The sequence below is a fragment of the Kitasatospora sp. NPDC096128 genome, from assembly GCF_040303105.1.
Taxonomy (GTDB): Bacteria; Actinomycetota; Actinomycetes; order Streptomycetales; family Streptomycetaceae; genus Kitasatospora.
Map to the genome: position 1 here is coordinate 1 of NZ_JBEOSP010000003.1, position 56,016 is coordinate 56,016.

Genomic DNA, 56,016 nt, shown 5'->3' on the forward strand with positions numbered 1-56,016 from the left:
AGCGCACCCTGCGCGATGCCCACCGCCTGCGCCGCGATCGTCACCCGGGTGTGGTCCAGCGTCCTCATCGCCGTCGCGAAGCCCGTGCCCTCCGCACCGATCATCCGGTCCGCCGGGATCCGCACATTGTCGAAGTACACCTCACGCGTCGGCGAACCCTTGATCCCCAGCTTCTTCTCCGGAGCCCCGAACGACACCCCCTCGTCGCCCTTCTCCACCACGAACGCCGAGATCCCCTTCGAACGCATCGAAGGGTCGGTCACCGCCATCACCGTGTAGAAATCCGACACACCCGCATTGGTGATCCAGCGCTTCACCCCGTTCAGCACCCAGAAGTCACCGTCGCGCACCGCCCGGGTCTTCATCCCCGCCGCGTCCGAACCCGCCTCCGGCTCCGACAGGCAGTACGAGAACATCCCCTCGCCCCGCGCCAGCGCCCCCAGGTACTTCGCCTTCAACTCCTCCGAACCCGACAGCTGCACCGGCAACGACCCCAGCTTGTTCACCGCCGGGATCAACGACGACGAGCCGCACACCCGCGCGACCTCCTCGATCACGATCACCGTCGCCAGCGCGTCCGCCCCCGCACCACCGAACTCCTCCGGCACGTGCACCGCGTGCAGATCGTTGCCCGTCAGCGCGTCCAACGCCTCCTGCGGGAACCGGCCCTGCTCGTCCACCTCCGCCGCGAACGGAGCGATCTTCGCCTCGGCCAGCGAACGCACCGCCTCACGGAGCATCTCGTGCTCCTCGGAGATGCGGAAGAGATCGAAGTCAGCCGCCCCTGCGCTGCCCGCCATGATGCCTGCCTCGTCGTCCAGTGGCCGACGCAGACCGTTGTCCGATCGGCGTCGGATCCGAGTCGAATCGCGGTTAACTACCGTTCAGTAGAGATCCTAGGGCTCCGACCTGCGGCTGCCTAGCGTCCTCGGCGAGCGGGCGACCGGTACCGACCCGGGCGGGGCGGATAGCATCAGGGGCACCCTGTACTGGCCGAACCCGCAACTCAAGGGGAACCCGTGACCCTCCGCATCTCCGTGATCGGCACCGGCTACCTCGGCGCCACGCATGCCGCCGCGATGGCCGAGTTCGGCTTCGAGGTGCTGGGTCTGGACATCGATCCCGAGAAGATCGCCACGCTCACCGCGGGCCGGGTCCCGATGTACGAGCCGGGCCTGTCCGAACTGCTGCTCAAGCACGTGGCCGGGCACGAGGGCTCGACCGGGCGGCTGCGCTTCACCACCTCCGCCAAGGAGGCCGCGGAGTTCGCGGACGTCCACTTCGTCTGCGTCAACACCCCGCAGCGCAAGGGCGAGTTCGCCGCCGACATGTCGTACGTGGACACCGCGATCGACGAGCTGGCGCCGCACCTGACCCGGCCCGCCCTGGTGGTCGGCAAGTCCACCGTCCCGGTGGGCTCGGCGGCCCGGCTGGCCGAACGGCTGGCCGCCCTGGCGCCGGTCGGCGCGGACGCCGAACTCGCCTGGAACCCCGAGTTCCTGCGCGAGGGCTTCGCCGTCCAGGACACCCTGCGGCCGGACCGGATCGTGGTCGGCGCCCACAGCGAGCGGGCCGAGCGGCTGCTGCGCGAGGTGTACGCGGAGCCGATCGCGGCCGGGGTGCCGTTCCTGGTCACCGACTACGCGACCGCCGAGCTGGTGAAGGCCGCGGCCAACTCCTTCCTGGCCACCAAGATCTCCTTCATCAACGCGATGGCCGAGGTATGCGAGGCGGCCGGCGCGGACGTCACGCTGCTCTCCACGGCGCTCGGGCACGACGAGCGGATCGGCCGCAGGTTCCTCAACTCCGGCCTCGGCTTCGGCGGCGGCTGCCTGCCCAAGGACATCCGCGCGTTCATGGCCCGGGCCGGCGAGCTCGGCGCCGACCAGGCGCTGACCTTCCTGCGCGAGGTCGACTCGATCAACATGCGGCGTCGCTCCCGGATGGTCGAGCTGGCCCGCGAGCAGTGCGGCGGCGGCTTCCTGGGCCGCCGGGTCGCCGTTCTCGGCGCCGCCTTCAAGCCCGACTCGGACGACATCCGGGACTCCCCCGCCCTCAACGTGGCCGCCCAGATCCAGCTCCAGGGCGCCCAGGTCACCGTCTACGACCCGAAGGCCGTGGACAACGCCCGCAAGATGTTCCCGTCCCTGGCCTACGCCGGCTCCGCCCTGGAGGCCGCCGAGGGCGCCCACGTCGTCCTCCACCTCACCGAGTGGGCCGAGTTCCGGCAGCTCGACCCGGCCGAGCTCGGCGCCGTCGTGGCCGAGCGCCGGCTGCTCGACGGCCGCAACGTCCTCGACGCCGAGGCCTGGCGCGCCGCCGGCTGGACCTACCGCGCCCTGGGCCGCCCGAGCTGACCCCCGGCTCCGCTCCGCCGGCACAGCCCACACCGCCCGCCCCGGCTCGCCCGGGGCGGGCGTTTTGCGCCCGGGTGCCATGTGAACGCGTTCAATTCGTATGCGAAGATCCCCGGACGAGCGATACGGAGAGACCGGGGATTCTTCATGCGCAAGCGGTACCAGTGGCTGATCGGCGCCACCGCGGCGGCCGCCGTCCTCGCACCCGTGGCCTACGCCGGATACGGCCTGGCCGACTGGGGCGGGGCCGGATTCCGGCCCCGCCCCTGCCTGCCTCTCCGAATTCCAGGTTGCCTCAGGTGTGCGGGCGCTCCCAAATAACGGTGCCACCCGATCGAACCGATGCGGGAACGAAGACCCCACCGGACTTCACATTCAGATGCCACCCATTACTGAATACCACTCGCAGCGCGCCGCTCTTGAAGCCGACAGCCGATAGGACGCTAGCGCCCACAGTCGCCTGAATCTGCCCTTCGTCAAGCTGGTCGAGCCTGGCGGGGCGCGCACCCGGAGCCGTTACTGGACCTTCTGTCCACAGAGCGCCCCAGCCGACCGCAATCTCACCGAACGGCTCAAGCGCAAAACGAAGCTCGTCACCCCAGGCGATTTCGACCACACGGTGCCCCCGCAGCGGGAGGACTCGTCGATCCGCGAGTTCATCAGTTTGATCCGACATGTGCACCACTATTCCTCTGGCAGGTGGTCAAAGACATTCCCAATACTATCGTCAGCCGGGCTGCCATCAGGAAGCTTCGGATATACTTCCCCAGTACTCGTATCAACGACAACGTCAGGATTCTTATTTCCGCCTATGCCGCGCCATTTTGACTCGTTCTTCACTGCATGAATTGCAAGTTTAATATCTTTTCGAGAATACCCCAGTTCTTCGCCGATAGCGCCCTCGTTCGACTTGTAGGATCGCGGGACCCCACCGCTGCCACTACTGCCACCACTACCGTCGGAGTTCATGTTGACGCGGTCCGGACCGGCCGCGTCATTGGCGATGTTCGACGCGCCCATACCCATCAAGCCGACACCAGTCGCAATGGCCCCAGCCGAAACCACGTTCGCTGGCACGCCAATGACGGCGCCAACCCCAGTGGCGTCCAGTGCGACTCCAAGCACCTCGCCACCGGCGCCGAGCGTAGCCAGCGCGAGGCCCCCAGCCATCTCGGCCACGGACCCCGGATCGTGCGCCATGGCGTTGCCAACCGAGGCCAGGTCACTCAGCGCTGCCTCGCCGAAATCCATGGCCAAATTCCCGGCATCGGAGAAGAAGTCACCGATATCGTTGCCCAACTGCGACCAGAACCCCGGCTTCGGGGGAGCCAGGTCACGCGCTTTACCTATGATGGCAGCGGCGGTACCGGCGGCCCCAGCAAGTTGATTTCGGGCATTCGCCAACTTGTCGCGAGCGTCCTGCTGGTTCGCTTCGCCGGCGCTCCATAGCCTTATGGCGTCAGTCGCCTCACCCTGCGCCCAATCCAGAGTGGATGCGTAGCTGTCCAGGGCATTGGCAGCATTGTGGAACGCGTCGCCGGCCTGTAACCACTTCCCCGGTTGGCCGTGAAATACCTTATGGAACGCGTCAGCAGCCTCTCCGCTCCACCCGTCACTGGTGTTGATGCGACTGAGGCCTTCACCAGCGATGTGAAGAAAATCGCCATACTCTCGGAGCGCCGACTCGGTATGGGCTATCGACCCACTATCTCCAGGAACCAGCGCCTTCGGATCATTGGTTTTCCCAAGATCTGCCACGGCTACTTGACCCCCGGATCATTCCCGTTTTTCTGCAGGATTCCGTTGAGATCTCCGTGCGCGGCCTGTTCTGCATCGCTATAGGCCTTCACGCTGGCCGCTAATCTCACCGCGATCTCTTGGCCATCTTTCGCAAGATTGTCGACACCGCGCTGCCACCGGCCGAGAAAATCACCCAGCGTACTGGCCAGGTCGTGATTACCAAGCGCCGACTCGTCATGTGGGATATCGCTCACACGCTGCTTGGCGGCTTTGCTGATCGTTCCATTGACGCCTGCAGCTGCCTCCCGTAACGCATGGAGGTCAACCCGATACCCTTCAGCCATTTCCACCCCCGTGTTCCGGCCGCTGAACCGTCTCGCTTATCAAATCATCAGCTCATCCACGCCGCAAGCACTCTGCGTGCGGGTTCGGTAACAGGACTGCCGACTGTGGCCGAGAATCCTGCACGCCACCGCCGAGTCGAGCGGCGCCTCCAACACCTGAGCGTCCGGCCAGGTACGTCCGCCCGGTCCTGACCACAGGGTTCGGCGTCGAACGGCGCCCTACATAGACCAGGAGGCTTGCCAGTTGGAGCGCAACTGGCAAGCCTCCAAAACTCGCAAGATCTATCGGCCCCGGCTTGCCAGGCCGAGGCGGGGAATCTCGATGGCGGGGCACTTGTCCATCACCATCGAGAGTCCCGAGGCCTGCGTGCGTTCGTACGCGGCTTCGTCGATCACGCCGAGCTGGAACCAGACGGCCTTGGCACCGGTGGCGGCCGCCTCGTCCGCAACCTCACCAGCGAGGTCGGACCGGACGAAGACATCCACGACGTCGACATCGAAGGGGATGTCCGCGAGGGACGCGTACCCCTTCTCTCCGTGCACGGTCTCGGCCTTCGGGTGCACCGGCACGATGCGCTTGCCGAACCGCTGCAGGACCTCGGCCACGCCGTAGGCCGCCCTCCGCTGGTTGGACGAGAGGCCCACGATGGCCCAGGTGTCGCCCAGTTCGGTGAGGATCTTGCGGACCGTCTCCGGGTCGCCGTACATGCCCTGCCTCCTCGCAGCCGGATGCCGAGAACTCACCTCACCCCAGCGCCATCGCTCCCCCGGCCATTCCCTGCTGACGTCTGCGCTGGTCGACCCGCCAGGTCGATATGAAATCGGATGGCACCTGGCGTAACCGTCCCGGTCGACGTGGTGGATGTCTTCGTGAACAGCGCGTTGGCCGGGGAGGTGGCCGACCAGGCGGTGGCGGTCGGGGCGAAGGCGGTGTGGTTCCAGCTCGGGGTCGTCGACGAGGCCGCGTACGGGCGGGCCCGGGCGGCCGGGGTCTCGATGGTGATGGACAAGTGCCCGGCCATCGAGATCCCGCGGCTCGGCTAGGGTCAGCCGTCGAGCTGGGCGATGGTCGCGATGGAGGGCCGGCGGGTGGTGCGCAGCGTGGCGGCGACCGACTCGGCGTCGCGCAGGACGCGGACGGCGTTGTGCCAGGTGAGCTTGGCCAGGTCGGCCTCCGACCAGTGGCGGCCGAGGAGTTCGGCGATCAGGTTGGGGTAGCCGGCCACCGAGTCGAGGCCGGCGGGCAGGAAGGCGGTGCCGTCGAAGTCGCCGCCGATGCCGATGTGGTCGATGCCGGCGACCTCGCGCATGTGGTCGAGGTGGTCGGCGACGGTCGACGGGGTGGCGATCGGGCGCGGGTGGGCGGCCTCGTAGGCGCGCTGGCGCTCCATCGCGGGCGGGGTGGTGTCCAGCGGGTGGAAGCCGTGGGCGCGCATGTTCTCGTCGGCGGCGAGGGTCCACTCGATGGCGGCGGGGAGGATGAACTTCGGGACGAAGGTGGCCATCGCGACGCCGCCGTTGGCGGGCAGCTGGGCGAGCACGTCGTCCGGGATGTTGCGCGGGTGCTCGCAGACCGCGCGCGAGGAGGAGTGCGAGAAGACCACCGGCGCCTCGGTGACCCGCAGGGCGTCCCGCATGGTGTCGGCGGAGACGTGCGAGAGGTCGACCAGCATGCCGAGCCGGTTCATCTCCCGGACGACCTCCTCGCCGAACGCGGTCAGCCCGCCGGCCACCGGCTTGTCGGTCGCGGAGTCGGCCCACGGCACGTTGTCGTTGTGGGTGAGGGTCAGGTAGCGCACGCCGAGCTCGTACAGGGCGCGCAGGGTGGCCAGCGAGCAGTCGATCGAGTGGCCGCCCTCGGCGCCCATCAGCGAGGCGATCCGGCCCTCGGCGCGGGCGGCCTCCATGTCGGCGGCGGTACGGGCCAGCCGCAGCCGGTCCGGATAGCGCTCGGCCAGGGCGTGGACGAAGTCGACCTGTTCCAGGGTGGCGCTCACGGCGTGGTCGCCGGCCAGCGAGGCGGGCACGTAGACGGACCAGAACTGGGCGCCGACCCCGCCCTCCGCGAGGCGGGCGAGGTCGGTGTGCAGGCGGTCGCTCTGGTCGGCGGCGAGGTCGAGCGCGCCGAGGTCGTACCCGGCCTGCTCGCGCATCGCCCAGGGGAGGTCGTTGTGACCGTCCACCACGGGGGCGGTGCGCAGCAGCGCGCGGGCGCGGTCCAAGCGGTCCTGCGGGGTGGGGGCGTCCGTCTGAGAAGTCATACGGCCTGTTCTACCCCACCCCCGCCGGGGGCCTACTTGCCGAAGCCGAAGGACGCGGAGCCGGCCACCTTGGCCCGGAGCTTCTTGCCCTTCTCGGTGGCCTGGTTGTTCAGCTCGGCCTGGAACTCGGTCATCTTCTCGGTGAGTTCCGGGTCGAAGGCGGCGAGCATCCGCACCGCGAGCAGGCCAGCGTTGCGCGCGCCGGCCACCGAGACGGTCGCCACCGGCACGCCGGCCGGCATCTGGACGATCGACAGCAGGCTGTCCATGCCGTCCAGGTAGCGCAGCGGCACCGGCACGCCGATGACCGGGAGCGGGGTGACGGAGGCCAGCATGCCCGGCAGGTGGGCCGCGCCGCCGGCGCCGGCGATGATCGCCTTGAGGCCGCGCTGGTGGGCCTGCTCGCCGTACGCGACCATCTCGCGGGGCATCCGGTGGGCGGAGACGACGTCCACCTCGTAGGGGATCTCGAACTCGTCCAGGGCCTGGGCGGCGGCCTCCATGACCGGCCAGTCGGAGTCCGAGCCCATCACGATGCCGACGACGGGGCTCGTAGCGGTGGAGGTCATTCGGTGATCGTTCCTCGCAGGTAGGCGGCCGCGTGGCGGGCGCGCTCGCGGACGTCGTCGAGGTCGTCCCCGAAGACGTTGACGTGGCCGACCTTGCGGCCGGGCTTCACGTCCTTCCCGTACATGTGGATCCGCAGCCCGGGGTCGCGGGCCATGCAGTGCAGGAAGGCGTGGTACATGTCCGGGTAGTCGCCGCCGAGGACGTTGACCATGACGGTCCACTTGGCGCGCGGCCGGGGGTCGCCGAGCGGGAGGTCGAGGACGGCCCGCAGGTGGTTCTCGAACTGCGAGGTGACGGCGCCGTCCTGGGTCCAGTGCCCGGAGTTGTGCGGGCGCATGGCGAGCTCGTTGACCAGGATCCGGCCGTCCCGGGTCTGGAACAGCTCGACGGCGAGGTGGCCGACGATGCCGAGGTCGCCGGCGATCCGCAGGGCGAGCTGCTGGGCCTCGTCGGACAGGGCCGGGTCGAGGTCGGGCGCGGGCGCGGTGACCTCGGCGCAGACGCCGTTCTCCTGGACGCTCTCGACGACCGGGTAGGCGACGGCCTGGCCGCTGGGCGAGCGGACCACGTTGGCGGCCAGCTCGCGGACGAAGTCGACCTTCTCCTCGGCCAGCACGGGGACGCCGGCCAGGAACGGCGCCTGCGCCTCCTGCTCGTCGTCGACGACCCAGACGCCCTTGCCGTCGTAGCCGCCGCGGACGGTCTTGAGCACGACCGGGTAGCCGGTGCCCTCGTTCGCGAAGGCCGTGACGTCGGCCGGGTCGGCGACGATCCGGTGGCGGGGGCAGGGCACCCCGATGGAGTCGAGCTTGGCCCGCATCACGCCCTTGTCCTGGGCGTTGACCAGCGCCTCCGGGCCGGGCCGGACGGCGATGCCGTCGGCCTCCAGGGCCCGCAGGTGCTCGGTGGGGACGTGCTCGTGGTCGAAGGTGATGACGTCGCACCCGGCCGCGAAGCGGCGCAGGGTGTCGAGGTCGCGGTAGTCACCGAGGACGACGTCGGAGACCGCCTGTGCGGCGGAGTCCTGGGGCGTGTCGGCGAGGAGCTTGAACCTGACCCCGAGCGGGATGCCCGCCTGGTGTGCCATGCGGGCCAGCTGCCCGCCACCGATCATGCCCACCACTGGAAAATTCACATTGCCCGGGGAAGTCACCCCGCCAGGATATCCGGGCCGGTGGGGGGCCATGGAGCCGCGGTGGGGCCGTGAGTAGTGGACGCGCGTAGATGTCAACCCCTGCCCCGGACGGCTGAGCCGTTCGGTGGAAGCGGGTAGCCTGGACGGCTAGGTCCTCGTCCGCGCGGTCGGATCATGTGCGTGCACGCAGGGCTCAAGGGGTGTCCCCGGCCCAGTGGGACACCCTTTCCCCCGCAGGTACATGGAGGCCACCCGGTATGGCGACGACCACAGCTTCGAACCCCTCACTCATGCAGAAGGTGCGTGGGATCAGGGGCGAGGTCGTGAAGTTCGGCATCGTCGGCCTGAGCGGCGTGGTGGTCAACTTCGCCGTCTTCTGGGTCTGCAACATCAGCATGGGCATCGCCCCCCTGCGATCCAACATCGCCGCAACGGTGATCGCGATCGCCACCAACTACCTCGGCTACCGCTACTGGCTCTACCGGGACCGCGACGCGGCCTCGCGCAAGCGGGAGATCACGCTCTTCCTGGTGTTCAGCGGCTTCGGCATGCTGATCGAGACCGGCGTGCTGGGCTTCTCCCAGTACGTGCTGGGCCTGGACTCGAACTTCGAGAAGATGGGCGCCAAGGTCGTCGGCCTCGCCATCGCCACCGTGTTCCGCTTCGTCTCGTACCGCACCTGGGTCTTCAAGGCCCTGCCCGAGACCGTCGAGCCGGTCCAGCCGGCCGCGACGGCCGTCGACGGCCAGGAGCTGGCCGCCCAGGCCGAGCTGATGCTGGCCGCCGAGCAGATCCGCTACGCCAAGGCCGAGTAGCCACGAAGCCGAGCAGCCACGAAGCCGAGCAGGCGCCCGGCTCGCCCTCCCCTTGGCACGCCCGCCCCGGCAAGAGGACAGTGGTTACCGAGGGCGAGCGCGGCCGGCGGACGATCGATCGAGGCCGAGGGGGTCCCAGGAGGCTCGCCATGGCGTTCGTCCAGATCATCGACTGCAAGACCGACAGGCTCGACGACCTCAACCGGCTCATGGACACCTGGGTCGAGGCTTCCAAGGGCCGGCGGACCGCTTCGCACGCGGTCGTCGGCACCGACCGCTCGGATGCCCGCCACGTGGTGGAGATCGTGGAGTTCCCCTCCTACGAGGAGGCGATGCGGAACTCGAAGCTCCCCGAGACGGACCGGATCTTCCGCGAGATGGTGGCGCTCTGCGACGCGCCGCCCACCTTCACCGACCTCGACGTGGTCCGCGACCTCCGGCTCGACGGGGCCCGGTGACCCGCCGCGGCGCCCGGGTCAGTCCTCGTGGCTGCGCCCGAGGAAGAGCGCGAACACCGCGGGCTTCAACGAGAGCAGCTCCAGCCGCCCGCCGTCCGCCTCCGCGAGGTCGCGGGCGACGGCCAGGCCGATGCCGGTGGAGTTGCGGCCGCTGACCGCGCGCTCGAACACCCGGTTGCCGAGGTCGGCCGGCACCCCGGCGCCCTGGTCCTGCACCTCGACCACCGCCGAGGTGCCGGAGGGCCGCACCCGCAGGGTGATCGTCCCGGCGCCGTGCATCAGCGAGTTCTCGATCAGGGTGGCGAGCACCTGGGCGACCGTGCCCGGGGTGCCGACCGCGGTGACCCCGTGCAGGCCCTCCAGGGACAGCACCCGGCCCTGCTCGCGCAGCGTCGGGCCCCACTCCTCCACCTGCTGCTTGATCACCTCGTCCAGGTCGAAGGCGACGGCGGTGGGGCTGCGCGGGTCGCGCTGGGTGGTGAGCAGCCGCTGGACGACGTCGGTGAGCCGTTCGACCTGCTGGAGGGCGATGGTGGCCTCCTCCTTGACGGTCTCCGGCTCCTCGGCGAGGGCGGTGATCTCCTCCAGCCGCATCGACAGCGCGGTGAGCGGGGTGCGCAGCTGGTGGGAGGCGTCGGCGGCGAGCCGGCGTTCGGCGGTGAGCATCCGGGCGATCCGTTCGGCGCTGGTGTCGAGCACCTCGGCGATCCGGTCCAGCTCGGGCACCCCGTACCGGCGGTCGCGCGGGCGCGGGTCGCCGGAGCCGAGCCGTTCGGCGGTCTCGGCGAGGTCGGTGAGCGGCCGGGCGAGCCGCTTGGCCTGCCAGACGGCGAGGGCCACGGCGGCCTGGACGGCCAGCAGGGCGACCACGCCGAGCAGCAGCAGGTTGTTGGCGATCTCGTGGTCGACGTCCTCGCGGGACTGCTCGACGGTGACGATCTCGCTTCCGCTGATGCCGTGCTCGACGGCCCGCAGCAGGTGGTTCCCGGCCGGGCGGGTGCCGGCCGAGAGGACGGGCTGGCCGGGGATCTGCACCTCGACGTAACTGCCCTCGGTGACCTGGCTCTCGAAGACGCGCCCTTCCTTGACCCCCTCACCCGCGGCGAGCCGGCTCTCGACCAGGGCGAGCACCCGGACGGCGGTGGCGTCCACCCGGTCCTGGGCGGAGTTCACGATGGTGCGCTTCTCGACCAGGGCGAGCGGCACGCAGAACACCACGACGACGACCAGGACGACGACCAGCAGCGAGTTGATCATCCGGCGTTTCACGCTGCTGCTCCCCGAGGTGTTCCGCTTCATCGGCCGCCGCCCGGCCGCGATCTCCGTACGCGGCTAATTCTTCTCGAACCGGAAGCCCACCCCGCGCACGGTGGCGATGTAGCGCGGGTTGGCGGCGTCGTCACCGAGCTTCTTGCGGAGCCAGGAGATGTGCATGTCCAGGGTCTTGGTCGAGGTCCACCAGGTGGTGTCCCAGACCTGCCGCATGATCTCCTCGCGGGTGACCACCCGGCCGGCGTCGCGGACCAGGACGCGCAGCAGCTCGAACTCCTTGGCGGAGAGGGTCAGCTCCTCCTCGCCGAGCCAGGCGCGGTGCGACTCGATGTCGATCTTCACCCCGTGCGCGCCGGTGGTGAGCTGGTCGACGTTGCCGCGCCGGAGCAGGGCCCGGACGCGGGCGAGCAGTTCGGCGAGGCGGAAGGGCTTGGTGACGTAGTCGTCGGCACCGGCGTCCAGGCCGACCACGGTGTCCACCTCGTCGGCGCGGGCGGTGAGCACCAGGACGGGGCAGCTCTTGCCGTCGGCGCGCAGGCGGCGGCAGACCTCAAGGCCGTCCATCTCGGGCAGGCCGAGGTCGAGGACGACGAGGTCGACCTCCTCGGTGAGGCCGGCGGCGAGCGCGGTCGGGCCGTCCTCGCGGACGAGCACCTCATAGCCCTCGCGTCGCAGGGCCCGGGCGAGAGGTTCGGAGATCGCCGGATCGTCCTCGGCGAGCAGCACACAGGTCATGTGGTGATGGTAGTCGTCCCGGGTATGCCCGTACCCCCTGTGAGGTAGTTCACAGAGTGTGATCGTTATACAAGGGCGCGTCATGGCTCAACAAAGCGTTGCCGACCGGCCGTTCGGCGAAGAATCCCCACCTGGGTCTTGGAACTGAAGGAAGACACGCCCATCTACCATGGATCACTCGGGATGATCTCTCACCAACTTTGTTATTAACCCGGCTGATTCACAACGTTTGTCATCTGATAACGCCAAATATCGCCACGTAGAGTGGTTCGAGTCCACGTCCGCCGCCACCCCCCCAGGCGGACGCTGTCAGGCAAGGAACGACTACACATGGCGTCTACCACCCGGGCCGCCGACCTCGCGTCGGCCTCCCCCAGCGGCAAGACCTTCCTCGGGCACCCCCGAGGCCTCGCCACGCTGTTCATGACCGAGATGTGGGAGCGGTTCTCCTACTACGGCATGCGCGCCCTGCTGATCTACTACCTGGTGTCCGGCGGTGCCGACGCGGCAGCCGGCAGCCAGGGCGGCGGCCTCGCGATGAAGGCGACGATGGCCACGGCCATCTACTCCGTCTACGTGTCCATGGTCTACCTCATGGCCTACCCCGGCGGCTGGTTCGGCGACCGGGTCTGGGGCGCCCGCAAGACCGTCACCGTCGCCGGTTTCGTGATCATGGCGGGCCACCTCGCGCTGGCCGTCCCGGGCCAGGCGGCGTTCTTCGTCGGCCTGCTCCTGGTCGCGGTCGGCTCCGGGCTGCTCAAGGCCAACATCTCCACGATGGTCGGCCACCTGTACAACGGCCCCGAGGACCCGCGCCGCGACGGTGGTTTCACCGTCTTCTACATGAGCATCAACCTCGGCGCCTTCGCCGCCCCGTTCATCATCGGAACGGTCGGCAAGGAGTACAACTGGCACCTGGGCTTCGCCCTCGCCGCGGTCGGCATGGGCCTCGGCCTGACCCAGTTCCTCATGGGCACCCGCCACCTGAGCCCGAAGAGCAGCGAGGTCCCCAACCCGCTGCTGGGTGCGGAGCGCAAGAGCCTGCTGATCAAGGCCGGCGCCGTCATCCTCGCGGCCGTCGTCTTCTACGCCGCCGTCGTCGCCCTGGGCGTCTACACCCTGAACTGGGCCCTGGTCCCGCTGACCATCGCCGGCCTGGCCATCCCGGTCCTCGTGCTGGTCCGGATCAAGCGCGACAAGGACCTGGACGCCGGCGAGCAGTCCAAGATGACCGCGTACATCTGGTTCTTCATCGCGGCCGCCGCGTTCTGGATGATCTACGACCAGGGCGGGTCCACCCTGTCCCTGTTCGCGGACAAGAGCACCGCCGACTCCGTGCTCGGCCTGGGCTTCTCGTCCACCTGGTACCAGTCGCTGAACCCGCTGTTCGTGATGGCGCTCGCGCCGGTCTTCGCCTGGCTGTGGCTGTGGCTGTCCCGCCGCAACAAGGAGCCCAACACCATCACGAAGTTCGCGATGGGTCTGGTCCTGATCGGCGCCTCGTTCTTCATCTTCATCGTCCCGATGAACATGGCGGGCGACGGCACCAAGGTCTCCCCGATGTGGCTCGTCTCGATCTACATGATCCAGACCATCGGTGAGCTGTGCCTCTCCCCGGTCGGCCTCTCGGTCACCACCAAGATGGCGCCGCAGAAGTACGCGTCCCAGATGATGGGCGTCTGGTTCCTCGCCGTCACCGCCGGTGACTGCCTCACCAGCCTCCTGTCGCTGGGCGGCGTCAACCTCGACGGCACCGGCATCATCGCGGCGCAGGCCGCCCTCGCGGCCCTCGCGGGCTTCGCGGTGTACAGCTACCGCAAGCGCGTCCAGTCGCTCATGGGCGGCGTCCACTGACGCCGCTCCGATGAGGCCCCGGGGCCGCCGTGGATTCCTGAGATCCGCGGCGGCCCCGGGCGTTTTCATTGCCCTCCTTTATTGCCTCGACGGGGTCGGGTTTATTGCCTCGACGGGGTCGGGCCGGGTGTGCCTATGGTCCGGGCATGACGACTCCCTCCGGCATGACGGCCGACTCACTGCCCCGCCAGCTGGCCCGCACCCGGCGCTTCACCCTGGGCGTCCCGGCCCAGCCGGAGCTCTCCGCCGACGGCTCGACGGTGCTGTTCCTGCGCAGCTGGACCGGCACCGACCCGGTCACCTGCCTCTGGGCCCTGGACACCGCGACCGGGGAGGAGCGGCTGGTCATCGACCCGACCGCGCTCAGCAGCGCCGGCGGCATCGCCTCGTACAGCACCGACGCCACCGGCCGGTACGCCGCCTTCGCGCTGGACGGCACGCTGTGGCTGGCCGACACCGCCACGGGTTCGGCGCGCCCGATCGCCACCGCCCGTGAGCCGCAGGAGGTGCGGCTCGACCCGACCGGCCGCCGGATCGCCTACGTCAGCGGCGGCGCCCTGCGGATGGTCTGCGCGGACGGCACGGGCGACCGCGTGCTCGCCGAACCCGAGGCCGAGGACATCACGTACGGCCTCGCCGAATACGTCGCCGCCGGGGAGATGTACCGCGACCGCGGGTACTGGTGGTCCCCCGACGGCACCGCGCTGCTGGTCGCCCGGGTCGACGAACGCGCCGTCGCCCGGTGGTTCCTCGCCGACCCCGCCGAGCCGGAACGCTCCCCGCGCGCCATCCGCTACCCACTGGCCGGCACCGCCAACGCCGAGGTCACGCTCTGGCTGCTGGGCCTGGAAGGCCGCCGCACCCGCACCGAGGTGCGCTGGGACCGCGCCGCCTTCGAGTACCTCACCGCCGCCGGCTGGGACGACCACGGGCCGTACGCCGCCGTGCAGAGCCGCGACCAGCGCGCCGTACGGACGTTGGCGATCGGCGCGGACGGCAGCACCCGGGTGCTCGCCGAACGTTCCGACCCGCACTGGGTGGAGCTGCTCCCCGGCCTGCCGGTCCGGACGGCGGGCGGGGCACTGGTCGACACCGCCGACGAGGGCGGCACCCGGCACCTGACCGTGGACGGCAAGCCGGTCACGCCGGCCGGGCTGCACCTGCGGGCCGTGCTCGGCACGGACGGGGAGCGGGTGCTGTTCACGGCCTCCGAGGAGCCGACCGAGACCCACCTGTGGACGTACGAACCGGGCTCCGGCATACGGCGGTTGAGCAGCGGACCGGGCGTACACAGCGGCGTCGGGCGAGGCGGCACCCTGGTGCTCACCACCGACGCCCGCACCACCGTCCTCCGCGAGGGCCGTCCGTCGCTCCCGCTCACCTCGTACGCCGAGCAGCCCGTCGTCACCGTCCGCCCCGAGCTGCTCCGCCTCGGCCCGCGCGAACTGCGCGCCCACCTCTTCCTGCCCACCGGCCACCGGCCCGACGACGGACCGCTGCCCGTGCTGCTCGACCCGTACGCGGGGCTGGCCATGCAGAAGGTCACCACGCGCGGTGCCTGGTACGAGCAGGTGTCCCAGTGGTTCGCCGACCAGGGCTTCGCGGTGCTGGTGGTGGACGGCCGCGGCACCCCAGGTCGCGGGCCGCTGTGGGAGAAGACCATCTGGGGCGACAAGGCCGGGCCGGCGCTGGACGACCAGATCGAAGGCCTGCGGGAGACCGCCCGGCTGCGGCCGGGCCTGCTCGACCTCGACCGGGTCGCCATCCGGGGCTGGTCCTACGGCGGCTTCCTCGCCGCCCTTGCGGTGCTGCGCCGCCCGGACGTCTTCCACGCGGCGTCAGCCGGGGCCGCGCCCACCGACCACCGGCTCTACGACACCCACTGGCAGGAACGATTCCTCGGCCACCCCGACGAGCACCCCGAGCACTACGCCTCCTGCGACCTCGTCAACGAGGCGCCCAACCTGAACCGCCCCCTTCTGCTGATTCAGGGCCTGGCGGATGACAACGTCTTCCCCGTCCATGCGCTGCGGCTCTCCGCCGCCCTGCTCGCCGCCGGCCGCCCGCACGAGCTGCTGCCGTTGCGCGGTGCCGGGCACCGGCCGACGGAGGAGGCGGTGGTGGAGAACCTGCTGCTGCACGAACTGGACTTCCTGCGAAGGGCGCTGAGCGTGGAATGAGCAGGCGGGCCACCTGCCGCTTCGCCTCGTCGGGACCAACGGCGTCCTGCGGAGCGACTCCCAACCCCGCCGAGCGGCGATGACCGTTGCCCATGACGGATCTGCGCCGGGTACCGGTGGTCAGCCGCAAGCCCTCGGCAGTTTCTACTGCCGAGGGCTTGCGTGCTTCGCGGTGGCACTACCGCAATCACCCGGTGAGTGCGGGGTTCGCGCTGGTGGGCGGTCGAACGCCGGTCAGCTCGGCCGCTCGGTCGGCCAGCAAGGGGGCCAGCTCGCGATACCAACCTCGGGCAACGGCTTGCAGCATTTCGGCCAGGGCGACCAACTCCCCGATCCGGCCGGCGGGGCTGTCCAGCACCGATGCGAACTCCGACCGGAGACGGGTAGCCACCGTGGGGACGAGCAGACTGTTGGCGTGGAGCAGGCCCGGGTCGTAGCCGACGGGCACCAACCCCCAGCGCTCCCAGTCGAGCAGGGTGAGCGGGGCCGTCACGTTGCCCCAGTGCAGATCGGCATGGCCGGTGACCCGCTCGACTTCCTCCGGTGCGGGGATACCAAGGAACTGCGGGAAGGCTCGTTCGATCCACTCGGGCCGGATGGTGGTGCGGACGCCTTCCGCCTGACCGAGCCGGCTCAGGGCGCGGCGCAGGCTGCTCCACCATTCGTCCGGTAGGCCAGGGTCGTGGGCGAGGTCAGCCCGATCCGGCGAGATGACCCGGTGGGTCACGTAGTCGGTGACCTCGGCCTGGTAGACGTGCTCGCCGTCCGGCCAGTCGATCAGGTCGTACAGCTGTGGCCGGGGGACATCGTTCGGAACCAGGGTGGACGCGCCGACGATGCCCTCTCCCGGCTTCCGCTGCGCGTGGGCCTTGGTCGTGCAGTTGACCCGCAGCCACCGGTTGCCGGCTCGTCGGCCCATCGTTCGGCCCTGGAAGCCCCAGGCCGTGGGGCCGGTACAGATCAGCCCCAGGAGCAGGGCCGCGGTGTGATGGGCGGCCTCCATGCGAGCCTGGGTCGCCTCATCCGGCGGTGAGTTCATCAAGGATGCTCCTCAGACGTTCGGGCGCCAGGGGGGCGGCCACGGCCTTGGCCGCATCGTCCCAGTGTTCCGGGGTGCTGGCCGACACGAGGACCACATCCAGGGCAGGACAGGACGCAACCGCCAGGAGTGCAGCCGCCGGAGCCGACACGCCGGGACGAATGAACTCCACCAGTTCGGGCGTCATCAGGCCGGGCAGCTCACCACCGTGCAGAGGCGAAGGTGATGACGCCGGCGTCTTTCGCCTCGACGAGCGGCCCACCGCCACAGCACGCGCCACTGCATCGGACCACGGATGACCCGCCAGAGCTTCGCAGCGATCTTCTTCATGGGGTTCGCCCTTTCGTTGGCAGGGCCCCGTGCGCCGCGGGGGCCCTGCGATCCCGAAACCAGCACTGCCGAACCTCGCGGCCCTGGTGCCGGTCAGCCTCGGAGCGGGACCGGGCTCTCCGGACTGTCCAGCCACACCGTGTGGCCTTCGGGACCGACCGTGAGGCCGAACCGATCGAAGCCGGGACGGCCCTGGTCGTCCCACCAACGCCAGGCGGCCTCCACCTCGTCCCAGAGCTTCCGGGGGCCGGACTGGTACACCTCGTACTCGGTGCGGGCGCGCTCGTAGTCGGCCGAGGCCCAGGAGAGGGTGTCCCGGCTGTAGAGCCACAGCGTGTACGCGCCGTTGTCGTAGCACTCCGCCCGCCAGAACACCCCGGGCACGGCGGCTCCGATGACGAACTGCTCGAACCACCCGCCCGTGTCCGGCGGGGCGAGGGTGGTGGTGGTTAGCACCCCGTCGGCGGGCCACTCCCGACCGCGCAGGTAGTCCTCGAAGGGGGGCCGGTCCATGCGCTGTTGACGCAGCCGCATGAACGCCGAGCTGCGGGTGAACCTGCCACTGGCGCTGGTCCCGTCGTCGTTCACGGTCAGTCGGACGATCTGCTCGCCGCCGTACTCGGTACCGAAGGGCGCCACGATGATCCCGCCGGGAGCCGTCTGGGACAGCCAGGCGGGAGGGATCTCCAGCAGGGAGCAGGTGGCGATGACCCGGCTGTAGGGAGCGCCCTGCTCCCAGCCCAACTGCCCGTCACCCTCGACCACGGTCGGTGCGAGCCCGGCCCGCGCGAGGTTCTCCCGGGCGTCGCGAGCCACGTACGGGTCGAACTCGACCGTCACGACGTTGAGGTCGCCCAGGCGGTGGGCCAGCAGACCCGCGTTCCACCCGGTGCCGGCGCCGATCTCCAGCACCCGGTCACCCGGGCGGACGTCAAGGTCCTGAAGCATCGAGAACACCATCGTGGGCATGGAGTTGGACGAGGTCGGCGTCGTGCCGAGCCCGTCGCCCTGGTGGTCACCATCGTCCCACTGCGTGGTCAGCGGGATGTCCGAGTAGACCGCCCGCCGCCACGCCTCGGGATCCGGAGAGCGGTCCACCATCGGTTTCTGGCGGGTGCCGTCCGCGACGCCCGGCCAGATGCGGTCCGGGACGAACAGCTCGCGGGGTACGGCCTCGAAGGACGGGAGCCAGTCCGAGGCGAGCGCGCCGCTCGCCGCCAGCGCGGAGGCGAGCCCCGGAGGGCCCGCCTTCACATGCGTCTCGCCGATCACTTGCCAGAGCCGATCACGTCACGGACCGCGTCACTGACTTCGGGCAGGTTGGCGGCCTCACCCCGCTGGTGGGCGTCGTACTCGGTCAGGGCGGTCGGCTCGGTCTTCTCCACGGTGACGGCGGCGAAGCCGGTGATGCCCACAGTTGCGGGATCGGCCGCCAGGTCGGCCACGAACACAGGGGAGGTAACGGTCACAACAGCTCCTAGCAATGGTCGCTGATCTTCATGGCCGCACGGATGTGCCGCTCGGCCAGTTCCAGATCCGGCTCACGATGCCAGACCGGGAGCTTGATCGGTGGGCATGGGCCGACCATCAGCGTCCCGTTTGGAGTGACTCCCAACTCCGATGAGCATCGCTACCGTTGTCCCATGACGGATCTGCGCCGGGTACCGGTCGACGAGGTGCTGGAACGTGTCGAGACGGCCTTGGGGACACCGCTCGACAGGGCAACCGTGGTCCGCAAACGGCGATCCGTGGGAGTCGGCACAGGACGTGGCACATGGGTGCGAATCGAACGGCGCGGGCTCGACCGGATCGGCGTCCAGGGCGGGGACGGCACCTCCTCCGCTGAGGCCCTGCATGGGATTGCGAAGCCCGCCTGGCTGGCCGCGACCGCCTGGCGGGACGATGCCGAGCCGGTGGTGTGGCGGGCCGATGAAACCGAACTGCTGCCATCCGCTCCAGTGGGGTCTGCAGTTGTGGCTGAGAACCCTGACCTGCCGCCCGACTGGTGGTCCGCGCTGAACACCTCCCTCGACGCGCTCGCAAGGCAGCGGACGAATCGGATCGCCACACCGGACACGGAGACGATCACCCAGGAACTGGTGACTCAGACGATCAGCCAGGTGTTCGCCGGGATCGACGCCGTGGTGAACCAGTGGTGTCCGGCGCATGGGGATCTGAACTGGGCGAATGTGACGGCGCCTGGGTTCTGCATCTTCGACTGGGAAGACTGGGGCATGGCCCCACGCGGGCTGGACGCTGCCACGCTGTGGGCGGCCTCGCTTGCCGTGCCAGCACTGGCCGATCGCGTCCGCGCCGAGCGGAGCGGCGACTTCGCGAGCCGGGAGGGCCAGCTGATGACCTTGTTCGTCGCGGCGAAGATCCTCGGGCCGCACGCGCACCCCGAGGACCCTCGCCGCGCGGGCGCCCGCGCGTTGGCCGAGCAGGTGGTGAAGCAGCTTCAGGCAGACTGACGCAGGAGCTCCCGGTACGACCGAATCACCTCTGTGTCGATCTCGTACTCCAAGCCGCCGAGCAACTCCCGCAAGTGCTCAGGATCGTCGGTGCCTACGGCCACCGCCTCTACCTCGGGAAGTGCGAAGGCGACCCGGAATGCTGCCTGAACCGCCGTGGCAGCTGGCACCCGCAGAAACATCCTCGGGTCTACCCTCGCCCATACGGGTTCCGTCGCGCTGCCACCGAACGGGCTCATTCCCCATACCGTGGACGGCCGCCAGGCAGTCACCAACTCCTGGGCGGCATCGAGCACGCTGCTGCTGACCAGGAGGCCCGACCGGACCATCAGGGTGTCCGGTCGGGGTATGTCGAGGCCGACCAGCGGGCGTGGATCCCAGGTCGAGATCCCCCAGCGTCCGCACAGCCCGGCCGCCGCCGCGTCGGACAAGGTCGCGCAGGCGTGCCTCAGCGTCTTCACACCGGGGGTGGAGTGCTCGGGATTGTGGAGGAGGATCGTGTCCGGTTCACAGCCGAGATCCTCCACCGTCTTCTCGACAGCGCACCGGATTCGGGCCGGGAGAAGGCTGTGCCCGTCCTCGAAGTAGCCGACTTTCGTGGAGATCGAGAACTTCGGGAGCAGGTCGCCAGCGACCATCGCGAGGGCGCGGTGGGAACGATGGCCGAGGTAGTTCGACGCAGTGTCGATCGTGGTAACCCCGAGATCCAGGGCACCACTCAGGAGGTCTCGTCGGTGACGAGACCGGTGTAGCCCGAGGACAGTTCGTCGGTGATCGGTGCGCACAGCTCCTCCTTGATCAGGATCTCGGCAACCTCGTGGATCTCGTCTCCGGCGGCGGCCGCCGCCTGTTCGAGCGTCACCGGACTGCCGCCGAGCAGCAGCCGCAGAGAGGGAAGGGCCTTCGCAGCAAAGGTGAGCTTCTTCCCGGCCGCCATGACGTCCACGATGTCCCCGTTCTGCTCGATCCGGGGCGGGAAGTGGGTGGTGCACACCACGGCACGGAGCGGGCCGAAGATGTCGAGGAAGGGCACGTGACGCCCCGGGGTGGTCTGCTGCCCGTGGGCGGTGAGGAAGTCCTCCGGGCCGCGCCGACAGACGAGGCGGGTAGCAGCTTCCATCAGGGCGGAGCTGCCGGAACCCCCGCGGTCAAGGTCGTGGCGGAAGATCTCCTGTTCGCGGCACCAGTCGCCCAGCCAGGCCATCCAGGAGGCGCCAGTGCGCTTGGTGATGCCGAAGGTGACGTGGAGGCTGTGGCCGGCGCCGCTTCTGGTGCGGGTGGCCTGGTGCCAGTGGCCGCGCGGGATGTGCATGACATCGCCGGCCTGGAGTGTGCCGTTGAAGATCACAGTATCGCTGGGCGTGTTGTTGGGGTCGGCGTCCCGGTACATGGGAGCGGTACGGGAGGTGTCTCGAACCTCCCAGTCCTTCTCCCCCGAGAGCTGGACGATGATCACGTCGTGGTCATCCCAGTGCAGCGGGAACCCAGCGGCGTCGTTGGTGGTGAGGTACGCGTTAACCTGCACGCGCTCGTGTGCCCACCACTGCAAGGCGCGACAGGTGACCTCCATGGTGGGGTCGAAGACGTTGACCTGGTCCATGATGAGCGTCGCGCCCTGCCGGAGCAGGTCGCCGAGGCGGTGCATGTTCGCCATCGGGATGGACTGTCCGCGCGGGCTGACGGTGTCGGTGAAGTACACGGCAGGGTGGACTTCCTCGCCCTTCTGGAAAGCCCGGAACTGCGGCCGGTTGAGGCTGCGCCGCATCGCGATGTCAAGCAGCTTGTTCGGGGTGAGGACGCGCGACAGGAGCGCCTCGTCCTCGATCCGCCCGAGCACGAAGCCGGTGCCGATCGACTCGGAGCTTCGCCAGCCCAGGGCCGCCTCGATGGCGGCGACCAGTCGGTGCTTCACTGCTACCTCCGTAGAAGTGTGCTGGAGCGGGGCGGGAACTCGCGCGGTGCACGAGTTCCCGCCCCTGGGGATGACCGGGTTCTACGCGACGTCGGTCAGGTTGCCGTCACCGCCGGGCCATGGTGCGTCGCCGGACGATCCGGCGTTGTCGGAGCGGAGGCTGTCGTACCTGTCCTGGACAGCGGTCAGCTCCTCGACCGCGACCAGCAGCCCGCTCGTCTTCGTCAGCGGCTTCCTCGGGGCGTCGTTCATGTGCTGCTCTCCCTTCTTCTCGGCTCCGCCCAACTCCGGGCGGAGGTCTGAAGTGAGCCCCTCCTGTGCCTGCGGCACTGGATAGGCGGCTGATCGCTCGGAACCTCGAAACGAAAGGCAGCTCAGTGATTAGCCTGGGAACAATGGAATGTGACTGAGCGCCAGATGGGTAGCCAACCGTCCCCAACGCTTGCGAGTTAACCCTCTCTGACCTGCGATGACACAGCCAGGCCACACCAGTGGGCTCGATCACGGGAGATAAGGCCGAGATATGTCAGCTCAGCTGCGGCAAGCCCGAAAGGAGCGGGGCTGGTCGCAAGAGCGGCTTGTTCACGAGATGGAGCGGTACGCCCGACAACGCCTCCTCAACATCGCCTCGACAGCGAGCCTGCGCGTCTACGTCTCGGAGTGGGAGAACGGCCGCCGACCGATCGGCCTCCTGTACGCATCAATACTTCGCGCACTGCTCGGGCTGACCGACCGAGAACTTCTCGGCAACGGCACAACAGACGATCAACCACTGGCTGTAGCGGGCTATGACGAACTGGTCGGCCGCATCGAGGCGGCCCACAGTCTTAGCCGTGACACGGTGGAGGTATTCATGGCCCAGACCGAGCTCCTGCGCACGGTCGACCGCCAGATGGGGGCTGCTGCCCTCGTGGACCAGATGCAGGCACACCTGAAAGCCCTGGAAGAATCGCTGACCTTCGCCGTGCTGCCCACGACCAGGGAACCCATCGCAAGGGCACTCGCCGGGGCTGCCACGCTGGCGGCGTGGCAGGCACTCGACGTCGGCGCCGCTGAACGGGCTTGGCGCCACTACGAACTGGGCAAGCGGGCCGCCACGGAGTCAAAGGAGCCGATGTACGTGGCGCACGCCATGGCGGAGCAGGCATACGTGTTGTCAGCTGCCGGAAAGGGCGATCTGGCCGTACAGCTCGTCCAGGAGGCTCATCGTTCCGTTGGCACCAAGGGCTCCCCTCGGTTGAGAGCATGGTTGCACGCCGCCGAAGCTGAACTTCTGGCTCAGGCAGGCCAGGCAGAAGCCTGCCGACGATCCCTGGACCTGGCAGCGGCCAGTCTCCCCACCGGAAGCTCGGACCGCGACCCTGACATGTTGAGCATCTTCCTCAACGACAACCACCTGGCCCGGTGGCGAGGCAACGTCCTCGCTCGCCTTGGCGACGACGCCGCGATGAGTGACCTGTACGACGCCCTCGCCAACATGGACGCCACCTTCACCAGGGCGACCGCCGGCCTGCACTGCGATCTCGCCCAGGCCCACCTCGCCCGAGAGGAACAAGATGAAGCCGTGAACCACCTACGGCAGGCACGGCTGCTGGCCAATCGCACGGGATCAGCCCGCCAGCGCGCCCGAATCAACCAACTGGTCGAGCAGTTCGGAGCATCGCGATGAGGATGGAGGTTTGCCCGTGTGTCACTGCTGACGGGTGGCCAGGATGTGCAGGAGCGCCACCAGAGTTCCCGAACCCATGAGCTTCCCCTCTGCCATGAGCACCGGAATCTCGGACATCGGCACCCAGGCGACGCGGCCGGCCTCCTCACCATCCTCCGGCTCGCCCACGAGTGTCGCTCCATGACCGACGAACACCTCGTGCGGCGAATCCACCATGCCGACCATCGGCTGGAATGTGACCACATGATCGAGGTGATCCGGTCGCCAGCCGGTCTCCTCCTCGACCTCGCGCAGAGCAGCCCCCAGGCCATCCTCTCCGGGATCGACGATGCCGCCGGGAAGCTCCCATCCCCAGGACTGCGGCACGAAACGGTAGCGCCAGAGCATCAATACGCGGTCGTTGTCATCCAACACAGCGGCTATGGACACGCGCTTCAAGCGCACGACGTGGTGTTCGAAACGCGCAACACCAGGAGGCTCAACGTCCACGAGGGCCAGCTGTACCCACGGGTTGTCATAGACCAAACGGTCGCCGTAGATCTTCCACGGCTCGATCCCATCGGCCTGAGCGCTCATCGGCAATCACATCCCGGGAAGGTGGCAGTGGGCATAGTTGACCACACTCACCGAGCGGAGGACGTGTTCGGGTCCTCGTTCTTCCAGGGATGCTGTTGGCGAGCGTGCACTGGTTTCCTCCGGCGACTGCACACCCTGTTCGCAGCGCCCCGACTGCATCCGGTCGGACACCCGCGAGGCCCTCGCCCCGAGTGGGCGAGGGCCTTCGCGCGCTTTCAGTGCTTCTCGTCGTGCTCCTCGGGGCGTTGCATCTTGAGGGTCGCGATGACGCCGAGGGCGACGGTGGCGATCGCGAGGGCGAGGAGGGCGAGGAGGATCGCGCCGACGAAGAATTTCACCGGTGCCACGCCTCGTCCCGCTCCAGGTCGCGGAGGAGGTGGAGGAGGTTGAGGAGAGTGCTGACCGGCGCGTTGCCGAAGTCGACCAGGATGCGGCCGTCGAGGGTCGTTTCCGGGGTGCCGGCCGAGCCCCAGAGGAGCCCGTGCGGGAGGCCGCGTCGGTGCAACTCGCCCAGGAGGGTGGTGATCTGGGGTTCGGTGTAGTCGCGCATCCGGGGGTCGTCCGGGGCGATGGGGTCGCGGGTCACGAGGCGGCGTCCAGCTCGTACCAGGTGCTCTTGCCGCGCTTCTGGGGGTCGACGCCCCAGCGGTGGGTGAGGCCCTCCACGAGCTGGAGGCCCCGGCCGGTCTCGGCGAGGCCGGTGGGGGTGCGGGGCTGCGGGAGGGCGTCGCTCTCGTCGGAGACCGTGACGCGGAGGGTGCGGTCGAGGATGGAGAACCAGACGACGGGCGCGGGGGTGGCCCCGTGCCGCCAGGCGTTGGAGATGAGCTCGCAGAGGGCGAGTTCGGCGTTGAAGATCGCGTCGGCGTCCCAGCCGCTGCGGGTCATGGCGTCCCGCAGGGCCTGCCGGGAGAGGGTGAGCGAGGGGGTGTTACGGGTGCACACGGGAACCTCCGTGAGGCTGTGGTGTGGGGAGAGGTGATGACGGTCGTCACCGTGAGCCAGACCGGGGCGGCGGTTGCTCTTCGGGGTGCGGGCAGCAGGCGCCTACTACCTTGGATGCAGGCATTACTGACGATCCGTCGGATCGAGCTGAGAATGACGATAGCGCATCGACTCTTTAATTAAAGCGAAGCGGGAGAAGGTTCCTCCTCACGGGGGATACTCGTCGCCGAGCCCGGATGGATCCACCGGCGACCGGCGCGGCACACTGGCCTCTGCGCATCATCAGAGAGGACGCCATGGCCCTTCGGATCCCCACCCTTCGTCAGCGACGCCTCGGCGCTGAATTGCGAAGGATGAGAGAGCAGGCTGGCTTCGGCGGCAGCCACCTCGCCAGGCTGCTCGGGGTGACTCCCGCCCTGGTGAGTCAGATGGAGATCGGGAAGTCGGCCGTCAGCGTGGCGCGCCTGCACGAGATCGCGGAAGCCTGCATGTGTGCCAATGCGCCCCTGGTCGAAGCGCTCGCCGTCATGGCCAGGGAGCGGGACTCGGCCTGGTGGGATGAGTACCGAACGGCGCTCGCGGCGGCCCCGATCGATGTCGCAGAGATCGAAGGCCGCGCGAAGAGGCTCAAGAGCTTCACCATCGGCATCATCCCGGGACTGCTACAGACGACCTCGTATGCGACTGCGGTGATCGCGACCGGGTTCACCGCTCTCCCCGGGCGAGAGGTCGATCGGAGAGTGAAATTCCGGCTGCGGAGGCAGCAGATCATCCGGTCCGGAGAAACGCCGTATACCGCACTCATCCATGAAGCAGCGTTGCGCATCCAGTACGGCGGGCCCGCGGTACTCAGGGAACAGCTCGATTCCCTCGTCCGGGACTCCGAGCTTCCGAGCGTCTCGTTGCGAGTCGTGCCCTTTGCGACAGCCAACTTCCCCGGTCCCAGTGAGAACCTGCTCTACGCAGAGGGGCCTGTGCCAGAGCTGGACACGGTCCAGGCCGACTCGTCTCACGGCTCCCACATCTTCGACTCACCCGCCCAGCTGGCGGGCTATCGCGCAATCTTGGAACGCCTCGAAGCCGTCGCGCTCCCAGAGAGCGAGTCGCGGGATCACATTCGCTCGATCATGAAGGAAATGAACGGCAGGCATGAATAGCACCGAGTGGCAGAAGTCCAGCTTCAGCGAGGCGAACAACAACTGCGTTGAGGTGCGCACATGTGGAGGGGTGATCGAACTTCGCGAGTCCGATGAGGGCGATGTCATCGTACGCACCGCGCCTCTCCAGTTCGCCGACTTCCTCCAGGCCGCCAAGGCGGGCGAGTTCGACCACCTCATCGCCACTCCCTGAACGCGAAGCCCCCGCGCCCGCCACCCCGGGGGCGCGGGGGCCGCTTACGGTCCCCGGGCTCAGACTTCGCGAACTCCCGCCCGCCACACCGCCGCCGTGAGCGGGACGCCCGGGCGGTAGGCCAGGTGCACGTGCGACGGGGCGTCCAGCAGCAGCAGGTCCGCCCGCGCGCCCGCCGCGACCGTCCCCACGTCCGTCCGCCGCAGCGCGTGGGCGCCACCGGCCGTGGCGGCCCACACCGCCTCGTCCGGCGTCATCCCCATCTCCCGCACTGCCACCGCGATGCAGAATGCCATCGAACTGGTGAAGCTGGAGCCCGGGTTGCAGTCCGTGGACAGCGCCACCACCGCGCCCGCGTCCAACAACCTGCGCCCGCTCGGGTACTCGGCCCGCGTGGAGAACTCCGCCCCCGGCAGCAGGGTCGCGACCGTCGCCGACCCTGCCAGCGCCGCGACATCCTCGTCGGTCAGATGCGTGCAGTGGTCCGCCGAGGCGGCCCCCAGCTCCACCGCGAGCTGTACGCCCGGCCCGTAGGTGAGCTGGTTGGCGTGCACCCGCGGCGTGAGGCCCTTCTCGATCCCCGCCGTCAGAACAGCCCGCGCCTGGTCGCCGTCGAAGGCGCCCTTCTCGCAGAACACGTCCACCCAACGGGCGTGCGGCGCACACGCGTCCAGCATCTCCCCCGTCACCAGCTCCACGTACCCCGCCGGGTCCTCGGCGTACTCCGGCGCCACGATGTGCGCCCCCAGGTACGTCGTCTCCGGAGTATGGGCAGCCGCGATCCGCAGCGCCCGGGCCTCGTCCTCGACCGTCAGCCCGTAGCCGGACTTGCACTCGATGGTGGTAGTGCCCTGCCGCAGCGCCTCCCGGACGAACCCGGCCAGGTTGGCGTCCAGTTCAGCATCCGAAGCGGCCCTGGTGGCCGCCACCGTCGTCCGGATGCCGCCCGCCGTGTACGCCTGCCCGGACATCCGGGCGTTGAACTCGGCGGTGCGGTCGCCCGCGAACACCAGGTGGGCGTGCGAGTCGACGAAGCCGGGCAGCAGCGCCCGGCCCTCGGCGTCGAAGCGCTCGTCCGCCGCCGGGGCCTGGGCGGCCGGGCCGACCCAGGCGACGGTGTCCCCGTCGATCACCACGGCCGCGTCGGTCAGCAGGCCGAGCGGCCCGGTGCCCTGCCCGGGGTCATTGGTGACCAGGCTGCCGATGCCCGTGATCACAGTGGTCCTGGTGCTCAAGACAACGCCTTCCTAAGGAAATTGAACCGGACTCAGTAGTCCAGCGCGCCGATCGCCGAGCGCAGCGCCCCCGGCACGTCGGCCACCAGCTGGTGCACGCCGTCCCGGACGACGTGCCGCCCGCCGACGACCAGGTGCCGCACGTCCGCCGCCGAGGCCGCGAACACGGCGATCTCGGCGCCGAGCCGGGGCGGCGGCCCGGCCGTCCGTACCGAGTCCAGCGCGATCACCGTGAAGTCGGCGAGCGCCCCGGCCTCGATCCGCCCGGCCTCGGGCCAGCCGAGCGAGGCATGGCCGTCCTCGCTGCCGGCCCGCAGCAGCGCGTTCGCCGTCCAGTGGCCGCGCGTCCGGGTCCGCAACCGCTCGTCCAGCTCCAGCGCCCGGGCCTCCTCCCACGGGTCGATCACCGCGTGGCTGTCGCTGCCCAGCGAGATCGGGCTGCCCGCCGAGGCCAGCCGGCGGGCCGGGCCGATGCCGTCGGCGAGGTCCCGCTCGGTGGTGGGGCACATGCAGACGGTCGTCCCCGAGTCCGCCAGGAGCTTGACGTCCTCGTCGGTGAGGTGGGTGGCGTGCACGGCCGAGGTGCGCGGGCCGAGCGCGCCGTGGTCGGCGAGCAGCCGGGTCGGGGTGACGCCGTGCGCGGCGAGGCAGGCGTCGTTCTCGGCGGTCTGCTCGGACAGGTGGACGTGCAGCGGTGCCTTGCGCATCGCCGACCAGTGCGCGACGGTGCCGAGCTGCTCGGCCGGGACGGCCCGGACGGAGTGGATGGCGGCGCCGATCCGGGCGTGCTCGCGCGGCTTGAGCGCGTCCGCGCGGGTGGCCCAGGCCTCGGCGTCGCCGTCGCTGAACCGCAGCTGCGGGTGGGTCGGTTCGGCGCCGAAGCCGGAGGACAGGTAGCAGGTGTCCAGCAGGGTGATCCGGATGCCGGCCCGGCCCGCCGCCTCGATCAGCGCCTCGCCCATCGCGTTGGGGTCGGTGTAGCGGGCGCCTCCGGGCGCGTGGTGCAGGTAGTGGAACTCGCCGACGGCGCTGACCCCGGCGAGCGCCATCTCGGCGTAGACGGCGGTGGCGAGCGCCAGGTAGCTGTCCGGGTCGAGCGCGCCGGCGAACCGGTACATGGTGTCGCGCCAGGTCCAGAAGGTCCCGGAGCCGACCTGGACGTGCCCGCGCAGCGCGCGGTGGAAGGCGTGCGAGTGGGCGTTGGCCTGGCCGGGCAGCAGCAGTCCGTCGAGCCGGACGGCGCCGGGCGGGCAGGGCCCGCTGTCCGGCGTCACGGTGGCGATCCGACCGTCCGCACCGACGGTGATCAGCACGTCCGGCTCGACCACCGGCCCGTTGTGGTGGGGCAGCCAGGCGTGCTCCGCCCAGTAGCTGACCGAAGGGGTCACTGACACGCCAGGTCCTCCAGTACGTCGGCGAGGGCGGTGACCCCGGCCAGGCAGTCGGCCTCCTCGGCGTGCTCGGCCGGGGAGTGCGACACGCCGGTGGGGTTGCGCACGAACAGCATGGCGGTCGGGATCGCGGACGCCAGGATCCCGGCGTCGTGTCCTGCGCCGGTGGGCAGCACCGGGGCGTCGAGCAGCTTGGCGAGCCGGTCGCGCAGCGGGCCGTCGAAGTCCACCACCGGGGTGTACGACTCGCGGGTCAGCTCGACCCGGACGCCGTCGCGCTCGCCGCGCTCGGCGGCGGCCCGCTCGATCTCGGCGACGAGTTCGGTCAGGGTCCGCTCGTCGGCGGCCCGGGAGTCCAGCCAGCCGCGCACCAGCGAGGCGATCGCGTTGGTGCCGTTGGGCTCCACCGCGACCTTGCCGAAGGTGGCCAGCGCGCCCGCCAGCTTCGCCTTCTTGCGGGCGGAGAGCACGGTGTTGGCGTAGGTCAGCATCGGGTCGCGGCGGTCCTCGATCCGGGTGGTGCCGGCGTGGTTGGCCTCGCCGTGGAAGTCGAAGCGCCAGCGGCCGTGCGGCCAGATCGCGCCCGCCACGCCGACCGGCTGCCCCTCGGCGAGGTAGCGGCCCTGCTCGACGTGGAGTTCGACGAAGGCGCCGATCCGGGCGAGCCGGTCGTCGTCCGCGCCGAGCGCGGTCGGGTCGTAGCCGGCCTTCTCCATCGCGTCGGGCAGCCGCAGGCCGTCGGCGTCGCGCAGCTCGTACGCGGCCTCGCGGGAGAGCACCCCGGCGGTCAGCCGGGAGCCGGTGCAGGCCACGCCGAACCGGGCGCCCTCCTCGTCGCCGAAGTTGACGATCGCCAGCGGCTTGCTGAACTCCGCTCCCCTGCCGCGCAGTTCGTCCAGTGCGGCGAAGGAGGAGACCACCCCGAGCGGGCCGTCGAAGGCGCCGCCGTCCGGGACGGAGTCCAGGTGCGAGCCGGTGACGATCGCGCCGGGGGCGACCGGATCGCCCAGCCAGGCCCACTGGTTGCCGTTGCGGTCCAGCTCGTACGTCAGGCCGCGGTCGCGGGCCTGCTGCTCGAACCAGGCGCGGCACTCGGCGTCGGCGGAGTTCCAGGCGAAGCGGCGGTAGCCGCCGGAGGCGGCGGAGCGGCCCACGGGGAGCAGCTCCGCCCACATCTCTTCGAACGAAGCCGTCACAGCTCACCCATGGGAACGCGCACCCCACGCTCATCCGCGACCTCGGTCGCGCGGTCGTAGCCCGCGTCCACGTGCCGGATGACGCCCATGCCCGGGTCGTTGGTGAGCACCCGGCGGATCTTCTCGCCCGCCAGCGCCGTACCGTCGGCCACGGTGACCTGGCCGGCGTGGATCGAGCGGCCGATGCCGACGCCGCCGCCATGGTGGATGGACACCCAGGAGGCGCCGGAGGCCACGTTGACCATGGCGTTGAGCAGCGGCCAGTCGGCGATCGCGTCGGAGCCGTCCAGCATCGCCTCGGTCTCGCGGTACGGGGAGGCCACCGAGCCGCAGTCCAGGTGGTCGCGGCCGATCACGATCGGCGCGGACAGCTCGCCGGAGGCGACCATGTCGTTGAAGCGCTCGCCGGCCTTGTCGCGCTCGCCGTAGCCGAGCCAGCAGATCCGCGCGGGCAGGCCCTGGAAGTGCACCTTCTCCTGGGCGAGCTTGATCCAGCGGGCCAGCGACTCGTTCTCCGGAAAGAGGTCGAGGACGGCCTTGTCGGTCTTGTGGATGTCCTGCGGGTCGCCGGAGAGCGCGGCCCAGCGGAACGGGCCCTTGCCCTCGCAGAACAGCGGGCGGATGTACGCCGGGACGAAGCCGGGGAAGGCGAAGGCGCGGTCGTAGCCGGCCAGCTGGGCCTCGCCTCGGATCGAGTTGCCGTAGTCGAAGACCTCGGCGCCGCGGTCCAGGAAGCCGACCATGGCCTCGACGTGCCGGGCCATCGACTCGCGCGAGCGGGTGGTGAACTCGGCGGGCTTGGCGGCCGCGTAGTCGGCCATGTCGTCGAAGGCGACGCCGACCGGCAGGTAGCTCAGCGGGTCGTGGGCGCTGGTCTGGTCGGTGACGATGTCGATCGGCGCGTCCATCGCGAGCAGCTGCGGGAACAGCTCGGCGGCGTTGCCCAGCAGGCCGATGGAGAGCGGCTGCTTCTTGTCGCGGGCCTCCACCGCGAGCTGGAGCGCGTGGTCGAGGTTCTTGGCCTCGACGTCCAGGTAGCGGTGCTCGATCCGGCGGGAGATGCGGGACGGGTCGCAGTCGATACAGATCGCCACGCCGCCGTTCATGGTGACGGCCAGCGGCTGGGCGCCGCCCATCCCGCCGAGGCCGGCGGTGAGGGTGATGGTGCCCTCAAGGGTGCCGTTGAAGCGCTTGTTGGCGACGGCGGCGAAGGTCTCGTAGGTGCCCTGGAGGATGCCCTGGGTGCCGATGTAGATCCAGGAGCCGGCGGTCATCTGGCCGTACATGGTGAGCCCGAGGCTCTCCAGCCGACGGAACTCCTCCCAGTTGGCCCAGTCGCCGACCAGGTTGGAGTTGGCGATCAGCACGCGCGGCGCCCACTCGTGGGTCTGCATGACGCCGACCGGCCGCCCGGACTGGACCAGCATGGTCTCGTCCTGCTTGAGCCCCTGCAGCGTCTTCACCATGGCGTCGAAGGAGCGCCAGTCCCGCGCCGCCTTGCCGGTCCCGCCGTACACCACCAGCTTCGACGGGTGCTCGGCCACCTCGGGGTCGAGGTTGTTCATCAGCATCCGCAGGGCAGCCTCCTGCTGCCACCCCTGCGTCGTGAGCCCCGTCCCGCGCGCCGCACGCACCTCGCGCGGCCCGCTCGCCTGCTGCACCATGTCCCGGCCTCCCTGCGGATGAATTCATTCAAGCCCTGCTCGGCTGAATATAACTAAACAACCGGCTTTCGACCAGACCTGGACCAATCCGATCAGCCCCGCCATTCGCCGACTCGGCGCGCTAGCCTGAACCCGGCGAACACCAGCCACTCGGCCCAGCGCCAGGGAGCGGAGGACACGATGACGGCCATCACCGTGCGGCCCGGCAGACTCCGGGATGCGGCGGAGGAGATCGAGCGCAGCACCGGACTTCGCGTCCAGATCATCGGAGGAACCCTGATGATGTCCCCCACTCCTCGCGGCAAGCACGCGGGGACGGTGCAGGAGCTGCGTGACCAGCTCATCCCGCAACTCCCCAAGGACCTCCGCGCCTACGAGGTCTCGTCGATCTGCATGCCCGACGACGAGGACGACTATGCGACCCCCGACTTGGTCGTCCTGCCGAAGGACTGGGGCCGCGACGACGAGTGGCTCGCCGATCCGCATGACGTCGTCTTCGCCCTGGAGGTGATCTCCAGCTCGGAGCGAGCCCGAGGCATCGCGTCCAAGACCGACTGGTACGCCACCGCCGGCGTGGCCGCCCTCCTCGCGACCGACCCCCGCGACGGCACCTGGACGCTCTACACCCACCCTCGCGACGGCGAATACCGAGGCGTCCTGCACGGCAAGTACGGCGAGCCCGTCCCGCTGCCCACTCCGCTGCCCGCCGAGCTGGACACCTCTGATCTCCCGCTCTACGCCCCCCGCGCCTGAATCACGCGGCCTCGTCGCCGTCCCAGTCGATGCCGATCTCGGCGAGCCAGCGGCGGTCGGCGGCGTCCGGGGCGGGCGGGGTGGGTGGGCGGGGGATGTTCTGGACGGGGCCGAGGCCGTACTTCTCGGTGGCCGCGGTGGCGTGGGCGTCGGGTTCGATGACGCCGACGTGGACGGCGGACTCGTCGCCCGGGTCGAGGACGGTCAGTTCGGGTTCGGGCAGGCGCCGCAGGGTGACGCGGCGTCCGCAGGCGGGGCAGGACCATTCGTCGGCACCCGAGGCCAGGCGGGCGACGAACTTCATCTCGTGGATCACGCGCATGGGCGGCACCCCCTGCACTAGGGGATGCCCGGCTTCGTGACGAGTAGTCCTTCAGCCGTTGTTGGAAGCTGCGCCCCCGCCAAGCCGCGCCCACTCCAAGCCGCGCCCAGTCCAAGCCGTGCCCAGTCCAAGCCGTGCCTACTCCAAGAAGAGGCCCCGGGCCGCCGCGGACTGCTCGATCGCCTCCAACCGGGCCTCCGCGCCCGGGAGTTCGTCGCACATGCTCTGCAGCAGCACCCGGCCGAGCATCATCGGCGCGCAGGCGGTGTCGAAGACCAGCCCGGTGCCGACGGCGGCCGGCAGCATCAGGTCGGAGAGCTTGGCGACCGGCGAGAAGACGCTGTCGGCGACGGTGAGCACGGTCAGCCCGCAGTCCCGGGCGACCACCAGGGCGTCCATCAACTCCCGCGGGTAGCGCGGCAGCGCGAAGCAGAGCAGCGCGGTGGCACCCGCCGCGGTGGCCTGTTCCAGCCGGTCGGCGAGCATGCTGCCGCCCTCGTCCAGCAGCCGGATGTCCGGGTGCACCTTGGCCGCAAAGTACGCGAAGCCGCGGGCCTGCGCCGAGGCGGCCCGCAGGCCGAGCACCGGCAGCGGGCGGGAGGCGGCGAGCAGCCGGGCGGCCCGGATGATCGGTTCGGGGTCGGCGAGCAGTTCGGCGAGGTGGCGCAGGTGGGCGATCTCGGCGAGGACGGCCTGCTGGTGCTCGTTGCGCACCGCGTCGTCCGGGGTCTCGGGCGCGGCGGGCTCGCCGACGCCGAGTTCGCGCAGCTGCTTGCGCAGCGCCGGGTAGCCGTCGTACCCGAGGGCGACGGCGAAGCGGGTGACGGAGGGCTGGCTGACCCCGGCGAGTTCGGCGACCTCGACGCTGGACAGGAACGGGGCCTCGTTGGCGTGCCGGACGAGCGAGTGGGCGATCCGCCGCTGGGTGGGTGTCAGCCGGTGCCCCTCGAACAGCTGGAGCAACCGGGCGGAGGGGCCGACGCTGCCGGCCTCGTCGGTGGCGGTCATCAGCTGGTACCTCCGGATGCGTGCGGTTCGGACGACGACTGTGCAGCAGTGCGGCGCCGCTGGCAAAGACGTCTCGTACGACGGGACGCTTCCTGAGACGTCCCACGGTTCGGACGCCGTCCCGGACAGAGCACACCGAGGAGCGGACGTCCTGCGCCGGCGGCCTCGGGGTAACCCTGATTTCTCCCTGAGCCCGCCCGGATTCCCCCCGCGAACGGATGGACCGGGCGTCGCGGCGGCCCCACGCTACTGCCATGGACACTCGCCAGGACGAACTGCGGCGCGACCTCGACGCCACCCTTCAGGCCCGCAAGGAGCTGGGCAAGGACTACGAGGACGAGCTCCTCGACTCCTTCATGAAGCGCCTCGACGCCCGCCTCGACGCCCGGGTGGAGCGCTCGGTGGCCGCACGGCTGGACGACCACGAGCCGTCCCACCACCGCGACCGGCACCACGGCCGCCCCCACCGCGGCTGGTCCGCCAACCGGTCCGGCAACAAGCTGGCGGTGGTCTCGCTGGCCCTGGGCATTCCGCTGACCGCGATCGCGGCCACCCCCAGCAGCGGCGGCTTCGCCGGACTGCTGGCCTGCTGGGCGGGCATCGTCGGGGTCAACTTCGCCGCCGCGCTGGGCAACCGCCGCGACCGCGACGAGCGGAACGACCGCCGGTCGCGGAACGACTGGGACTGAGCCCCAGCCGTCCCGCACCGCCGTCACCTCAGGCCAGCGGCCCGGTGACCCGCTCCACCGCCCGCACCAGGTCCCCGGAGGCGACCAGCGCGGCGGCGGCCTCCAGGTCCGGCGAGAGGAAGCGGTCCCGGCCCGCGCCGCCGACCCCCGCCTCGCGGGCGGCGGCCATCGCGGCCGCGGTGGCCGGGGCGATCCGACCGGCCGAGTCGGCCTGCTGGCGGATCTCCAGCGCGCGGGCCGAGGCGGTCAGCTCGACGGCGAGGATCCGGCCGAGGTTGTCGACGGCCTGGCGCAGCTTGCGGGCGGCCGACCAGCCCATCGACACATGGTCCTCCTGCATCGCGGAGGACGGGATCGAGTCGACCGAGGCCGGGACGGCGAGCCGCTTGTTCTCGCTGACCAGCGCCGCCTGGGTGTACTGGGCGATCATCAGGCCGGAGTCCACGCCCGGGTCGTCGGCCAGGAAGGCAGGCAGGCCGTGCGAGCGGGCCTTGTCGAGCAGCCGGTCGGTGCGGCGCTCGGAGATCGAGCCGAGGTCGGCGGCGGCGATGGCGAGGAAGTCCAGCACGTAGGCGACCGGCGCGCCGTGGAAGTTGCCGTTGGACTCCACCCGGCCGTCCGGCAGCACCACCGGGTTGTCCACCGAGGCGGCGAGCTCGCGCGAGGCGACCAGCTGGGCGTGCGCCAGGGTGTCCCGGCCGGCCCCGGCGACCTGCGGGGCGCAGCGGATCGAGTAGGCGTCCTGGACCCGCGGCGCGTCGTCCTGGTGGTGGCCGGTGAGGCCGGAGTCCTTGAGCACGGCGAGCATGTTGGCGGCGCTGAGCGCCTGGCCCGGGTGCGGGCGGATCGGGGCGTGCAGCTCGGGGGCGAGCACCTTGTCGGTGCCGAGCAGCGCTTCCAGGGTCATCGCGGCGGTGATGTCGGCGGTGGTGAACAGCCGCTGGAGGTCGGCGATGGCCATCACCAGCATGCCGAGCATGCCGTCGGTGCCGTTGATGAGGGCCAGGCCCTCCTTCTCCAGCAGCTCGACCGGCTCGATCCCGGCGGCGGCGAGCAGCTCGGCGACCGGCTTCTCCACGCCGTCCGGGCCGGTGGCGGTGCCCTCGCCCATCAGCACCAGGGCGCAGTGCGACAGCGGCGCGAGGTCGCCGGAGCAGCCGAGCGAGCCGAACTCGCGGACCACCGGGGTGATGCCCGCGTTGAGCAGGGCGGCCATGGTCTGGGCGACCAGCGGGCGGACGCCGGTACGGCCGGAGGCCAGGGTCTTCATCCGCAGGAACATCAGCGCGCGGACCACCTCGCGCTCGACCGCCGGGCCCATGCCCGCGGCGTGCGAGCGCACCAGCGAGCGCTGCAGCTGGGCGCGCAGCTCGGGGCTGATGTGCCGGACGGCGAGGGCGCCGAAGCCGGTCGACACACCGTAGACGGGGCGCGGCTCGGCCGCGAGGGCGTCGATCCGGGCGCGGGCGGCCGCCATCTCGGCGAGCGCGTCGGGGCCGATCTCGACCCGGGCGTTGCCCCGGGCGACGGCCAGTACGTCCTCCGCACTGACGTCGGCCTTGCCGACCTGGACCAGCGGAGCGTCGGGGGCCACAGCACTGTGCATATCCATATACACCATCACATCAGGTGAATGAAGATATGACAACAGCTGCTCGCCATCCGGATTCTCCGCCGTCCCGCCTCCCCCCGCACCTGCGGGCCGCGGCCGGGTGTCCATCCGCGCGCCGCGGTGATTCGATGGAAGGGTCTCTTGGGAGAGTCGTGATAGCCCATGGTGACCGTCCTGCGACATTCAGGGGGGAAGGGATACCCGGGGGGCAAGGTCAGACCCCGCAACGCGCCGCGCCTGGTACGCCTGCACCAGACGGCCCGCCGACTGCACCGGTGGGCCCGGCGGACCTTACACGGCTTCCGGCTCAGGTGGCTGTTCCGCCGGAAGGTCGTCCAGGTCCGGTACCGGGTCACCTGGCCATCGATCCGGAAGTACCTCACGGCGCTCCCCGCCGTACTGTTCCTCGCGTTCATCGGCTTTTCCGCCTACCACGTCGTGGCCGGCACCAAGAACCCCATCGACACCCGGTGCAACGACTCGGGCACCTCCTGCAGCACGGTCCAGACCTTCGTGTGGCCGTTGCTGTCCGTCGCGCTGGCGACCACGCTGTTCGTCTTCTACCGGTACGTGCGGATCCGCCGGCCCATCGTGCGCAAGGCCAAGCGTCGTCCCCAGCAGCTGGTGTCCCCAGCCGGGATCGCCGTCGAACGGATCGTGGGCCGTGAGCAGCTGTGCCAGGTCATCTGCCGGTCACTGGGCGACCACCAGAACCGGCGGCCGTACATCCTGGTGGGCGGCGTCGGTTCGGGGAAGACCGCCGTCCTCATCCAGCTCACCCAGATGCTCGCCCAGCAGGGGCGGGTGCCGGTCCCGATCAGACTCCGCAGGACCGACCCCCGGGAGGGCCTGGACTTCCGCGAGCTGGCGCGGGAGGTGTTCGCCGACGAGTCCGATCCCGGGGCGCTGCTCTCCTCGGAACAGAGCGCCAAGGTCTGGCGGCAGCTCTGCAAGGACGGCCGGGCCGTCGTGGTCGCGGACGGCCTGGAGGAGGCCCTCACCAGCGGCGGTCGGCAAGGGGACCGGGACAACGTCATCCGCGGCGCGATCGACCGCGCCGAGCGGCAGAACCTGCCGCTCGTGATCGCCTCCCGCCCGCACACGCCGCTGGAGGAGACCTACGCGTCGATCATCAATCTGGAACCCCTCTCCGAAGAGGCCGCCCTCAGCTTCCTGGCCCGGGACGATCCGGAGCCGGACACCCACCGGCTGGACTGGATCGTCGAGACGGCCAAGGTGAGCGAGTCCCCGCTCTACATGGAGCTCACCAAGGAGCTGGCCCAGCACCATCTGCTCGAACACCTGAAGAGCGCCAAGAGCTCCAACCCGCTCAACACCCGAAGCCGCGACCGCTCCACCCTGCGCCTGTGGTTGCTGGACACCTGGAAGTCCGCCCTGATCAGCGGCCATCTGCGCGAGGACGTGGCCCTGACCAGGACGCAGCGGGAGGAGAGCATCCACGTGCTCTCGGCACTGGCCACCATGGGCCTGCTGCAGGACCACCTGGAAGTCCACTACGCCGAACTGTTCGATCCGAAGAAGCGCTTCAAGGGCCGGGAGAATCTGCGCGAGGCGGCCAAAGCCCTGCTGAAGCGGCTCGGCGAGCTGGTGCCCGACCTCCCGCTGCGGGACTACCTGGAGGACTCCCGGAGGGACCGCGACCGCACGAGGGACCGCGCGAGCCTCTACGCCCTCCACGCCTCCCGAGGCGAACAGCTGGGCCTGGTGGAGGCCCGCGGCGACCGGGTCCTCTTCCCGCACAGCATCCTCCAGGCCTACCTCGGATCCGAGTTCCTGGACGAGCTCGGCGAGTACCTCCCGGAGCTGCTCGTCAGCGAGGATCTCGGCCGCGAGCTGTTGATCAGCCTGGCCCTCCGCGCCTGCCGGGACACCACGAAGGCCACCGAGAACATCGCGCACATGCTCATGAAGGCGGCCAACCAGCGAACCGATTCCAAGGCCCTCGACCTCTACGCGACAGCTCTGGAGGTCGACCTCCATGCCCCCGGCGCGAAACCGAAGGGCACTGCCTCCAAGCACGACCTGATCACCGACTTCCTGCGCGAGCGGTGGTCGGCCGTCACCACCGGCGACCAGCGGAGCCTGGACGAGGCCAGGGAGCGCCTGATCCACCGCTACGGCGAGGTCATGCGCGAGATCACCAGGCTGCAAGGCCTCAACCCCCCTCGGTGGCCGGAGGACGGACCGCCGCCCGCCTACACGTCCCTCCTGCAGATCGCGTTCAAGGAGAAGTCCTACGCGCTGCGACTGGCCATCGTCCAGGAGCTGGGCGCCGGCGGCGACGCGGCCTTCGACGCGCTGCGCACGTTCTTCCGCCGCAGCACGTACGTGACCGGCTCCGACCCGGTGAAGCAGTACCACCTGCTGCTGGCAGACGAGCAGAGGTGGGGTCAGAAGGCCAGCGACGATGCCGTCAGGGCGCTCGACGAACCGACCCGGCAGAAGGCCAGGATGGAGGCGGACGCGGCGCACGAGGCCAGGCAGGGCATCTGGCGGCAGTTCGCCATCCGCGCCTCGGTCGTGCCCATGATCGTCGGCTCGGTCGGCCCCGACCGGCGGGACGAGGCGGCCGAGCGGCTGCGCCTGTGGCTCCAGCATCTCGACCCCGGCAGCTGCCCGAACGGCCGCGCCGATCTGCCGCTCGCCTTCGAGGTCGCCCTCGCCCAGGGCTTCAAGGGCGCGGCCAACCGCCGTCGGCGCCACCCCAACGCGACCGACGAGACGCGCGAGCTGCTGATCGAACAGGCGGAGACCATGCTGGCCCGGTCGCGGTACTGGTTCGCCCAGCTCACCCTGATCCACGCGCTCTGCCTCTGGGAGCTGCCCGACCGCCCCGATCGCCCCGACCGCTCCGCCGTGACCGAGCCGGACGCCGAGGAGTCCGCCGACCGCCGCGGCCGCCGCCCGGCCACCGACCCGCACGACGCCGTCGAACGCTGGCTCAGGCTGGTCGGCAGCGAGCGCGCGCCCACCGACCACCGCGACGAGGACCAGACCCGCCGCGGCGAGCGGCTCCACCCCTTCGTAGCCCGGGCCGCCGATCTGGCCGTCCTGGCCCTGGAGACCGGCCGCCCCGAGCAGTACCTCTGGATCGACGAGAAGGGCGCCATGGAGAAGGTCGGCTCCGCCTCGGGCGATCCGCAGTACTTCCGCAAGCACAACCTGTGGATCCCGCCGTCGGTCGGCTGGTCCATCCTGGACCCCCGGGCGCAGCAACTACTGGCCGACGTCCTGCTGCTGCTCAACCTCACCGAGCGCAACGACGACCCGGACGCGATCGAGGACCGGCTCGTCCGCTCCAACCGCAACTCGCTGCCGCCCTGCCTGACGAAGGACCGCTCACCCCTCCAGCCGAGGCGGACGGTCGGCATGGCGTACACCGCCGAACCCGGCAACACCTGCCTGCGCGACTGCCCGTTCGAGCTGTGTCCGTACCCGCCCAAGGGCGACCTGCCCCGGGCCGAGCTGCAGGAGATGTTCTGCCTCCAGCAGCAGGCCCTGCTCCGCTGGCGCCGGGGCCGGTTCTACGCCCTGACCCTGAAGCGCGCGCCGTGGCAGGGGATGACCTGCAAGGAGCTGCGGCATTTCTGGGGCCAGATGGCGGAACGCACCCGTAAGCCCCGCCCGTGACACGGCCCCTCACCCCACCGGAGGCGAGGCACCCCCCGCCACCGCCACCGCCACCAACCCCCGCATCGCACTGGCCACCTGGCCGAGCGGCAAGGTCGCATCGTCGGCGAACAGCTCCACCAACCACCCGCCCGCCGGATTCTGACCGCCCGCCGCGACCATCCCCCGGTACCCGGAGACGACGAGCATCGCCTCCTCCGCCGGATCGTTCCCCGCCGCGCCCGCCCGCAGCGCGAACGCCCCACCACGGACGGCCCTCCTGGTCATCGGATAGTGCCGCAGGTCGAACACCGCGTCGGGCGCCTCGATCCGGGCCCGCTGGGTCTCGGCCCGCGTGCTGCTGGGCCCGCTGGTCATCCGGTAGACGGCGTGCCGGGCGGTGCGCATCAGCTGGGAGCCGGGCGGCACGTACGAGACCCACCAGCCGACCGCGTCGAGCAGCCGGGCGGAGGTCTCGGCGACGACCGCCAGCTTGCCGAGGGTGTCGGCCGGGTGGACGGCCCGGGCGGCCGCGGCCCGGTCGAGGGCGGAGAGGACGGCGGTGAGCAGCTGCCCGGGGTCGGCGCTGTGGGCGGCGCCGCGGAACCGGCGCCGGTCGGCGGTGCCGGCCCGGCCGCCGGGCCCGCGGCGTCCGTCGGCGCGGTGGTGGGGGTCGGCGGCGTCGGCGAGCAGCACGGTGGGGTCGGGCGAGAAGCCGGGGCCGTGGCTGCGTCCGGCGACGACGGGGTGGGCGGCGCGGGCGGCCTTGGCCCGGTACTGGGCGGCGTCGGCGAGCCGGAAGAGCCGGTCGGGGGTGGTGACCGGCCCGATGGAGTCCCCGGTGGAGGCGACGCCGCAGGCGACGCCCTCGCCCTCGGACAGCGCGAGGGCCCGGGCGCACAGCTCTTCGGCGACGGCGACCACCTCGTCGGCCTTCTGCCCTTCGGCGAGCAGGCAGAACTCGTCCCCGCCGAGCCGGGCGGCGAGGCTCCCGGGCAGTTTGGCGGCGGCCAGGGAGAGCTGGTGGGCGAATCGTTCCAGCAGCCGGTCGCCCATCTCGTGGCCGAGCTGGTCGTTGACCCGCTTCAGTCCGTTGACGTCGCAGACCACCAGCGAGACCACGGTGTTGTCCCGGTTGTGGGCCTCCAGCGCGCTCTCCAGCCGGGCGTCGACGGCGCGCCGGTTGGCGAGGCCGGTGAGCGGGTCGGAGAAGGCGAGTCGGCGCAGGTCGGCAAGGCGCTCGGTCTGGGCGAGGCCGGCCGAGATCTGGGCGGCGAGCAGGGTCGCGTAGTCGGCGTCGGCCTGGGTGAAGGTGGGCCGGCCGACGGACCGGGCGAGGTAGAGCTCACCCCAGGCCTGCCCGTGCAGCACGATCGGCGCGACCACGCAGCAGGCCCGGCCGCGCCGGCGCAGCGCGGCGGCGCGTTCCTGGCAGTACGCGCCGGCGGTCGGGTGCGTGTGCCCGGCGTGCGGCTCGACATTCTCGGCGGTCTGCAGCCAGGCCCGCGGCAGCCGACCGGTGGTCCAGCGCTCCTCCAGGTAGGTGACGATCTCCGGGAAGTCCGCGACCGGGTACGACTCGTCCTCCGGGAGCTCCTCCTCGCCGGGCGCGAGCGCGCCGTGGTTGACCAGCACCCGCAGCCGGCCGGATTCGCGGTCCCAGACCGACACGGCGGCCATGGTCGCGCCGAGGGCCTCGGTGGCCCGGGCGGCGGCGGCCCGGACGGCCTCCAGCGGGGTGAGCGCCCCGGCCATGTCCTGGGCGAGTTCGACCACCGATTGCAGCCGCAGGTCGGGCAGCGGGTCGGCGCGGTGCGGGCTCTCGCAGTCGCAGCCGCGGTCCGTCATGATCGCCTCACTGCTCACCGGCTCGCCTCGCTCCCTGTGCCAGGTCCTGCCGGACCCCCACCGGTCGGCCGTACCAGTCGGCCGCTTGCACCAAGACTATGGCGATTTCGTTCGGTTTTGCCCCGTTTGCCCAGACATCCCCACAAGCGACCGTACGACCTTCAACCGTTCGGCCACCCCGAAACCGCCACCCCGAAACGCCACCGCGAGCACAGCCCGGAGCACCACCAGGGAGCGATACCCCCGGCCGGAGGCCCTACTCCGCCTTCATCCGCCGGGTCAGCAGCCACGGCTCCACCAGCCCCAGCCCCCGCACCGGCCGCCGCCACATCGGCTGGAGGTGGAACCGCGCCCCCGCGTCCGGCCCCGGCACCGGCAGCCCGGAGGCGGGCATCCCGGCCGCCACCGACAGCGCCTCCGCCAGGCCGGGCCCCTCCGAGTCGGCGGCGGCGACGCTGCCGTTCTGCTCCAGGGCGGCGGCGAACTCCCCGTCGATCAGCACCGCGTCCTTGGGCGCGATCGAGGTGAGCCGGCTGGCCAGGTTCACGGTGGTGCCGAACACGTCGCCCATCCGCTGGGTGACCGTGCCGAAAGCCATGCCGACCCGCAGCGCCGGGATGGTCTCGTCCTCGGCGAGGGCGTCGATCAGGCTGAGCGCGATCTCGGCGGCGGTGGCCGGGTCCTCGGAGACGTAGAGGATCTCGTCGCCGAGGGTCTTGATCACCCGGCCGCCCTGCCCGGCGATCAGGTCGGAGCAGGTGTTCTCGAAGGTCTCGACCAGTTCGCCGAGCTCCTCCTCCTCCAGCCGCCGGGACAGCCGGGTGAAGCCGACCAGGTCCGCGAAGCCCACCGCGAGCCGGCCGCTGGTGATCTCGTGGTCCTCGGCGGCCTGCACGACCCGGCCGGTGACGGCGGCCAGCTGGCGCCGCCAGACGTACACCAGGAACTGCTCCAGCTCCGGCAGCAGCAGCTCGACCAGCGGGTACGCGACATCGGCGCGGGTCAGTCCGGGCTCGACGGCCTGGGTGAGGTTCTCCAGGAAGGTGTCCATCTGCCAGCCGGCCAGCCGGGCCGTGGTCTGGCCGGTGGAGCGGGCCACCTGGATCGCCATCGACTCGCTGAGCAGCCCGGACTCGACCAGGCCGGCCAGCCGCCGCAGCGCGATCACGTCGCCGTCGGTGAGTGCCCGGGACTGGCCGATGTCGGGGAAGCCCATGGCCCGCCAGAAGCGGGTGGCCAGCTCCATCGGGACGTCGGCGGCGCGCGCGGCCTGGTACGGGGTGTAGCGGCGTGGTGCGTCCAGGATCAGGCGTTCCAGTTCGAGCGCGACCGTGGGGTCGTGGCTGCCCGCCGCCCCGCTGTTGCCGTCCTCTGCCACCGGTCCGTCCCCGTGCGGTTGCCGCACTTGCCTCGTTTCCTACCTGTCCCGGCACCCCGCCCGCCACCCGTGCGGACAGTGGCGCGCCTCACACCGCTGCCAGGTGGAATGTTCGCACGGAATCACGTGATCCGGAGCATCCGCCCGGGTCAAGGAGAGGTGAAGACTGCCGTTCAGCGCGGTTCGGGGCGCGGTTCGGGGCGGACGTGGACCACGTCCCCCGCGCCGACCGCCCGGCGTGCGCCGTCGGCGGTGCGGACCACCAGCCGGCCGTCCCCGTCGATCGCCACCGCCTCGCCGACCAGCTCGCGGTCGCCCGGCAGGTGCACCTTCACCTGACGGCCCAAGGTGCTGCAGCGGTCCGCGTACGCACGCAGCAGGTCACTGGCGTGCGGATCCCCCGCGGCCGCCGTCCACTCCCGGTAGAGCCCGGCGAACTCGCGCAGCAGGGCGCGCAGCAGGACCGAGCGGTCGGTGGTGGCGGCGCCCGCCAGCGCGAGCGAGGCGGCGGTGGGGACGGGCAGTTCCGCGGTGCGCAGCGAGACGTTGAGGCCCATGCCGACCACCACCGCGCCGCCGCTCAGCTCGGTGAGGATGCCGCCGAGCTTGCGCTCCGCTCCGTCGATCTCGGTCTGCAGGTCGTTGGGCCACTTCAGCCCGACCTCGACCCCGGCCACCCGGTCGAGGGTGCTGGCGGCGGCCACGCCGACCAGGATCGGCAGCCAGCCGTACCGCTCGACCGGCACCTCCTCGGGGCGCAGCAGGAAGGACAGGAACAGTCCGGAGCGCGCCGGGGCGGTCCACTGCCGGTCCAGCCGGCCGCGCGCGGCGCTCTGCGCCTCGGCGACCAGCACCGCGCCCTGCGGGGCGCCGGAGCGGGCCAGCGCGGCGAGGTCGCTGTTGGTCGAGCCGGTCTCGGCGACGACGTCCAGCGAGGTCCAGAGCCCGCCCGGGACGACCAGGTCGCGGCGCAGCGCCTCCTGGTCCAGCGGCGGCCGGTCCAGGTCGGTCCAGGGGGACGGTCCGGTACGGCCGAAGCCGCGCAGTCCACTGCGGCGGGGGGTCTCGGGTGCGGTCATGCTGAGCAGACTAGAGGCCGCACTCCGCCTCATCGTCCCGCAGAACGCTCGTTGACACACTGTGTCGATGGCCATAACGCCAGGACATGCCGCATCGCCCGGCGCGCTGGTTACGCTACGCAGCGGTAGTTCGCAGCGCCGCCCTGCCCTCGTGCGCGAGCCCCCGATCCCGGCCCGCGCGATCGAACAGGTCGCGGCCCATGATCAGGGAGAGCCACCGGATGACCGAGGCGCCGTACGACCCCCACACCACCGCCGGGAAGCTGGCCGACCTGCGGCGCAGGCTGGACGAGGCGGTGCACTCCGGCTCGTCCAAGGCCGTGGAGAAGCAGCACGCCAAGGGCAAGCAGACGGCCCGTGAGCGGGTCCTGGAGCTGCTGGACGAGGACTCGTTCGTCGAGTTCGACGAGTTCGCCCGGCACCGCTCGACCAACTTCGGCCAGGAGAAGAACCGCCCGTACGGCGACGGCGTGGTGACCGGCTACGGCACCGTCGACGGCCGTCAGGTCGCCGTCTTCGCCCAGGACTTCACCGTCTTCGGCGGTTCGCTCGGCGAGGTCTTCGGCGAGAAGATCGTCAAGGTGATGGACTTCGCGCTGAAGACCGGCTGCCCGGTCATCGGCATCAACGACTCCGGCGGCGCCCGGATCCAGGAGGGCGTGGTCTCGCTCGGCCTGTACGGCGAGATCTTCCGCCGCAACGTGCACGCCTCGGGCGTCATCCCGCAGATCTCGCTGATCATGGGCCCCTGCGCGGGCGGCGCGGTCTACTCCCCCGCGATCACCGACTTCGTGGTGATGGCCGACCAGACCTCGCACATGTTCATCACCGGCCCGGACGTGATCAAGACGGTGACCGGCGAGGACGTCGGCATGGAGGAGCTGGGCGGCGCCCGCACCCACAACACCAAGTCCGGCAACGCCCACTACCTGGCCACGGACGAGAAGGAGGCGATCGAGTACGTCAAGAGCCTGCTGTCGTACCTGCCCTCCAACAACCTGAGCGACCCGCCGTCCTACCCGGAGCAGGCGGACCTCTCGGTCACCGACGAGGACCTCGAACTCGACGCCATCGTGCCGGACTCGGCGAACCAGCCGTACGACATGCGCAAGGTGATCGAGCACATCGTCGACGACGCCGAGTTCCTGGAGACCCAGCCGCTGTACGCGGGCAACATCCTCACCGGCTTCGGCCGGGTCGAGGGCCACCCGGTCGGCATCGTCGGCAACCAGCCGATGGACCTGGCCGGCTGCCTGGACATCAACGCCAGCGAGAAGGCCGCGCGGTTCATCCGCACCTGCGACTCCTTCAACATCCCGGTGCTGACCTTCGTGGACGTGCCCGGCTTCCTGCCCGGCACCGAGCAGGAGTGGGACGGCATCATCCGCCGCGGCGCCAAGCTGATCTACGCCTACGCCGAGGCGACCGTCCCGCTGATCACCGTGATCACCCGCAAGGCCTTCGGCGGCGCGTACGACGTGATGGGCTCCAAGCACCTGGGCGCCGACCTCAACCTGGCCTGGCCGACCGCGCAGATCGCGGTGATGGGCGCCCAGGGCGCGGTCAACATCCTGCACCGCCGGGAGATCGCCGAGGCCGAGGCGGCCGGCACCGTCGAGGAGAAGCGGGCCGAGCTGATCGCCTCCTACGAGGACACCCTGCTGAACCCGTACCTGGCCGCCGAGCGCGGCTACGTCGACGCGGTGATCGCCCCCAGCGAGACCCGCCGGCACATCGTCCGGGGCCTGCGGGCGCTGCGCGGCAAGCGCGAGGTGCTGCCGCCCAAGAAGCACGGCAACATCCCCCTGTAGGCACCACCCACTCGGGAGAGAACCAGCCATGTCCCCGATCCACGTGCTGCACGGGCAGCCGACCCCCGAGGAGCTCGCCACCGTCCTGGCGGTGGTCCAGGCCCGGGCCGCCGCCGCGCAGGCCGCCGCCGAGGCGGCGCGCCTGGCCGGTGTCGGCCCGGCCTCCCCCTGGAACGACCGCTCCCGGCTGCTCCGCCCCGCCGTCCGCCCGGGCGCCAACGCCTGGCGGACCTCGGGCTGGGCGCACTGAGTCGACCGCGCGGAGCAGGAAGTCGGCCCGTCCGACTTCCTGCTCCGCAACGCGCCCACCCGCCGTGCTGCCCGCCCGCTTTGCCCGAAACCTGAGTACGGATACTCAGGCGCCCGCCCCCACCCGCACCGCACTCTGGACGGGTGCTCTGGTCAGACCCCGAGGACGGGCCCTCGCCCGAGGCCCGTCGCATGCAGCAGCGGATGCAGCGGTCCGGCAAGGTGCTCGCCGCGATCGTGCTGGTGGGCGCCGTCCTGATCATGGTCAGCCGGTACTTCACCTGACCCGTTCACCCGAACGGCTGAACCCCGCTACCCCCTACCCTGGTGGGCATGACCGACCAGCGCGCCCTCGTCCTCGCTTCCGCCTCCCCCGCCCGCCTCGGGCTGCTGCGCCAGGCGGGGCTCGACCCGCGCGTGGTGGTCAGCGGCGTCGACGAGGACGCGATCAGCGCCGCCACCCCCGGCGAGCTCGCCCTCGTCCTGGCCGAGGCCAAGGCGAAGGCCGTCGCCGCCGAACTGACCGACCACGAGCTGGTGATCGGCTGCGACTCCGTCCTGGAGCTGGACGGCCTGGCCCTCGGCAAGCCCGCCGACGCCACCGAGGCGCTGGCCCGCTGGCAGTCCATGCGCGGTCGCGCCGGGGTGCTCCGCACCGGCCACTGCGTGATCGACACCGCGACCGGCCGGCAGTCCTCGGCGACCGCCTCCACCACCGTCCGCTTCGGCACCCCGGACGACGCGGAGGTGGCCGCCTACGTCGCCTCCGGCGAACCCCTGTACGTGGCCGGGGCGTTCACCCTGGACGGCCGCTCGGCGCCGTTCATCGACGGCATCGACGGCGACCCGGGCAACGTCATCGGCCTGTCCCTGCCGCTGCTGCGCCGGCTGCTCGCCGACCTGGACGTCCGCATCACGGATCTGTGGACCAAGTGACTCCGTGGGCCGAGTGATTCCGTGGGCCGGGTGACTCCGTGGACCAACTGACCTGCCGCATCAGCCCGGTGCCCGTCTAAGCTGACCGGCGTTCGAACGGGGAGGGAACGCGGCGATGACCGACAACGTGCTCAACGTGGTGCTCGGCTTGGTGGCCAGTGCCATCAGCGCCGGGCTCGGCTGGCTGGCCCAGGCCGTGCGGCGGCGCCGGAAGATCGAGCGGGTCCGGGAGTTCTTCGGGCTGCCGGCCGGCAGCGAGTGCCTGATCGTGGTGCCCCGCAGCGTCGGGACGGGCTCGCACGCCACCACCGTGACCCGCCGGGACGCCTACGCCCTGATGTGGCTGGCCGGCCTGGTCGAGGAGTGCGGCGCCCGGCCCGAACTGGTCGCCCACGACGCCGCGCACCGCGGCCTGGGCGCCAAGACCGAGCTGTGCCTGGGCGGTCCGGTCAGCAACGAGCGGATGGCGGCCCACCTGGCCTGGGGCCTGCCGGGTGTGCTGATCACCTCCGGCCCGGGCCCGGGCAGCAACGTGCTGGTGGTGGGCGGCCGGGAGTTCACCGTCGAGTCCGACCGGACCCACGTCCTGCTGGCCCGGATCGCCACCCCGGACGGCGGCCGCCCGGTGTTCCTGATCTCCGGCCAGACCGGCACGGCCAACCAGGCGGGCGTGCGCTACCTGGTCGCGCACCACCGCCGCCTGGCCCGCGAGCACGGCCGCAACGGCACCTTCGCGCTGCTCCTGCGGGTGGTCAACCCGGAGGCGTACGGGCCGGACATGGTCGAGCCGGTCGCCGACGTGACGGCCGAGGCGCTCCGACGCCCCGCGGCCCCGGCGACGGCCGGCACCGGCGCGGGGTGAGCGGGCCGGGGAAGGTGTGTTCCATCCCACCGACCCGCCACGCCGCCGCCCGGTCACCCACCGTCGACCCCGTCCGCCCGACCGCACCGGACGCGACCTGCGAACTCGCCCGCGGCCCGGCCGCGGAGGCCGGAATTCCCATCACCGAGCGTGTGGGATAGTTCACAACCCGGGGCTACTCGCCGGTACCGCCCAGGAATCCATAAACTCATCGAGGTTCAAGAAGGGAGCCACAGTGCGCAAGGTGCTCATCGCCAACCGCGGGGAAATCGCCGTCCGCGTCGCCAGGGCCTGCTCGGACGCCGGTATCGCCAGCGTCGCCGTCTATGCCGAGCCGGACCGGGATGCGCTGCACGTCCGCGCGGCCGACGAGGCTTACGCGCTGGGCGGTGACACCCCCGGCACCAGTTACCTGGACATCGCCAAGGTGCTCAAGGCCGCCGAGGACTCCGGGGCCGACGCCGTCCACCCCGGCTACGGGTTCCTGTCGGAGAACGCCGACTTCGCCCAGGCCGTCCTCGACGCGGGCCTGACCTGGATCGGTCCGCCGCCGCAGGCCATCCGCGACCTCGGTGACAAGGTCACCGCCCGGCACGTCGCCCAGCGCGCCGGCGCCCCGCTGGTGGCCGGCACGCCGGACCCGGTCTCGGGCGCCGACGAGGTCGTCGCCTTCGCCCGCGAGCACGGCCTGCCGGTCGCCATCAAGGCGGCGTTCGGCGGCGGCGGTCGCGGCCTCAAGGTCGCCCGCAACCTGGAGGAGATCCCGGAGCTGTACGAGTCCGCGGTGCGCGAGGCGGTCGCCGCCTTCGGTCGCGGCGAGTGCTTCGTGGAGCGCTACCTGGACAACCCGCGGCACGTGGAGACCCAGTGCCTCGCGGACAAGCACGGCAACGTGGTGGTCGTCTCCACCCGTGACTGCTCGCTGCAGCGCCGGCACCAGAAGCTGGTCGAGGAGGCGCCCGCGCCGTTCCTGACCGAGGCGCAGAACGCCGAGCTGTACCGCGCCTCCAAGGCCATCCTCAAGGAGGCCGGCTACGAGGGCGCCGGGACCTGCGAGTTCCTGGTCGCGCTGGACGGCACGATCTCCTTCCTGGAGGTCAACACCCGTCTGCAGGTGGAGCACCCGGTCACCGAGGAGGTCACCGGGATCGACCTGGTCCGCGAGATGTTCCGGATCGCCGACGGCGAGGAGCTCGGCTACGGCGACCCCGAGGTGCGCGGCCACTCCTTCGAGTTCCGCATCAACGGCGAGGACCCGGGCCGCAACTTCCTGCCCGCGCCCGGCACCGTGACGCTGTTCTCCCCGCCGTCCGGCCCGGGCGTGCGCCTGGACTCCGGTGTGGAGTCCGGCTCGGTCATCGGCCCCGCCTGGGACTCGCTGCTGGCCAAGCTGATCGTCTCCGGCCGCGACCGCAAGCAGGCCCTGGAGCGGGCCAGGCGTGCGCTGAGCGAGTTCAAGGTCGAGGGCATGGCCACCGCCATCCCGTTCCACCAGGCGGTCGTCACCGACCCGGCGTTCGCGCCGGAGGTGCACGGCAGCGACGAGCCGTTCACGATCTACACCCGCTGGATCGAGACCGAGTTCGACAACACCATCCCGGCGTTCACCGGCGGCGCCGGCGAGGCCGAGGAGGCGGAGACCCGGGAGACCGTGGTCGTCGAGGTCGGCGGCAAGCGGATCGAGGTCTCGCTGCCGTCCTCGCTGGGCGTCGCGTCGGCCCCGGCCGCCGGGGCGACGGGTGCCGCCAAGGCCAAGCGCCGGGTGGGCGCCAAGAAGGCCGGTTCGGCCGTCAGCGGTGACACCCTGGCCTCGCCGATGCAGGGCACCATCGTCAAGGTCGCCGTCGAGGAGGGCCAGGTCGTCGCCGAGGGCGAGCTGATCGTGGTCCTGGAGGCGATGAAGATGGAGCAGCCGCTGAACGCCCACAAGGCGGGCACCGTCGTCGGCCTCAAGGCCGAGGTGGGCGCGAGCGTCAGCAGCGGCGCCGCGCTGTGCGAGATCAAGGACTGACGCAGGGCTCGTCAATCCTCCGGCCGGTCCGTACTCCCTTCGGGGGTGCGGACCGGCCGCTTTTGCCCTGTCACCCGCCCGCGCGCCTCCGGGGCGGTTGGGCGCGCCGCGGCACGGCCGGGCTCAGCGCCCGCGCGGCAGGCCCATCTCGGCCAGCCGGACCGGCAGGCCGCCGGGGCCGACCGGGCCGCCGTGCGCCCCGGGGCGGCGCTGGCCGGGCAGCGGGGCGCCACCGGGCGGCGGGACGGGCCTACGGCCCAGCGGGCCGGGCTGGGTCTGGTGCACCGGGCCGCTGCCGGTGCCGTGCACGGGGGCGTCGGCGCCCGGCCCGGCCCCGAACGGCGCCAGGTCGATCTGCACCCCGCAGTCGGCGAGCGCGTCCAGCTCGCGGGCGGTGGCGTCGTCGGCGGTGGCCTGCTCGTCGGTGACCAGCCGGGTGATGGTGTCGGTGGCGACGGTCTGGAACATGCCGGCCGCGCCGAGCTTGGTGTGGTCGGCGAGGACGATGACCTCGGCGGCCGCCAGCACCATGGCCCGGTCCACGCTCGCGGACAGCATGTTCGCGGTCGACAGCCCCCGCTCGGCGGTCAGCCCGCTGCCGGAGATGAAGGCCTTGGTGACCCGCAGCCCCTGCAGCGACTGCTCGGCGCCGCTGCCCACCAGGGCGTAGTTGGAGCCGCGCAGGGTGCCGCCGGTCATCACCACCTCGACCCGGTTGGCGTGCGCCAGCGCCTGGGCGACCAGCAGCGAGTTGGTGACCACCGTCAGCCCGGGCACCCGGGCCAGCCGGCGGGCCAGCTCCTGGGTGGTGGTGCCGGCGCCGACCACCACCGCGTCGCCCTCCTCCACCAGCCCGGCGGCGAGGTCCGCGATGGCGCTCTTCTCCGCCGCGGACAGGTGGGTCTTCTGCGGATAACCGGGTTCGCGGCTGAAGCCGCCGGGGAGCACCGCGCCGCCGTGCCGGCGGTCGAGGAGCCCTTCTGCCTCCAGCGCCCGCACGTCACGGCGCACGGTCACTTCGGAGGTCTGGACGACGCGGGCCAACTCCCGGAGCGAGACAGCTCCGTTGGCGCGCACCATTTCGAGGATCAACTGGCGACGTTCTGCTGCAAACACAGAACCGACGGTAACCCGCGTGACCGTCTGCTTTCAGGCGTTTGCAGCTGGTAGCGGGAATTGCTCACGCAAGAGCGGCGCGTGACCGTACAATACGCGCCGTCAACAACCCGGAACTGCGCCCGCCGTCCGGGTGACGATCATGCCTGCGCGAAGGGCGGCCGCCGATCGGCAGCCGCCCTCAACTGTGCGCCTTGAGCTCAGGATTCGCCGTCGGCCCGCTTGCGGACGTGCAGCTGCCGGGCGGCCTCGGCGGTCGAGCCGGAGACGGACGGGTAGACGGTGAAGGCGCTGGCCACCTGTTCGACCGTCAGATTGGCGTCCACCGCCAGCGCGATCGGGTGGATCAGCTCGCTGGCGCGCGGGGCGACGACCACGCCGCCGACCACGATGCCGGTGCCCGGGCGGCAGAACAGCTTCACGAAGCCGTCCCGGATGCCCTGCATCTTCGCCCGCGGGTTGCCGCGCAGCGGCAGCTTCACCTCGACCGCGTCCATCTTGCCGCACTGCACGTCGGCGGCGGTGTAGCCGACGGTGGCGATCTCCGGGTCGGTGAAGACGTTGGAGGCCACGGTCTTGAGGTTCAGCGGCTGCACCGCGTCGCCCAGCGCGTGGTACATCGCGATCCGGCCCTGCATGGCCGCCACCGAGGCGAGCATGAAGACGCCGGTGCAGTCGCCGGCCGCGTACACGCCCGGGGCGCTGGTGCGGGAGACCCGGTCGACCTGGATCTGGCCCCAGTCGTTGAGCTTGACCCCGGCCTCCTCCAGGCCCATCTCGGCGGTGTTGGGGATCGAGCCGACCGCCATCAGGCAGTGGGTGCCCTCGATCACCTTGCCGTCGGAGAGGGTCACCTCGACCCGGTCGCCGATCCGCTTGGCGCTCTCGGCGCGCGAACGGCTCATCACGTTCATGCCGCGGCGGCGGAAGACCTCCTCCAGCACCTCGGCGGCGTCCGGGTCCTCGCCCGGCAGCACCCGCTCGCGGCTGGAGACCAGGGTCACCTTGGAGCCGAGCGCCTGGTACGCGCCGGCGAACTCGGCACCGGTCACGCCGGAACCGACCACGATCAGCTCGCGGGGCAGCTCCTCCAGGTCGTAGACCTGGGTCCAGGTGAGGATCCGCTCGCCGTCCGGCGTGGCGTCCGGCACCTCGCGCGGGTGGGCGCCGGTGGCGATCAGCACCGCGTCGGCGCGCAGCGACTGCACGCTGCCGTCGGGGGCGTCCACCAGCACCTCGCGGGAGCCGTCCACGGCCTGCCCGCCGGCGCCGAGCCGGCCGCGGCCGCGCAGCACGGTGACCCCGGCGCGGGTGACGGACTGGGTGATGTCGTGGGACTGCGCGATCGCCAGCCGCTTCACACGGCGGTTGACCTTGCCCAGGTCCACGCCGATGACCTTGGTCTCCCGGTCGGCGGCCGCGCCCTGGTCGACCGTGATGCCCAGCTCCTCGTACGAGCTGTCGAAGGTGGTCATCACCTCCGCGGTCGCGATCAGGGTCTTCGACGGCACGCAGTCCGTGAGCACCGCCGATCCGCCCAGACCGTCGCGGTCGACGACGGTCACCTCCGCGCCGAGCTGAGAGGCCACCAGGGCCGCCTCGTAGCCGCCGGGTCCGCCACCGATGATCACGATCCGAGTCACGTACCCCATTGTCCCGCACGCCGCGGGCGGCGCCACAACGGGGTCCGCGCTCGAGCCCCGGACTCGCCCCACCCCGCGCACCGACCGGGCTACGCTGCACCCATGCCCCTTTACGCCGCGTATGCCACCAACCTCGATGCCCGGCAGATGACCCGCCGAGCCCCGCACTCCCCGCTCCGCGGCACGGGGTGGCTGGACGGCTGGCGGCTCACCTTCGGCGGCGAGCAGCTCGGTTGGGAGGGCTCGCTGGCCACCGTCGTGGAGGACGAGAAGGACCAGGTCTTCGTCTCCCTCTACGACATCGCGCCGATGGACGAGGAGGGCCTGGACCGCTGGGAGGGCGTCCAGCTCGGCATCTACCGCAAGATCAAGCTGCGGGCGCAGACCCTGGACGGCGACATCCCGGTCTGGACGTACGTGCTGAACGACTACGAGGGCGGCCTGCCCGCGGCCCGCTACCTCGGCCTGATCGCCGACGCCGCGGAGAGCGCCGGGGCCCCGCACGACTACGTGATGGAGCTGCGCCGGCGGCCGTGCTGATCGCCGGTCTTCTTTCCGTACGTATCAACAAACCCGTTCACCCGAAAGCGCCACCGAGCTGTGTTTTCGGGCCAACCGGGTAACGATCCGGCACGCCGAAGCGGAATTTCTACGCGCGTAGCCGAAAGCCGTCTATCCTCGGACCCGTGAACGCTTCTCCTCAGTCGGTCGTCTCCGCCGACCCCTACGCCGCCGCCCAGGCCGCCGCCGAGCGCCTGCGCGAGCTGACCGGTGCCGAGCGGCACGACGTCGCCCTGGTGATGGGCTCCGGCTGGGTGCCGGCCGCCGACGCCCTGGGCGAGACCGTGGCCGAGTTCCCGGTCACCGACCTCCCGGGCTTCCCCGCCCCCGCCGTGGCCGGCCACGCCGGCAAGATCCGCTCGGTGAAGATCGGCGACAAGCGCGCCCTGATCTTCCTCGGCCGCAACCACTACTACGAGGGCCACGGCGTGGCCACCGTCGTCCACGGCGTGCGCACCGCCGCCGCGGCCGGCTGCGGCATCATCGTCCTGACCAACGGCTGCGGCGGTCTGCGCGAGGGCTGGACCCCGGGCCAGCCGGTCCTGATCAGCGACCACATCAACCTGACCGCGGACTCCCCGATCGTCGGCGCCAACTTCGTCGACCTCACCGACCTGTACTCCAAGCGCCTGCGCGCGCTGTGCCGCGAGGTCGACCCGAGCCTGGACGAGGCCGTCTACGTCCAGTTCCGCGGCCCGCACTACGAGACCCCGGCCGAGGTCAACATGGCCCGGGTGATCGGCGGCGAGCTGGTCGGCATGTCCACCACCCTGGAGGCCATCGCCGCCCGCGAGGCCGGCTCGGAGGTGCTCGGCATCTCCCTGGTCACCAACCTGGCCGCCGGCATCACCGGCGAGCCGCTCAACCACGAAGAGGTCCTGGAGGCCGGCAAGGCCTCGGCCGAGCGCATGGGCGAGCTGCTGGCGAAGGTCCTGGAGCGGATCTGACGCCTGCCGGGCGCAGAATCATGAACGACGGGGCCCACGGGCGGCGTGATCCGCTGATCACGCCATCCCGGGGGCCCCGTCCGCATGTGCACACCTCCCCTTCCCCTTGCGTGGAACCCTCCGGTCGACACCCGACGCACTTCCCGATGGAGCAGGCAAGAACATGACGCAGGCACCCAACCCCGACCTCCTCGCCCGGGCCCGCACCTGGCTGGCCGAGGACCCCGACCCGCAGACCCGCGAGGAGCTCGCCGCCCTGCTGGCCCGCGCCGAGGGCCCGGAAGCCCAGGAGGAGTGCACGCTCGCCTGGTCCGAGCTCGCCGAGCGCTTCTCCGACCGCCTCCAGTTCGGCACCGCCGGCCTGCGCGGCGAGCTCGGCGCCGGCCCGATGCGGATGAACCGCGCCGTGGTGATCCGGGCCGCCGCCGGCCTGGTCGGGTACGTGAAGAAGCAGGGCCTCGGCGACCTCGTGGTGATCGGTTACGACGCCCGCCACAAGTCGTACGACTTCGCCCGGGACACCGCCGCCGTGGTGGTCGGGGCCGGTCTGCGCGCCGCGCTGCTGCCGCGCCCGCTGCCGACCCCGGTGCTCGCCTTCGCCGTCCGCCACCTGGGTGCGGCCGCCGGCGTGACCGTCACCGCCAGCCACAACCCGCCGCAGGACAACGGCTACAAGGTCTACCTGGGCGACGGCTCGCAGATCGTCCCGCCGGCCGACGCCGGGATCGCCGCCGAGATCGACGCGATCGGCTCGCTGGACGACGTCCCGCGCGCCGAGGAGGGCTGGGAGGTGCTCGGCGAGGACGTCGTCGAGGCCTACCTGACCCGGGCCGTCTCGATCGTCGACGAGCACAGCCCGCGCGAGCTGGACGTGGTCTACACCCCGATGCACGGCGTCGGCCGCGACACCCTGGTCGCCGCCTTCCGCCGGGCCGGCTTCCCCGCGCCGACCGTGGTCGCCGAGCAGGCCGAGCCCGACCCGGACTTCCCGACCGTGGCCTTCCCCAACCCGGAGGAGCCGGGGGCGATGGACCTCGCCTTCCGCACCGCCGCCGCGGTCGGCCCGGACATCGTGATCGCCAACGACCCGGACGCCGACCGCTGCGCGGTGGCCGTCCCGGTCAACGCCAACGCGGTGGGCAGCGGCAACGGCACCTCCGGCTGGCGGATGCTGCGCGGCGACGAGGTCGGCGCACTGCTGGGCTCCGCGCTGGTCGCCAAGAAGGCCGAGGGCACCTTCGCCACCACCATCGTCTCCGCCACCCTGCTCGGCCGGATCGCCGAGGCCGCGGGCCTGGGCTACGCCGAGACGCTGACCGGCTTCAAGTGGATCTCCCGCGCCGAGGGCCTGCGCTACGGCTACGAGGAGGCGCTCGGCTACTGCGTCGACCCGCAGGGCGTCCGGGACAAGGACGGCATCACCGCCGCCCTGCTGGTCGCCGAGCTGGCCGCGACGCTCAAGCAGTCCGGCCGCACCCTGACCGACCTGCTGGACGACCTGGCGCTGGAGCACGGCCTGCACGCCACCGACCAGCTGTCCGTCCGGGTCCAGGACCTCTCGCTGATCGCCGACGCCATGCGCCGGCTGCGCGAGCAGCCGCCGACCGTCCTGGCCGGGCTGAGCGTCGCCCGCGCCGACGACCTCTCGGCCGGCTCCGCCGAGCTGCCGCCCACCGACGGCCTGCGCTACTACCTGGCCGGCGAGGCCGTGCGCTCGGCCCGGATCGTGGTCCGCCCCTCCGGCACCGAGCCCAAGCTCAAGTGCTACCTGGAGGTCGTCCTCCCGGTCGCGAGCGCCGCCGACCTGGCCGCCGCCCGGGAGCGCGCCGCCGGGCTGCTCGCCGACATCAAGCGCGACCTCGGCGCCGCCGCGGGCATCTGACCCGCGGCAGCACGCAGGAAGGGCCCGCCGGTCGAGACCGGCGGGCCCTTCCCCGTGTGTCCGCGCTCAGACCGCGATCACCGTGATCAGCGCGGCCAGGCCGAGCAGCGCCGGGGCGATCACCCACCAGCACCAGCGGACGACCACCGGGCCGGCCGCGTCGGGGTGGCGGCCGTTGCG

The 56,016-nt window shown here is 71.1% G+C and carries 53 protein-coding genes and 3 pseudogenes (1 of these 56 only partly in view); 22 read left to right on the top strand and 34 right to left on the bottom strand.

All coding sequences use genetic code 11. The features are described from left to right. Positions 1-800 (bottom strand): acyl-CoA dehydrogenase family protein (locus tag ABTY61_RS04395; RefSeq protein ID WP_350503420.1); only part of this gene is annotated, 800 nt, incomplete at its 3' end. Between the two features lie 219 nt (positions 801-1,019). Here ABTY61_RS04395 and ABTY61_RS04400 point away from each other — a divergent pair. Then, complete coding sequence (locus ABTY61_RS04400; protein ID WP_350503421.1) at positions 1,020-2,357, top strand: UDP-glucose dehydrogenase family protein; 1,338 nt, start codon at positions 1,020-1,022, stop codon at positions 2,355-2,357. 295 nt (positions 2,358-2,652) lie between these two features. Here the strand turns inward: ABTY61_RS04400 and ABTY61_RS04405 are convergent, their stop codons facing one another. The 4 genes from ABTY61_RS04405 to ABTY61_RS04420 form a co-directional block, all read right to left on the bottom strand. Next, positions 2,653-3,033, bottom strand: a complete 381-nt coding sequence (locus tag ABTY61_RS04405; protein ID WP_350503422.1) for a DUF6188 family protein — start codon at positions 3,031-3,033, stop codon at positions 2,653-2,655. A gap of 8 nt (positions 3,034-3,041) precedes the next feature. Continuing rightward, on the bottom strand, positions 3,042-4,115 hold the full coding sequence (locus tag ABTY61_RS04410) for a putative T7SS-secreted protein (protein WP_350503423.1): 1,074 nt from the start codon (positions 4,113-4,115) through the stop codon (positions 3,042-3,044). A 2-nt stretch (positions 4,116-4,117) separates the two neighbouring features. Next, entirely contained in the window at positions 4,118-4,447 is a 330-nt protein-coding gene (locus tag ABTY61_RS04415; RefSeq protein ID WP_350503424.1) for a hypothetical protein, read from the bottom strand. A 276-nt stretch (positions 4,448-4,723) separates the two neighbouring features. Continuing rightward, positions 4,724-5,149, bottom strand: coding sequence for a CoA-binding protein (locus ABTY61_RS04420; RefSeq protein WP_350503425.1), 426 nt, complete (start codon positions 5,147-5,149; stop codon positions 4,724-4,726). A 129-nt stretch (positions 5,150-5,278) separates the two neighbouring features. Between ABTY61_RS04420 and ABTY61_RS04425 the strand changes: the two are divergent. Next, positions 5,279-5,485 (top strand): annotated as a pseudogene (locus tag ABTY61_RS04425) (CoA-binding protein); the annotation flags it as partial. A 2-nt stretch (positions 5,486-5,487) separates the two neighbouring features. On the opposite strand, the gene ABTY61_RS04430 reads toward ABTY61_RS04425, so the two are convergent. From ABTY61_RS04430 to ABTY61_RS04440, 3 genes are read right to left on the bottom strand one after another with little or no spacing between them, the layout of a single operon-like run. Continuing rightward, a complete protein-coding gene (locus ABTY61_RS04430) occupies positions 5,488-6,702 on the bottom strand; it encodes a dipeptidase (protein ID WP_350503426.1) in 1,215 nt (404 codons plus the stop codon). Between the two features lie 32 nt (positions 6,703-6,734). Next, a complete protein-coding gene (purE, locus tag ABTY61_RS04435) occupies positions 6,735-7,271 on the bottom strand; it encodes a 5-(carboxyamino)imidazole ribonucleotide mutase (RefSeq protein ID WP_350503427.1) in 537 nt (178 codons plus the stop codon). After that, entirely contained in the window at positions 7,268-8,407 is a 1,140-nt protein-coding gene (locus ABTY61_RS04440; protein WP_350503703.1) for a 5-(carboxyamino)imidazole ribonucleotide synthase, read from the bottom strand. Before ABTY61_RS04440 ends, purE begins: the two co-directional genes overlap by 4 nt. Before the next feature lie 290 nt (positions 8,408-8,697). Between ABTY61_RS04440 and ABTY61_RS04445 the strand changes: the two genes are divergently transcribed. After that, entirely contained in the window at positions 8,698-9,222 is a 525-nt protein-coding gene (locus ABTY61_RS04445) for a GtrA family protein (RefSeq protein ID WP_350503428.1), read from the top strand. 149 nt (positions 9,223-9,371) lie between these two features. Next, positions 9,372-9,674: pseudogene (locus ABTY61_RS04450) on the top strand (ester cyclase); the annotation flags it as partial. A gap of 24 nt (positions 9,675-9,698) precedes the next feature. Here ABTY61_RS04450 and ABTY61_RS04455 read toward each other — a convergent pair. Continuing rightward, a complete protein-coding gene (locus ABTY61_RS04455) occupies positions 9,699-10,949 on the bottom strand; it encodes a sensor histidine kinase (protein ID WP_350503429.1) in 1,251 nt (416 codons plus the stop codon). Between the two features lie 63 nt (positions 10,950-11,012). Further along, the gene (locus ABTY61_RS04460; RefSeq protein WP_030290974.1) at positions 11,013-11,687 is read right to left on the bottom strand and encodes a response regulator transcription factor; all 675 of its coding nucleotides are present in this window, start codon (positions 11,685-11,687) and stop codon (positions 11,013-11,015) included. A 330-nt stretch (positions 11,688-12,017) separates the two neighbouring features. Here ABTY61_RS04460 and ABTY61_RS04465 point away from each other — a divergent pair, with 330 nt between their 5' ends. Continuing rightward, positions 12,018-13,541: a peptide MFS transporter gene (locus ABTY61_RS04465; RefSeq protein WP_350503430.1), complete on the top strand. Its 1,524-nt coding sequence runs from the start codon at positions 12,018-12,020 to the stop codon at positions 13,539-13,541. A gap of 146 nt (positions 13,542-13,687) precedes the next feature. Beyond that, positions 13,688-15,721 (top strand): prolyl oligopeptidase family serine peptidase, encoded by a 2,034-nt coding sequence (locus tag ABTY61_RS04470; RefSeq protein WP_350503431.1) that lies wholly within the window; start codon positions 13,688-13,690, stop codon positions 15,719-15,721. Between the two features lie 187 nt (positions 15,722-15,908). Here the strand turns inward: ABTY61_RS04470 and ABTY61_RS04475 are convergent, their stop codons facing one another. From ABTY61_RS04475 to ABTY61_RS04490, 4 genes are all read right to left on the bottom strand, one after another. Next, positions 15,909-16,760: a hypothetical protein gene (locus tag ABTY61_RS04475; RefSeq protein WP_350503432.1), complete on the bottom strand. Its 852-nt coding sequence runs from the start codon at positions 16,758-16,760 to the stop codon at positions 15,909-15,911. Further along, positions 16,741-16,947, bottom strand: a complete 207-nt coding sequence (locus tag ABTY61_RS04480; protein WP_350503433.1) for a hypothetical protein — start codon at positions 16,945-16,947, stop codon at positions 16,741-16,743. Before ABTY61_RS04480 ends, ABTY61_RS04475 begins: the two co-directional genes overlap by 20 nt. A 236-nt stretch (positions 16,948-17,183) precedes the next feature. Continuing rightward, positions 17,184-18,362, bottom strand: coding sequence for a methyltransferase domain-containing protein (locus ABTY61_RS04485; RefSeq protein WP_350503434.1), 1,179 nt, complete (start codon positions 18,360-18,362; stop codon positions 17,184-17,186). Beyond that, a complete protein-coding gene (locus ABTY61_RS04490) occupies positions 18,359-18,559 on the bottom strand; it encodes a hypothetical protein (RefSeq protein WP_350503435.1) in 201 nt (66 codons plus the stop codon). The genes ABTY61_RS04485 and ABTY61_RS04490 overlap by 4 nt, the downstream gene beginning before the upstream one ends. Before the next feature lie 174 nt (positions 18,560-18,733). Here ABTY61_RS04490 and ABTY61_RS04495 point away from each other — a divergent pair, with 174 nt between their 5' ends. Further along, on the top strand, positions 18,734-19,561 hold the full coding sequence (locus ABTY61_RS04495) for a phosphotransferase (protein WP_350503436.1): 828 nt from the start codon (positions 18,734-18,736) through the stop codon (positions 19,559-19,561). Here ABTY61_RS04495 and ABTY61_RS04500 read toward each other — a convergent pair. From ABTY61_RS04500 to ABTY61_RS04510, 3 genes are all read right to left on the bottom strand, one after another. Continuing rightward, the gene (locus ABTY61_RS04500; protein ID WP_350503437.1) at positions 19,549-20,346 is read right to left on the bottom strand and encodes an aldo/keto reductase; all 798 of its coding nucleotides are present in this window, start codon (positions 20,344-20,346) and stop codon (positions 19,549-19,551) included. The two genes, ABTY61_RS04495 and ABTY61_RS04500, sit on opposite strands and share 13 nt — an antisense overlap. Beyond that, entirely contained in the window at positions 20,280-21,473 is a 1,194-nt protein-coding gene (locus ABTY61_RS04505) for a JmjC domain-containing protein (protein ID WP_350503438.1), read from the bottom strand. The genes ABTY61_RS04500 and ABTY61_RS04505 overlap by 67 nt, the downstream gene beginning before the upstream one ends. Before the next feature lie 81 nt (positions 21,474-21,554). Further along, the gene (locus ABTY61_RS04510) at positions 21,555-21,725 is read right to left on the bottom strand and encodes a hypothetical protein (RefSeq protein ID WP_350503439.1); all 171 of its coding nucleotides are present in this window, start codon (positions 21,723-21,725) and stop codon (positions 21,555-21,557) included. A gap of 271 nt (positions 21,726-21,996) precedes the next feature. Between ABTY61_RS04510 and ABTY61_RS04515 the strand changes: the two genes are divergently transcribed. Next, on the top strand, positions 21,997-23,142 hold the full coding sequence (locus ABTY61_RS04515; RefSeq protein ID WP_350503440.1) for a helix-turn-helix transcriptional regulator: 1,146 nt from the start codon (positions 21,997-21,999) through the stop codon (positions 23,140-23,142). Between the two features lie 21 nt (positions 23,143-23,163). On the opposite strand, the gene ABTY61_RS04520 is transcribed toward ABTY61_RS04515, so the two are convergent. From ABTY61_RS04520 to ABTY61_RS04535, 4 genes are all read right to left on the bottom strand, one after another. Beyond that, positions 23,164-23,718 (bottom strand): NUDIX hydrolase, encoded by a 555-nt coding sequence (locus ABTY61_RS04520; protein WP_502895214.1) that lies wholly within the window; start codon positions 23,716-23,718, stop codon positions 23,164-23,166. 215 nt (positions 23,719-23,933) lie between these two features. Then, on the bottom strand, positions 23,934-24,065 hold the full coding sequence (locus ABTY61_RS04525; RefSeq protein ID WP_350503441.1) for a hypothetical protein: 132 nt from the start codon (positions 24,063-24,065) through the stop codon (positions 23,934-23,936). Beyond that, positions 24,053-24,304, bottom strand: a complete 252-nt coding sequence (locus ABTY61_RS04530) for a hypothetical protein (protein WP_350503442.1) — start codon at positions 24,302-24,304, stop codon at positions 24,053-24,055. Before ABTY61_RS04530 ends, ABTY61_RS04525 begins: the two co-directional genes overlap by 13 nt. Next, positions 24,301-24,663, bottom strand: coding sequence for an ATP-binding protein (locus tag ABTY61_RS04535; protein ID WP_350503443.1), 363 nt, complete (start codon positions 24,661-24,663; stop codon positions 24,301-24,303). The genes ABTY61_RS04530 and ABTY61_RS04535 overlap by 4 nt, the downstream gene beginning before the upstream one ends. Positions 24,664-24,959: 296 nt before the next feature. On the opposite strand from ABTY61_RS04535, the gene ABTY61_RS04540 reads away from it, so the two are divergent. After that, entirely contained in the window at positions 24,960-25,820 is an 861-nt protein-coding gene (locus ABTY61_RS04540; RefSeq protein ID WP_350503444.1) for a helix-turn-helix domain-containing protein, read from the top strand. Beyond that, the gene (locus ABTY61_RS04545) at positions 25,813-26,013 is read left to right on the top strand and encodes a DUF397 domain-containing protein (RefSeq protein ID WP_350503445.1); all 201 of its coding nucleotides are present in this window, start codon (positions 25,813-25,815) and stop codon (positions 26,011-26,013) included. Before ABTY61_RS04540 ends, ABTY61_RS04545 begins: the two co-directional genes overlap by 8 nt. A 59-nt stretch (positions 26,014-26,072) precedes the next feature. On the opposite strand, the gene hutI is transcribed toward ABTY61_RS04545, so the two are convergent. From hutI to hutU, 4 genes are read right to left on the bottom strand one after another with little or no spacing between them, the layout of a single operon-like run. After that, positions 26,073-27,248 carry an imidazolonepropionase gene (gene hutI, locus ABTY61_RS04550; RefSeq protein WP_350503446.1) on the bottom strand — a complete coding sequence of 392 codons (1,176 nt, stop codon included), beginning with the start codon at positions 27,246-27,248 and terminating at the stop codon, positions 26,073-26,075. 32 nt (positions 27,249-27,280) lie between these two features. Continuing rightward, entirely contained in the window at positions 27,281-28,642 is a 1,362-nt protein-coding gene (locus tag ABTY61_RS04555) for a formimidoylglutamate deiminase (RefSeq protein ID WP_350503447.1), read from the bottom strand. Next, on the bottom strand, positions 28,633-29,814 hold the full coding sequence (locus tag ABTY61_RS04560) for an allantoate amidohydrolase (RefSeq protein WP_350503704.1): 1,182 nt from the start codon (positions 29,812-29,814) through the stop codon (positions 28,633-28,635). Before ABTY61_RS04560 ends, ABTY61_RS04555 begins: the two co-directional genes overlap by 10 nt. A gap of 17 nt (positions 29,815-29,831) precedes the next feature. After that, positions 29,832-31,499 (bottom strand): urocanate hydratase, encoded by a 1,668-nt coding sequence (hutU, locus tag ABTY61_RS04565; RefSeq protein ID WP_350503448.1) that lies wholly within the window; start codon positions 31,497-31,499, stop codon positions 29,832-29,834. Between the two features lie 180 nt (positions 31,500-31,679). On the opposite strand from hutU, the gene ABTY61_RS04570 reads away from it, so the two are divergent. Then, positions 31,680-32,252 (top strand): Uma2 family endonuclease, encoded by a 573-nt coding sequence (locus ABTY61_RS04570; RefSeq protein WP_350503449.1) that lies wholly within the window; start codon positions 31,680-31,682, stop codon positions 32,250-32,252. 1 nt (position 32,253) lies between these two features. On the opposite strand, the gene ABTY61_RS04575 is transcribed toward ABTY61_RS04570, so the two are convergent. After that, positions 32,254-32,574 (bottom strand): hypothetical protein, encoded by a 321-nt coding sequence (locus tag ABTY61_RS04575; protein ID WP_350503450.1) that lies wholly within the window; start codon positions 32,572-32,574, stop codon positions 32,254-32,256. A gap of 138 nt (positions 32,575-32,712) precedes the next feature. Next, on the bottom strand, positions 32,713-33,582 hold the full coding sequence (locus ABTY61_RS04580; RefSeq protein WP_350503451.1) for a MurR/RpiR family transcriptional regulator: 870 nt from the start codon (positions 33,580-33,582) through the stop codon (positions 32,713-32,715). A 254-nt stretch (positions 33,583-33,836) separates the two neighbouring features. Between ABTY61_RS04580 and ABTY61_RS04585 the strand changes: the two genes are divergently transcribed. Then, positions 33,837-34,271: a hypothetical protein gene (locus tag ABTY61_RS04585; protein ID WP_350503452.1), complete on the top strand. Its 435-nt coding sequence runs from the start codon at positions 33,837-33,839 to the stop codon at positions 34,269-34,271. Between the two features lie 28 nt (positions 34,272-34,299). Here the strand turns inward: ABTY61_RS04585 and hutH are convergent, their stop codons facing one another. Then, positions 34,300-35,877 (bottom strand): histidine ammonia-lyase, encoded by a 1,578-nt coding sequence (gene hutH / locus ABTY61_RS04590; RefSeq protein ID WP_502895215.1) that lies wholly within the window; start codon positions 35,875-35,877, stop codon positions 34,300-34,302. 444 nt (positions 35,878-36,321) lie between these two features. On the opposite strand from hutH, the gene ABTY61_RS04595 reads away from it, so the two are divergent. Then, positions 36,322-39,534 carry an NACHT domain-containing protein gene (locus ABTY61_RS04595; protein ID WP_350503454.1) on the top strand — a complete coding sequence of 1,071 codons (3,213 nt, stop codon included), beginning with the start codon at positions 36,322-36,324 and terminating at the stop codon, positions 39,532-39,534. A 603-nt stretch (positions 39,535-40,137) separates the two neighbouring features. On the opposite strand, the pseudogene ABTY61_RS04600 reads toward ABTY61_RS04595, so the two are convergent. The 3 genes and pseudogenes from ABTY61_RS04600 to ABTY61_RS04610 all read right to left on the bottom strand — a co-directional run. Continuing rightward, positions 40,138-41,268: pseudogene (locus ABTY61_RS04600) on the bottom strand (GGDEF domain-containing protein); the annotation flags it as partial. Between the two features lie 349 nt (positions 41,269-41,617). After that, positions 41,618-42,739, bottom strand: coding sequence for an adenylate/guanylate cyclase domain-containing protein (locus tag ABTY61_RS04605; protein WP_350503455.1), 1,122 nt, complete (start codon positions 42,737-42,739; stop codon positions 41,618-41,620). Between the two features lie 173 nt (positions 42,740-42,912). Continuing rightward, complete coding sequence (locus tag ABTY61_RS04610; protein ID WP_350503456.1) at positions 42,913-43,818, bottom strand: biotin--[acetyl-CoA-carboxylase] ligase; 906 nt, start codon at positions 43,816-43,818, stop codon at positions 42,913-42,915. A gap of 200 nt (positions 43,819-44,018) precedes the next feature. On the opposite strand from ABTY61_RS04610, the gene ABTY61_RS04615 reads away from it, so the two are divergent. From ABTY61_RS04615 to ABTY61_RS04640, 6 genes are all read left to right on the top strand, one after another. Further along, positions 44,019-45,629, top strand: a complete 1,611-nt coding sequence (locus ABTY61_RS04615; RefSeq protein WP_502895216.1) for an acyl-CoA carboxylase subunit beta — start codon at positions 44,019-44,021, stop codon at positions 45,627-45,629. Between the two features lie 28 nt (positions 45,630-45,657). After that, positions 45,658-45,879 carry an acyl-CoA carboxylase epsilon subunit gene (locus ABTY61_RS04620; protein ID WP_350503457.1) on the top strand — a complete coding sequence of 74 codons (222 nt, stop codon included), beginning with the start codon at positions 45,658-45,660 and terminating at the stop codon, positions 45,877-45,879. A gap of 143 nt (positions 45,880-46,022) precedes the next feature. After that, positions 46,023-46,163 carry a morphogenic membrane protein MmpB gene (mmpB, locus tag ABTY61_RS04625; protein WP_350503458.1) on the top strand — a complete coding sequence of 47 codons (141 nt, stop codon included), beginning with the start codon at positions 46,023-46,025 and terminating at the stop codon, positions 46,161-46,163. Positions 46,164-46,211: 48 nt separating this feature from the next. Continuing rightward, positions 46,212-46,814, top strand: coding sequence for a nucleoside triphosphate pyrophosphatase (locus ABTY61_RS04630; protein ID WP_350503459.1), 603 nt, complete (start codon positions 46,212-46,214; stop codon positions 46,812-46,814). Positions 46,815-46,929: 115 nt separating this feature from the next. Continuing rightward, positions 46,930-47,676, top strand: a complete 747-nt coding sequence (locus tag ABTY61_RS04635) for a hypothetical protein (protein WP_350503460.1) — start codon at positions 46,930-46,932, stop codon at positions 47,674-47,676. Positions 47,677-47,911: 235 nt separating this feature from the next. Next, a complete protein-coding gene (locus ABTY61_RS04640; protein WP_350503461.1) occupies positions 47,912-49,687 on the top strand; it encodes an acetyl/propionyl/methylcrotonyl-CoA carboxylase subunit alpha in 1,776 nt (591 codons plus the stop codon). Between the two features lie 123 nt (positions 49,688-49,810). Here the strand turns inward: ABTY61_RS04640 and ABTY61_RS04645 are convergent, their stop codons facing one another. Beyond that, on the bottom strand, positions 49,811-50,767 hold the full coding sequence (locus ABTY61_RS04645) for a DeoR/GlpR family DNA-binding transcription regulator (RefSeq protein WP_502895226.1): 957 nt from the start codon (positions 50,765-50,767) through the stop codon (positions 49,811-49,813). A gap of 236 nt (positions 50,768-51,003) precedes the next feature. Then, the gene (locus ABTY61_RS04650; protein ID WP_350503463.1) at positions 51,004-52,455 is read right to left on the bottom strand and encodes an NAD(P)H-quinone dehydrogenase; all 1,452 of its coding nucleotides are present in this window, start codon (positions 52,453-52,455) and stop codon (positions 51,004-51,006) included. A 93-nt stretch (positions 52,456-52,548) separates the two neighbouring features. On the opposite strand from ABTY61_RS04650, the gene ABTY61_RS04655 reads away from it, so the two are divergent. From ABTY61_RS04655 to ABTY61_RS04665, 3 genes are all read left to right on the top strand, one after another. Then, positions 52,549-52,986 carry a gamma-glutamylcyclotransferase family protein gene (locus ABTY61_RS04655; RefSeq protein WP_350503464.1) on the top strand — a complete coding sequence of 146 codons (438 nt, stop codon included), beginning with the start codon at positions 52,549-52,551 and terminating at the stop codon, positions 52,984-52,986. 146 nt (positions 52,987-53,132) lie between these two features. Beyond that, positions 53,133-53,954: a purine-nucleoside phosphorylase gene (locus ABTY61_RS04660; protein ID WP_350503465.1), complete on the top strand. Its 822-nt coding sequence runs from the start codon at positions 53,133-53,135 to the stop codon at positions 53,952-53,954. Positions 53,955-54,117: 163 nt separating this feature from the next. Next, positions 54,118-55,836, top strand: a complete 1,719-nt coding sequence (locus tag ABTY61_RS04665) for a phospho-sugar mutase (RefSeq protein WP_350503466.1) — start codon at positions 54,118-54,120, stop codon at positions 55,834-55,836. Positions 55,837-55,902: 66 nt separating this feature from the next. Here ABTY61_RS04665 and ABTY61_RS04670 read toward each other — a convergent pair whose 3' ends face one another. Beyond that, positions 55,903-56,016 carry the 3' end of a PH domain-containing protein gene (locus tag ABTY61_RS04670; protein WP_350503467.1) on the bottom strand. Its footprint extends 561 nt past the window's final position, so the window shows 114 of its 675 coding nt (coding positions 562-675); its start codon lies off the right edge, out of view; the stop codon is at positions 55,903-55,905.

Excerpts from the sequence above, each read along its gene's own strand:
- ABTY61_RS04405 (WP_350503422.1), bottom strand. The coding sequence starts at position 3,033 with ATGTCGGATCAAACTGATGAACTCGCGGATCGACGAGTCCTCCCGCTG.
- ABTY61_RS04420 (WP_350503425.1), bottom strand. The coding sequence starts at position 5,149 with ATGTACGGCGACCCGGAGACGGTCCGCAAGATCCTCACCGAACTGGGC.
- ABTY61_RS04430 (WP_350503426.1), bottom strand. The coding sequence starts at position 6,702 with ATGACTTCTCAGACGGACGCCCCCACCCCGCAGGACCGCTTGGACCGC.
- purE (WP_350503427.1), bottom strand. The coding sequence starts at position 7,271 with ATGACCTCCACCGCTACGAGCCCCGTCGTCGGCATCGTGATGGGCTCG.
- ABTY61_RS04445 (WP_350503428.1), top strand. The coding sequence starts at position 8,698 with ATGCAGAAGGTGCGTGGGATCAGGGGCGAGGTCGTGAAGTTCGGCATC.
- ABTY61_RS04460 (WP_030290974.1), bottom strand. The coding sequence starts at position 11,687 with ATGACCTGTGTGCTGCTCGCCGAGGACGATCCGGCGATCTCCGAACCT.
- ABTY61_RS04465 (WP_350503430.1), top strand. The coding sequence starts at position 12,018 with ATGGCGTCTACCACCCGGGCCGCCGACCTCGCGTCGGCCTCCCCCAGC.
- ABTY61_RS04470 (WP_350503431.1), top strand. The coding sequence starts at position 13,688 with ATGACGACTCCCTCCGGCATGACGGCCGACTCACTGCCCCGCCAGCTG.
- ABTY61_RS04475 (WP_350503432.1), bottom strand. The coding sequence starts at position 16,760 with ATGAACTCACCGCCGGATGAGGCGACCCAGGCTCGCATGGAGGCCGCC.
- ABTY61_RS04480 (WP_350503433.1), bottom strand. The coding sequence starts at position 16,947 with ATGACGCCCGAACTGGTGGAGTTCATTCGTCCCGGCGTGTCGGCTCCG.
- ABTY61_RS04495 (WP_350503436.1), top strand. The coding sequence starts at position 18,734 with ATGACGGATCTGCGCCGGGTACCGGTCGACGAGGTGCTGGAACGTGTC.
- ABTY61_RS04510 (WP_350503439.1), bottom strand. The coding sequence starts at position 21,725 with ATGAACGACGCCCCGAGGAAGCCGCTGACGAAGACGAGCGGGCTGCTG.
- ABTY61_RS04515 (WP_350503440.1), top strand. The coding sequence starts at position 21,997 with ATGTCAGCTCAGCTGCGGCAAGCCCGAAAGGAGCGGGGCTGGTCGCAA.
- ABTY61_RS04520 (WP_502895214.1), bottom strand. The coding sequence starts at position 23,718 with ATGAGCGCTCAGGCCGATGGGATCGAGCCGTGGAAGATCTACGGCGAC.
- ABTY61_RS04540 (WP_350503444.1), top strand. The coding sequence starts at position 24,960 with ATGGCCCTTCGGATCCCCACCCTTCGTCAGCGACGCCTCGGCGCTGAA.
- ABTY61_RS04545 (WP_350503445.1), top strand. The coding sequence starts at position 25,813 with ATGAATAGCACCGAGTGGCAGAAGTCCAGCTTCAGCGAGGCGAACAAC.
- ABTY61_RS04560 (WP_350503704.1), bottom strand. The coding sequence starts at position 29,814 with ATGTGGGCGGAGCTGCTCCCCGTGGGCCGCTCCGCCGCCTCCGGCGGC.
- hutU (WP_350503448.1), bottom strand. The coding sequence starts at position 31,499 with ATGGTGCAGCAGGCGAGCGGGCCGCGCGAGGTGCGTGCGGCGCGCGGG.
- ABTY61_RS04570 (WP_350503449.1), top strand. The coding sequence starts at position 31,680 with ATGACGGCCATCACCGTGCGGCCCGGCAGACTCCGGGATGCGGCGGAG.
- ABTY61_RS04575 (WP_350503450.1), bottom strand. The coding sequence starts at position 32,574 with ATGCGCGTGATCCACGAGATGAAGTTCGTCGCCCGCCTGGCCTCGGGT.
- ABTY61_RS04580 (WP_350503451.1), bottom strand. The coding sequence starts at position 33,582 with ATGACCGCCACCGACGAGGCCGGCAGCGTCGGCCCCTCCGCCCGGTTG.
- ABTY61_RS04585 (WP_350503452.1), top strand. The coding sequence starts at position 33,837 with ATGGACACTCGCCAGGACGAACTGCGGCGCGACCTCGACGCCACCCTT.
- hutH (WP_502895215.1), bottom strand. The coding sequence starts at position 35,877 with ATGCACAGTGCTGTGGCCCCCGACGCTCCGCTGGTCCAGGTCGGCAAG.
- ABTY61_RS04610 (WP_350503456.1), bottom strand. The coding sequence starts at position 43,818 with ATGACCGCACCCGAGACCCCCCGCCGCAGTGGACTGCGCGGCTTCGGC.
- ABTY61_RS04615 (WP_502895216.1), top strand. The coding sequence starts at position 44,019 with ATGATCAGGGAGAGCCACCGGATGACCGAGGCGCCGTACGACCCCCAC.
- ABTY61_RS04620 (WP_350503457.1), top strand. The coding sequence starts at position 45,658 with ATGTCCCCGATCCACGTGCTGCACGGGCAGCCGACCCCCGAGGAGCTC.
- ABTY61_RS04630 (WP_350503459.1), top strand. The coding sequence starts at position 46,212 with ATGACCGACCAGCGCGCCCTCGTCCTCGCTTCCGCCTCCCCCGCCCGC.
- ABTY61_RS04635 (WP_350503460.1), top strand. The coding sequence starts at position 46,930 with ATGACCGACAACGTGCTCAACGTGGTGCTCGGCTTGGTGGCCAGTGCC.
- ABTY61_RS04645 (WP_502895226.1), bottom strand. The coding sequence starts at position 50,767 with ATGGTGCGCGCCAACGGAGCTGTCTCGCTCCGGGAGTTGGCCCGCGTC.
- ABTY61_RS04650 (WP_350503463.1), bottom strand. The coding sequence starts at position 52,455 with ATGGGGTACGTGACTCGGATCGTGATCATCGGTGGCGGACCCGGCGGC.
- ABTY61_RS04655 (WP_350503464.1), top strand. The coding sequence starts at position 52,549 with ATGCCCCTTTACGCCGCGTATGCCACCAACCTCGATGCCCGGCAGATG.
- ABTY61_RS04665 (WP_350503466.1), top strand. The coding sequence starts at position 54,118 with ATGACGCAGGCACCCAACCCCGACCTCCTCGCCCGGGCCCGCACCTGG.